Genomic DNA, 47,643 nt, shown 5'->3' on the forward strand with positions numbered 1-47,643 from the left:
GGCCTTTTGTGCCGACGCGGTGCCGAGGGCCAGGCCGGCGTTGTTGACCAGCACGTCGATGGCCCGGAAGGGCACCGGAATGGCGTCCAGAGCGGCCTGCATTGCGTCAGCGTCGCGGATATCAAAGGCCGCGGTATGCAGTCGTTCGGCGCCGTAGCGGTCCACCAGTTCCTGCAGGCGCGCTTCGCGCCTGCCGGTGGCAATCACGCGCCAGCCGGCGTTGATGAAACGGTCCACTGCGGCGGCGCCGAATCCGGCGGTCGCGCCGGTGATGAGGATGGTCTTGTCCATCCCGCAAGTTTAACCGCCCGGTGCGTATGGCTCGCGGGGCGTCGGGGGCGTAGCCCCGACCTACGGGGAGCTCAGGAGGTAGCTGCCTTCCAGCGCGCTGGTGCACAGTTCTCCCGCAGCGCCTGACAGCACGATCACATCCGGCGCGAAGGCCAGGGCGAATGCGCAGCCCGGAGCGGTGAAGTGCCCGCTGCCGACGCGTTCGGTGAACTCCCCTTCCACCGGACGGATGTCGTCGCTGGCCGACAGCACCCGCAGCCGGTAGCGGTTCTGCTCCAGCACCTCGATCCACAGCGCGGGAGTGGAGCCATCTTCCGCGGCCGGGTAGCGGTGGTAGGTGCCCGGGGTGAGCAGCGGCGGACGGCCACCGGCCACCTGCAGGCGCAGCTCATCCGTGCGGCTGGCATAGCTGGTCTGCAGGCAGCGGATCGTGTTGCAGGCATTGCGCCGGTCGCTGGCCCATTCGGCCTGGGCGGCGTCGAAGGCGGCGGGGTCCTGGCTCCGCTCGCGCGCCTCGCGTGCCAGGGTCTGCAGCTGCCCATCGGTGCCGCGCAGGGCCGGGCTGGCGCACACGGTGCGCTCGGCCCAGGAATCAGCGGCTTCGCAGTCCACGCCGGCGGCCGCGGCGGTGCCGGGCACCCCTGCAAAGGCCAGGCAAAGTATCAGGTGGGAAATGGTTCGGGTCATGTCAGCGCTCCTTCGCCGTATTGCTTCAAGCGGTTGCTGTCATCCGGAATGAGTGCAGCCGAAATGACTGCACCCGGAATTACTGCACCCGGATGGCCATTGCGTCCAGGCCGCCGTTCTCAAGCCGGCCCTTGGCTTCGGCCAGATCCGAAGCGGTGCCGTAAGGCCCCATGCGCACGCGGTAAACCGTGCGGCCCTGCACCTGGGCCGATTCCACCCGTGCGCCCAGCCCAAGCAGGGCGATGCGTGCCTTGAGCGCCTCGGCATCGCCGGAAGCGCTGAAGGATCCGGCCTGCAGCAGGAAGCGGGCGGTGGTATCGGCAGCGGGAGCTGCGGCGGCCGTGCTGCTGGCGGTCGGAGTCGCGGGCGTGGCTGGGGTGTCCTGGGCGGCGGCGGGCGGTTGAGCCGCGGCGGTGCTGGTGTCGGCCGCCTGCGCGGCGTCGGCATTGCGCTGCGCCGCCTGGCGCTCGCGCTCCTGCTCTGCCTTGGCGCTGGCGGCCAGCTCGGCGTCGGTCATCCGCACTTCCTGGCCCGGCAGCAGCGTGTAGAAGTCGTACTCGGGATCGCTGGTAGGTGCGGGCAACGGGTCGGCCGGCCGTGCGGGCGCATCGTCCTCGCCCGGGCTGCTGGCCTGGGCCGGCGTAGCGTCGGGATTCGCGCGTGGGCGATAGAAGCCGTCCTCACCTTCGGACTTGAAGAACCGGGGCGCGACCAGGATCGCGATCACCGCGACCAGGATGCCGATCAGCATCCATGCCCAGCCGGGAAGCCCATTGCCGTTGCCACTGTTGCGTCGCGCCTGCGACCTGCCTTTCCTTGCCGCCATGTGAGCTACATCCTCTCCGGGGCTGCCACCCCTGCAAGTTCCATTCCGTTGGCCAGCACCTGGCGGGTTGCCAGGGCCAGCGCCAGGCGCGCGTTGCGCACGCTGGCGTCATCCACCAGGAATTGATTGTCGTTGTAATACGTCTGGAATGACTGTGCCAGTTCCAGCAGGTAAGTGGTGATCAGGTGGGGTTCCAGGTGTTCGCCCGCGGCGGCCACCGTTTCCGGCCAGCGTGAGATCGCGTCCAGCAGCTCGTGCGCGGCCGGGTTGTCCACGTCCGGCAGCTGCGCCAGGCCGTCTTCGAGGTCGAACCCAAGCCCGCGCTCGTCCAGCTGGCGCAGCAGGCCGCAGATGCGCGCGTGCGAGAGCTGCACGTAGTAGACCGGATTGTCGAGCGACTGGCTGCGGGCCAGGTCGATATCGAACACCAGCTGCGAATTCGGATTGCGGGCCACCAGGAACCAGCGCGTCGCGTCGCGCCCGGCCTCGTCGATCAGGTCGCGCAGGGTCAGGTAGCTGCCGGCACGCTTGGACAGCTTCACTTCCTCGCCGCCGCGCATCACCGTCACCATCTGGTGCAGCACGTACTCCGGGTAACCCTGCGGAATGCCTTCATCCAGCGCCTGCAGCCCGGCCTTCACCCGCGCCAGCGAGCCGTGATGGTCCGCCCCCAGCTCGGTGATCGCGCGCTCGTAGCCGCGCTCCCACTTGGACAGGTGGTAGGCCACGTCCGGCACGAAATAGGTATAGCTGCCGTCGGACTTGCGCATCACGCGGTCCTTGTCGTCACCGAAATCGGTGCTGCGCAGCCACAGCGCGCCGTCCTGCTCGTAGGCATGGCCAAGCTCGACAAGCCGCTTGACGGTCTGCTCCACCTTGCCGTCGGCGTACAGCGACGACTCCAGGTAATACACGTCGAAGCCCACGCCGAAGGCGGCCAGGTCGTCGTTCTGTTCGTTGCGCAGCCAGGCCACGGCGAAGCGCCGGATGGCGTCGAAATCCTCGATGTCGCCGCTGGCCGACACCGCCTGGCCTTCCACTTCAACCCGGGCGCCGTCCAGATAGGCGCGGGCCACGTCGGCGATGTAGTCGCCGCGATAACCGTCTTCCGGCCAGCCGGCGTCGTCCGGGGTCAGTCCGCGGGCGCGGGCCCGCACCGAATGGGCCAGGTTTTCGATCTGCACGCCGGCGTCGTTGTAGTAGTACTCGCGCTTGACCTGCCAGCCGTTCACGGCCAGTACGCGCGCAATGCAGTCGCCGATCACCGCCGCGCGGCCGTGGCCTACGTGCAGCGGACCGGTCGGGTTGGCGGAGACGTACTCGATGCCGGCCACGCGGCCGTTGCCGCTGTCATTGCATCCGTAGGCGCTGCCCTGGGCATGCACCAGGCGCAACTGCGCATGCCAGGCCGCGGGGCTGAGGCGGAAGTTGATGAAGCCGGGGCCGGCAATCTCCAGCCCCGCCACCAGGTCGCTTTCCGGCAGCGCGTCGATCAATGCCTGGGCCAGCGCGCGCGGATTGGTGCGCTGGCCGGCCTGATTGGCCAGTTTGACCAGCAGCATGGCGGCGTTGGTGGAAAAGTCGCCGTGGCTGCGGTCCTTGGGGCGTTCGATCACATAAGCGGGCGTGACGGCGTCGGCAGGCAGCCGGCCGTCCGCGCGGAGTGTGTCGATGGCTTGGGAAACTAGCGCTCGGAGCTGGAATTTCACTGGTGTGCGTGGAGATTGCGCAGGGCCCGATAGTGTAGCCGAGGGCGGCCCTGCGGCCGGGAATCGCGGCCGATCACCTCCGTGTTGCTCCGGAAATCAATCGGACCGATCCACTTTGACAATGATTCCTATTATCATTGTCATTCTCTCCCCTCCCCCACAGCAGGCCGGCACCCTCCGCTGGCCCGATGAAGAAAGGCCCTATGAGGAAAATCATTGTTCTGGCGGCGCTGCTCGCCGTCCTGGCCGGCTGCACCGGTCCCGCGCCCACCACCCCGGTCGAAGCCAACGCCGGCGAGGGCATCCAGGTTGTCCACCAGCAGGGTGAGATCACCTTGGTGGCGCAGCCGCAGCGGGTGATCGTGCAGGACATCGCCGTGCTCGACATCCTTGACGCGCTGGGTGTGGACGCGGTGATCGGCGTGCCCGGCGGCAATCTGCCCGACTACCTGCAGCACTACGGCGCCGAGCCGTACCTGAAGACCGGCACCCTGCAGGAGCCTGATTACGAAACCATCAGCGCCGCGAACCCGGACCTGGTGATCGTGGCCAGCCGCTCGCGCACCAAACTGTCCGAGCTGGCCGGCATCGCCCCCACCATCGACCTGTCGGTGGACAACGCCAGCCTCGTGGAAGGGGTGAAGCAGAACATCGAAATCCTGGGCCGGATTTTCGGCCGTGAGGCGCGCGCGGCAGAACTGACCGCCGAACTGGACGCCCGCTTCGCCGAGCTGCGCGAGCGCACCGCCGACGCCGGCACCGCCATGGTGCTGGTCACCAACGCCGGGCGCCTGGGCGTGTACGGAGCCAACTCGCGGCTGAGCTGGGTGTTCACCGAAGCCGGCTTCTCGCCGGTGATGAACGAGGTGGATGACCGCTTCCACGGCGGTGACTCGGTCTCGTTCGAATTCATCCTCGAGGCCAATCCGGACTGGCTGTTCGTGGTGGACCGCGATGCCGGCGTGGCCGGCGGCGATGCCGCTGCGGCGCGCGCGCTGCTCGACAACGCGCTGGTGCGCCAGACCTCGGCCTGGCAGCAGGATCGCGTGGTGTACCTGGATCCGGTGCCCGCCTACGTTGTCATGCACGGCTTCACCTCGGTCATCCATTTGGCTGACCAGGTGCTGGAGGCCGTTGTTCCGGAGGCGTGAAGTGATACGCGGTGCGCCGACGACCCCCCAGGGGGTCGGTATCCGTACGCCCGGGCGCCGGCTGCCTTTGCCGCTGCGCCCGATGGCGCTGGCCCTGGTGGTGCTGGTGCTGCTGGCGGCGGGCAGCCTGATGGTCGGGGTCAGCCCGTTGCGGCTGTCCGCGCTGCTGTCGGGCGAGGCCGCGGACCGCGAGCTGCAGGTGCTGCTGGTCAGCCGCATCCCGCGCACCCTGGCGGCGATGCTGGCCGGCGCGTCGATGGCCATCGCCGGCCTGGTGATGCAGATGATCGTGCGCAACCGGTTCGTGGAGCCCACCACCGTGGGCACCGCGGATTCGGCGGCGCTGGGCTTCCTGGCGGCAACGATCTTCGTGCCGGGCTGGTCGATGATGGCCAAGATGGGCGTGTCGGCCTGTTTCGCCATGGCCGGGACCCTGCTGTTCGTGCGCATCCTGCGCTTCGTGCCGCTGCGCGATGTGTTCCTGCCGCCGCTGGTGGGGGTGATGCTGGGCGGGGTGATCGGTGCGGTCGCCACTTTTTTCGCCTACCGCTACGAGCTGATGGGCACGATGCTGGCCTGGCGGGTGGGTGATTTTTCCGGCGTGCTGGCCGGGCGCTACGAGCTGCTGTGGCTGGGCTTTGCCGGCCTGGTGGCGGCGTGGCTGGCCGCCGACCGCTTCACCGTGGCCGGGCTGGGCCAGGACCTGACCACCAGCCTGGGGCTCAACTACCGGCGGGTGATGACAATCGGGCTGGTGATCGTGGCGGTGATCAGCGCGGTGGTGCTGGTGTCGGTGGGCATCATCCCGTTCCTGGGGCTGGTGGTGCCGAACGTGGTCAGCCTGCTGGTGGGCGACAACATGCGCCGCGCAGTGCCGTGGGTGGCGATCGGTGGCGCTGGCTTCGTGCTGGCCTGCGACATCTTCGGGCGTATGGTGCGCGCGCCCTACGAAATCCCGATCAGCGTGGTGGTCGGCGTGGTGGGCAGCGGGATCTTCCTGTACCTGCTGCTGCGGAGGCGCCATGGCCAGGCCCGCTAGCGTGGCCGCCCAGGCGGCGCCGCGCTTGAGCCGGCAGACGCTGGTGATCGGCGGGCTGGTACTGCTGGCGCTGGGCACGATCGCCTGCTTCATGCTGCTGGGCGCGCGCGGCAACTGGCAGTTCGTGCTGCCCTTCCGCGGCGCCAAGCTGCTGGGCCTGGTGCTGGTGGCGTATTCGATCGCGGTATCGACGGTGCTGTTCCAGACGGTGACCACCAACCGCATCCTGACCCCGTCGATCATGGGGTTCGACACGCTGTTCATCCTGATCCAGACGATCATCATTTTCTTCTTCACCTCGCGGGCGCTGGCCACGGTGGATGCGCGCCTGCAGTTCCTGCTGGAGGTGGGGGTGATGGTGGGCTTCAGCGTGGTGCTGTTCCGCTGGCTGTTCATCGGCGCCGAGCGCAGCCTGCACCTGCTGGTGCTGGTGGGGATCGTGTTCGGGGTGTTCTTCCGCAGCCTGGCCAACCTGATGCAGCGGATGATGGATCCCAACGAGTTCCTGGTGCTGCAGGACAGCTTCTTCGCCAGCTTCAACTCCATCGATCGCACCCTGCTGGGGGTGTCGGTGGTGATCGTGGCGCTGGCCTCGGCAGCGCTGTGGCGGATCCATCGCAGCCTGGACGTGATCTCGCTCGGTCGGGCGGCGGCGATCGGGCTGGGCGTGGACTACCGCGCCACCGTGATGCAGCTGCTGGTGATCATGGCGGTGCTGGTATCGGTCTCCACCGCGCTGGTGGGGCCGGTGACCTTCTTCGGCCTGCTGGTGGTCAGCCTGGCCCATGCCCTGGCCGGCGACGGCCGCCACCGCCACATCATCCCGGTCTCGATCCTGATCGCGATCATCTGCCTGGTGGGCGGCCAGACGCTGATGGAGCGGGTATTCTCGTTCGGCACCGCGCTGTCGATCATCATTGAATTCCTCGGCGGGCTGGTTTTCATCTTCCTGATCCTGAGGGGCGCGGCCCGATGATCGTCACCCGCTCGGTAAAAAAGGCCTACGGCGAGAACATCGTCGTCAACGACGTATCGCTGGCCCTGCAGGCGGGTGGCGTGACCTCGATCATCGGCCCCAATGGCGCCGGCAAGTCCACCCTGCTGTCGATGATCAGCCGGCTGCTGGGAATGGATGCGGGCAGCGTGCAGGTGGACGGCCTGGACGTGGCCGCCACGCCCACCCAGCAGCTGGCCAAGCGGCTGGCGATCCTGCGCCAGGACAACCACATCGCCGTGCGACTGACGGTGCAGGACCTGGTGGCCTTCGGCCGCTATCCGCACAACCGCGGGCGGCCCTGTCCGGGCGACCAGGCGCACGTGGACCGGGCGATTGCCTACCTGGGTCTGGACGACCTGCGCTGCCGCTACCTGGATGAACTGTCCGGCGGCCAGCGCCAGCGTGCGTTCGTGGCCATGGCGCTGGCCCAGGACACCGACTACCTGCTGCTGGACGAGCCGCTCAACAACCTCGACATCAAGCACGCCAGCCGCATGATGGCGCTGCTGCGGCGCGCCGCCGACGAGCTGGGTCGCACCGTGGTGGTGGTGTTGCATGACATCAATTTCGCCTCCTGGTACTCGGACACCATCGTGGCCATGAAGCAGGGCCATATCCACAGCGAGGGGCCGCCGGAGCAGATCATCCGCAGCGAGCTGCTGACCGACCTGTACGAGACGCCGATCCGGGTGGTCGAGGTGGAAGGGCGCCGGGTGTGCCTGTTCTACGAGCCGGACGCGCTGGACATCGCGGAAGGTTGATTTCCGGTACCGCGCCTGGCCGCGCGGCTTACACCCAGCCGCGCATGGCCAGTGAGACCGGCGCGCCGTCCCCGACCACGAAGTGATCCAGCAGGCGCACGTCCACCAGGGCCAGCGCCTGCTTGAGCTGGGCGGTGACAGCACGGTCGGCGGCCGAGGGCTCCGGGCAGCCGCTGGGGTGGTTGTGGCCCACGATCAGCGCCGCCGCGTTGTGCGCCAGTGCCCGGCGCACCACTTCGCGCGGGTGCACCTCGGCGCCGTCGATGGTGCCGCGGAACAGCTCCTCGAAAGCCAGCGCGCGGTGGCGGGTATCCAGAAACAGCGCGGCGAATACTTCATGCGGATGGCTGCGCAGGCGCTGGGCGAAATACATGCCGGCGGCCTTGGGGTCGGTCAAAGCGTCGCCGCGCTCCAGCCCGGCGGCCAGGAAGCGGTTGCACAGCTCCAGTGCCGACGCCAGGCGCGAGGCGCGGGCCGGCCCGATCCCGGGCAGCCTGGACAGTTCCGTGGCGCTGCGCTCGAGCAGGGCGCGCAGCGGCCCGTGTTCGGCCAGCAGCTTGCGGGCGGTGGACACCGCATCCTGCCCGCGCAGCCCCGATCCGAGGAAGATCGCCAGCAGTTCCGCGTCGGACAGGACCGTCGGACCGCGGGCGAAGAGTTTTTCCCGCGGACGTTCGTCGCTGGGCCAGTCTCGGATGCGCACGGCGCACTCCTTGGAAAGATGAAAGGGCGGGACGGCGGCCGGACGCTTTGGGGCATGCCGCCGGTCAGGGGGAGGCCGGCCGGAGCGGCACGTGGCCGCCGTCCCGTGGCTTCAATTAGCGGCTATGTGGGGTGGCGCCGCAGCCGGGCCATACCGTGCGTTCGGGTAAGCTGGGGGCCTGGACCGCGGTAGGAATTTCCCCACGCCATGCAACAGCCCGCAATCAATCTGCACGACCAGCGCATCCTGGTCTGCGTGGGCGGCGGCATCGCTGCCTACAAGGCCTGCGAACTGGTGCGCCGGCTGCGCGACGCGGGCGCCAGCGTGCGCGTGGCCATGACCGACAGCGCGACGCGTTTCGTCAGCCCCACCAGTTTCCAGGCCCTGTCGGCCGAAGCGGTGCGCACCTCGCTCTGGGATGCCCAGGCCGAAGCATCCATGGGCCACCTGGAACTGGCCGGCTGGGCCGACCGCATCGTGGTGGCGCCGGCGACCGCAAATCTCATCGCGCGCCTGGCCCACGGTTTCGCCAATGATCTGGTCACCACGCTGTGCCTGGCCAGCGAGGCGCCGCTGACCGTTTGCCCTGCCATGAATCACCGCATGTGGAAGCACCCGGCCACCCAGGCCAACGTGGACACGCTGCGCAGCCGTGGCGCCCAGGTGGTCGGCCCCGACGACGGTCCGCTGGCCGAAGGCGAATCCGGCCCCGGCCGGCTGGCCGAGCCGATGGCGATCGTGGCGGCGCTGGGCCGATGAGCGCGCTGCTGGCAGGCAAGCGGGTGCTGATCAGTGCCGGCCCCACCTATGAAGACATCGATCCGGTGCGTTTCATCGGCAACCGCAGCAGCGGCAAGATGGGCTTTGCGCTGGCGGCGGCCGCGGTCGGTCGCGGTGCCAGCGTGGTGCTGGTGGCCGGGCCGACGGCGCTGGTCACGCCCGGAAGCGTGCAGCGTATCGACGTGCGCTCCGCCGCACAGATGCGCGAGGCGGTGCTGTCCGCGCTGCCGGCGGATGTCTATCTCGGCGCGGCAGCCGTGGCCGACTACACCCCGCGCACCGCAGCGGGAGAAAAAATCAAGAAGTCCGGCGACACCATGGTGCTGGAGCTGGTGCCAACCGCCGACATCCTGGCCGAGGTCTCCCACCATCCGCAGCGGCCGGGGCTGGTGGTCGGCTTTGCCGCCGAAACCGGCAACCTCGAGCAATATGCGCGTGGCAAGCTGGCGGCCAAGCGCCTGGACATGATCGCCGCCAACCTGGTGGGCATGGCCGGCAGCGGGTTTGAAAGCGATCACAACGCGCTGTCGGTGTTCTGGCCCGGCGGACAGCGCCAGCTTGGCCCCGGCCCCAAGACCCGCCTGGCCGGCGAGCTGCTGGACCTGGTGGCCACGCGCCTTCCCTGACAACTTCGGACACCCGTATGCACCACACCCTGCAGGTCAAGCTGCTCGATGCCCGTTACGGCGATGACTGGCCGCTGCCGTCATACGCCACCGAAGCCAGCGCCGGACTGGACCTGCGCGCAGCCCTGGACGCACCGATGGTGCTGGCTCCCGGCGCGGCGGAGCTGCTGCCCTCCGGCCTGGCAATCCATATTGCAGATCCGGGCCTGTGTGCGGTGGTGCTGCCACGCTCCGGCCTGGGGCACCGGCACGGTATCGTGCTGGGCAACGGCACCGGACTGATCGATGCCGATTACCAGGGGCCCCTCATGATCAGCGCGTGGAACCGCAGTGACCAGGCGTACACCATCGAGCCGGGTGATCGCATTGCCCAGCTGGTAGTGCTGCCGATCGTGCGGGCGACGCTTGAAGTAGTGGATACTTTCATTGACAGCGCACGGGGTGCCGGGGGATTCGGGCACACCGGGCGGCGCTGACCAGGGGGAAACATGAGCGCAGAGCAGTCCGGAAAGACGCGTCAGATGCTGGCGCACGCGCGGCCATTGTGGCCGCTGCTGGCCGTGGCGCTGGCGGTGCTGGCCGTGTGGCTGGCCTGGAGCGGCTGGCAACAGATGCAGGACGAAAGCCGTCGTGGCGCGCTGGGCCAGGCCCGCGATGGCGTGGCCCATGCCACCGCACGCAGCGTCGGCGGGGAGCTGGAACGGCTGGCGTCCAGGCTGGAGTCCGCGCCGGTACAGACGGCCCTGGCCGCCGGAGACCTCGAGGCGGCTTCGGCGGCGATGGCCGCCGACTGGCCGAATCTCGAAGAGCTGGCGGTCTACGGGCCTGACCTTGAGAGTGTCTACACGGGCCTGGCCGACGGCGGCTTTGGCCGTGCCGCGGCGCTGGAGGGCGCGCTGGTGGCTGAGGAGCCGGTTGCTCTGGTGATCAGTGAAGACGGCGCGCCACGCCTGGCTCTGGCGGCGCCAGCGCACGTTGGCGACGCGTTGATGGGTGCAGCGTTTGTTCGCTTGCCATTGTCACGCGCCACCCTGGCCACCGAGCAGGCCGCGATCCAGGAGTCGGACATGTACCTGGCCCTTCGCCAGGGCGGAGTGACCCTGCTTGAGCGCGGCAACTCCGATTACATCGACGCCGCCGAGCGGATGTCCATGCCGGTGTCCGGCACCGGCATGCGCGTGGTCGCGGCGGTGCCCGCAGCGCCGGTCGCGCCGTTCGGGCTGCGCGGCTTTGCGCCTTTCGTCACGGCGCTTGTGTTGCTGTTCATGGCTTATCTGAGCTGGCGCGTCGCGCCGAAGCTGTTGCAAATGGAGGAAAACGTGGAAGAAGAATCCCCCACCCTGAGCCAGTCCCTGCAGGCCGATCCCGGCCAGGAGACGAAGCCGGTCCAGGTCAGTGTCGGGCAGGCGAAAGCCAAGACCAAGGCACCGGTGAAGATCGACCGCGGCATCTTCCGCGCCTACGACATCCGCGGCGTGGTCGGGCAATCGCTGGACGTGGGCGTGGCCGAGCTGATCGGCCATGCCATCGGTTCGCTGATGCGCGAACAGGACCTGACCGACATCGTCGTCGGCCGCGACGGCCGCCTGTCCGGCCCGGACATGGTCGCGGGCCTGACCGCGGGCCTGCGCAAGGCCGGTCGCAACGTGATCGACATCGGCCTGGCGCCGACCCCGGTGGTGTATTTCGGCGCCTTCCACCTGCGCACCGGCTGCTGCGTGTCGGTCACCGGCAGCCACAACCCGCCCGACTACAACGGCTTCAAGATCGTGGTCGGTGGCGAGACCCTGTCGGGCGATGCAGTCGTTGACCTGTATTCGCGCATTGCCGATGACCGGCTGTACACGGCCGATGCGCCGGGTGGCCTGAGCGAGCGCGATATCAGTGACGAGTACGTGGACCGGATTGCGGGCGACGTGCAGACCGAGCGTCAGCTGAAGGTGGTGGTGGACGCGGGCAACGGCGTGGCCGGCGAGATCGGTCCGCGGGTGCTGGAGGCGATCGGTGCCGAGGTCGTGCCGCTGTACTGCGAGATCGACGGCACCTTCCCCAACCACCATCCCGACCCCAGCGAGCCGGCCAACCTGGAGGACCTGATCAACATGGTCCAGCGGCTGGATGCGGACCTGGGCATCGCCTTCGACGGCGACGGCGACCGCCTGGGCGTGGTCACCAGGGACGGCGAGAACATCTTCCCCGATCGCCTGCTGATGCTGTTCGCCGCCGACGTGCTGGAGCGCAACCCGGGCGCGGTGATCGTGTACGACGTGAAGTGCACCGGCCGCCTGCCCGGACACATCCTGCGTCACGGTGGCAGCCCGCTGATGTGGAAGACCGGGCACTCGCTGATCAAGGCCAAGATGCGCGAAGTGGAGGCCGAGCTGGCCGGGGAGATGAGCGGCCACTTTTTCTTCGCCGAGCGCTGGTACGGCTTTGATGACGGCATCTACTCCGCCGCCCGGCTGCTGGAGATCCTGGCCGCGCGCGACGAGACCCCGTCGGAAATCCTGTCCGCCCTGCCCGCCGGCGTGTCCACGCCGGAGATCAAGGTGGCGGCGCCGGGCGACGACCCGCATGCGTTCGTTGAACGCTTCCAGGCCGCGGCCGAGCTGGAGGGGGCGCGCCTGTCGACCATCGACGGCGTGCGCGCGGACTGGAGCGACGGCTGGGGTCTGGTGCGCGCGTCCAACACCACTCCGGTGCTGGTGCTGCGCTTTGACGCCGATGACCAGGCTGCCCTGGAGCGGATCCAGGGCGTGTTCCGCGCACAGCTGCTGAAGATCGACCCGGAGCTTGAACTTCCGTTCTGATCTTTTTGCGCGGGGTTCTCCTACCCCGCGCATGCGCTGGTTCCGATAGTACGGCGCCGTGGCCCGGGTAATGGTGTGTGCAACGTCATTGCCATGGACAGGCCATGCGCACCCTACTTGCTTTGCTGCTGTCGCTGCTGCTGTCGCTGCTGCTGTTGGGAGCCCCGGCGTTCGCCGCGCCGCCGCGGCTCATGCTGGCGACCGACTACCGCGACGGCATCGATGTCGCCGACTACTTCGTCAGCGAAAAGCTCGACGGCGTGCGCGGACACTGGGATGGCCGCGCGCTGTGGACGCGTGGCGGCCACCGTGTCCCGGCGCCCGACTGGTTCATCGCCGGCTGGCCGGCGGTGCCGATGGACGGCGAACTGTGGGTCGGGCGCGGCCGCTTCGAGGAAGTCAGCGGCATCGTGCGGACCCAGGGAACCGAGCACCCGGGTTGGCAGGAAGTTCGATTCATGGTCTTCGACCTGCCGGCACATGAAGGTCCCTTCGATACGCGCGTGGAAGCCATGCGGACCCTGCTGTCCGCAACTGGCGTGGCCTGGCTGCGGCCGGTGCAGCAGCGCCGCATCACAACGCCTGCCCGGCTGCAGGCCCTGATGCAGGAGGTGGTGGATGGCGGCGGAGAAGGCCTGATGCTGCAGCATCGCGACGCTCACTACCGTGCCGGGCGCAGCGACGTCCTGCTCAAGCTCAAACCCTTCCAGGACGCCGAAGCCCGGGTGGTGGGCTACACCTCCGGCCGCGGCAAATACACCGGACAGGTCGGCGCCCTGGTGGTGGAGCGCCCGGATGGCCTGCGCTTTCGCATCGGCAGCGGCCTCAGCGATGCCCTGCGCGCCGATCCCCCTGCCATCGGCCTGCACGTGACCTACCGCTACAACGGCTTCACTGCCAACGGCGTACCGCGCTTCGCCCGCTACCTGCGGATCCGCGACGACATGCCGCCACCTGATCCGGAGTGATCGTTGGCGGACGATGGCAACCGCGCCGAAACCCGGTTTCAGGGCAAATGAGACAATGGAGCCTGTTCATGTCAGTGCGAGCTCCCTCATGAGTGCCCTTCCCGACTGCCCCAAGTGCAGCTCCAGTTATGCCTACGAAGACCGCAACCTGCTGATCTGTCCGGAGTGCGGGCACGAATGGTCCCCGCAGGAACAGGCCGCCGAGGCGGCTGCCGCGGAGCAGGCTGCCGAGGTGCGCGATGCCAATGGCAACCCGCTCGCCGACGGCGATACGGTGATCGTGATCAAGGACCTGAAGTTGAAGGGGTCTTCGCAGGTGATCAAGGGCGGAATCAAGGTTCGCAGCATCCGGCTGGTCGAGGGTGATCACGACATCGACTGCAGGATCGAAGGCATCGGTCCGATGCAGCTCAAGTCCGAGTTCGTGCGTAAAGCCTGAGTTCAAGAGCGGGGGCTGATGGGGCTTGGGGCGCCTGGGGGCGATGCCCTTGTATGCGAATGTCCCCCGGCGATGGCCTGCGGCCATCGCCTCCTCCTTGATTTCGCACACAAGGGCATCGCCCCCCGCGTGCCGAAGTCGCGGTGGTTTAAAAAAGCAAAAGCCCGGCCTTCGTTGCCTGCGCATAACCCACATCTCCCCGGAAGCCGAGCCCCGTCGCGGTCGGGAGGCCTCCCGGCGAAATCAAGGAGGAGGGCTCCGCCATCGGCGGAGGCCGGGGGACATTCGCAGGGAGGCCTGCCGGCCGCGTCGGGGCCCATCAGATCGCGGCACGTTGAACCGAAGGCGCAGCTCTTTCCCGCCACCCCGCCAAAACAGCAGCCATCCCATGGTTACAGCGCATAAAAAGAACGGCCCGCCTGAGCGAGCCGTTCTTCCTGAGGATCACACGGGACGACCCAGATCGATCAGGGGCCAGATCGGTCGTTGTCCTTGCGTCGATCCAGATACTCCTGCGCCCAGCGCTCGGTGATCCGTCCAGCCGCATCGCGGCCACCCAGCCCGAACGCCAGCGCCGTGGCCACCGCTACCGCGCCAAGCACCAGCCCGAACGCCAGATTGACGATGTCATCGGCGATCCCCATCGCCCGCAGACCCATCGCCAGTACCAGCCCGAGGATCGCAACGCGGGCGATCCGTGCCAGCCCGGCGCGGCCGTCCGGATTGGCCCGCTGGATCGCGCGCGCGGCCACATCCGCCAGCCAGTAGCCGATCACCAGGATCGCCGCACCCAGCAGCACGTCGGCGCCAAAGGCGATGAACGTGGCCAGCAGGTCGCGTACTCCGGTGAAGCCCAGCCGATGCGCGGCTTCCACGGTGGCAAACAGCATGATGAAGAACAGCGCCACCTGGCCGGCGAAGACAGACAGGCTGGTGCGTGACGGGGCTGCCGTCTCCGAAGCACCCGGAACGGCAGGGATGGCAGTGCCGGGGGCGGGGTCGCCGCTCTCGAACGCATGGCCCATGCCCAGTCGCGCCGGCAGGCGGTCAAAGCCGAGGTTGGCCAGCAGCCTGGTCACCAGGCCCGACACGAAGCGGCCGAGGAACCACGCCAGCAGCAGGATCAGCGTTGCGGCCAGGATGTTGGGGATCGCCACCAGGAACATGTTCAGCATGTTCCGGGCCGGATCGGAGATCGCCCGGATCGCCAGCGCGTCCAGGGCCGCGATCAGGGTCGGCACGATCACCAGGATGAAAGCCAGGGTGCCGCCCAGTTTCGACAGCTTCACCCCTTCGGTCAGGTGCTCGCGGTTGCTGAAACGGTCGATTCCGGCCGCTTCCAGCAGGTTGGTGACCAGCCCGCGCAGCACCTTGGCCAGCAGCCAGCCCACCAGGCCGATCACCACCGCGCCGAAGATGTTCGGCAGTGACGCGGTGAACTGCGTGGTCATGGTGGTCAACGGACCCATCAGCCCGTCGATGCGCAGTGCGCCCACGATCGCAGGCAGGAACAGCAGGATCACCAGCCAGTACACCACGTTGCCCAGGACCGAGGACAGCGGCTTGATTCCAGCGGATTCGGACAGCTTCTCGTCCCACTGTCCGGCCGCCATCAGGCGGTTGATGCCGGCCCGCAGTACCGTGGCCAGCAGCCACGCCACCAGCGCCAGGATCCCGGCCAGCACGATGCGCGGCAGGTACAGCATGACCTCGGCCACCAGTGCCGAGAAGGGCGCGTACAGCCCGTCGAAGCGCAGCACGCTGAACACCCCGATGAGGGTGATGATGATGATGAACCAGAAGCCGATCGAGGCTGCGATGCCGACCACATCGAGCCGGCCTGCGGCTGGATCCTGGGCCTGGCTGTGGATGCGTTCGTTGACGCCCAGCCGGTTCAGCCCGTTGCGGACCAGGCTGCGGACCAGCAGGGCGACCAGCAGGCCGACAACGAGGATGGCCACTGCGCCCAGCACCGAGGGCAGGTACTGGCCCAGGCTGGCTTCGAACTGACGTGAAAAAGTGCTTGGATCCATGATGTCCCCTCTTCCTTGCGGATAAGTGACAGCCGGATTGCTGTGCCGCCGCCCTGGCTGCCTGGCGGATTCACCCTAACATCTGAAAGCGGACGCTGTTTTTCACGGGTCCACAGTGCGAATGTACCGCCGCTCCGTGAGCAACGAAGCCGGAATCAGTCCTGGCCGCGACGCCCGGCGGTGAGGTTGCGATAGCGCTCGCGGGCTTCCTGCAGGTCGGCATCCAGTTCTTCGCGTTCCTGCAGTTGCTGCTCCAGGATCGCCTGCTGGCGCATCAGGTCGCCGTGCTGACTGACGATGTTGTTGGCCATTGGCCTGGCGACCGACTGGCCCTGCAGTTCGGCCTCGGCCGCCCTGCGCAGCTGGGTCAGCAGGCTCATGCGCAGGTTGGCCACGCCCATCTGCGAGGTCTTGACCGACTCGTCGATGAGGATGATGCGGTTGTCGTAGGCGCGTTCCAGCTCGGCCTCGGTGCTGTAGGACTCGACCATGGCGATGTCGCGACGACGGACGGCGGCGTCTGCTTCCACCTGCTGGGCTGCCAGCCGCGCCTCGGCCTCGACGGCGGCGCGCTCCTCTTCGTTCAGCGCGCGGCCCACCTGGCCCCGGACCCGGCCGGTGCTGGCGCTGATCTCGGTGCGCGCGGCATCGACCGCGGAGGCGGGCAGGGCGTCACCGCAGATCTTGCGTCCGGCCTGTTCCCAGCAGTAAAGGCGGCGCTCGGTGTCGCCGCGCTGCGCCAGCGCAGCAGAGGACACGAGAGCAAGCAGGATAAAAAATCCTGGCAGGATGAAGAATCCGGTGCGGGCCATGGCGTTGGTCATTGTTCCGTCCCCCCGGTCGGTCGAATGCGTCTTCAGGCGGCGCCGTAACGCGTCCGGTAGTCATGCAGGCGCGCCTGCTCAGCCGACAGTGTCGCGCTTTCACCGGTGAACGCAAGCAGATCTTCAAGTCCGGCCACCGCCACCACCGGGATGGCGTGCTCGGCGGCCACCGTCTGTGCGGCGGAGCGGCGCGGGCTGGCAGCGGTGTCGATCACCTCCTGGCGATCCAGCGCGATCACGATGCCGGCCGGAATGCCGCCCGCCCCCATGATCAGCTCCAGCGCGTGGCGGACCGCTGTGCCAGCGGTGATCACGTCGTCCACCACCAGCACCCGGCGCCCGGTCATGGGCGCGCCGATCAGGTTGCCGCCCTCGCCGTGGGCTTTGGCTTCCTTGCGATCGAAAGCCACCGGCAGGTCGCGGCCGCGGCGAGCGAATTCGCACGCCAGCGCAGTGGCCAACGGGATGCCCTTGTAGGCCGGCCCGAACAGCAGGTCGAAATCCGTGCCCGCCGCCTCCAGCGCGTCGGCGTAGCAGGACGCCAGGCCGGCCAGCCGGGCGCCGGAATCAAAGTGCCCGGCGTTGAAAAAATACGGACTGGTGCGTCCCGACTTGAGCACGAACTCGCCAAAGCGCAGCGCCTGGGCCTCGATCGCCAGGCGGAGGAAACGGGTGCGGTGGTCGGTCATCGTGGTGCCGGGTTCGTATGGGGACATCATTCTAGGACACCGCATTTTAGAGCGCCGTCGACGGACACCGCGTACGCACGCCCTTAACCTTGCCGCGGTAAGGTGACGAAGTCGAGCGGGGAGGCGTATTGATCGTGGTCAATGCAGTGCAACGCCCCGCCATCCAACATGAGCTAATGAAGACACGCGGGAGCATAGCGATGGGCAAGCGATGGAAGATCGGTTTGATGGCAGGCGCGGTAGCGCTGGCAGTGGGCGGCGTGGCGTGCACGCAGGGCGATAACGCGAGCGCTGATGTCAGCGCGCCTGCCCAGGTTGACAGCACTCAGGTCGACGGCGGTCAGGTCAACGGTGCCCAGGACAGCATGCGCGCGCCGGCCGACAGCGCTGCCCAGAACGTGGCCGACCAGACCGTGCCAGCGCAGGGCGGTGGTGCGAACGACACCCTGCGGCAGACCGCTGCGTCGCTGTTCGGATCCATTCCTGATGCACCCACCGAAGTCAGCGGCCGGCAGGTGACCCCCGAGCGGGTGGAGCTGGGCCACATGCTGTTTTTCGAACCGCGTCTGTCCAGAAGCCACGTGATCACCTGCAACACCTGCCACAGCATCGGCACCGGCGGCGCGGACAACGTGCCGGCCTCGGTCGGCCACGGCTGGCAGCGCGGTCCGCGCAACTCGCCCACGGTGTTCAACGCGGTGTTCAACGCCGCCCAGTTCTGGGACGGCCGGGCCGCGGATCTGGCCGAGCAGGCCGGCGGACCGGTGCAGGCCAGCGTGGAAATGAACAGCACGCCCGAGCTGGTGGAGGAAACGCTGTCGAGCATTCCGCAGTACGTGGAGCTGTTCAGCGAGGCCTTCCCGGAGTCCGGCGGCATCACCTTCACCGACGTGACGGTGGCGCTGGAGGCGTTCGAAACCACTTTGGTCACGCCCGGCGCACCGTTTGATCGCTGGATCGAAGGCGACGACAGCGCCATGACCGCCACCGAGGTCGAGGGCCTGCAGCTGTTCTTCGAGACCGGCTGCGCCTCGTGCCACAACGGCGTCAACTTCGGCGGCCAGAGCTACTTCCCGTTCGGCGTGCTTGAGCGCCCGGGCGCCGAGATCCTGCCCGAGGGTGACAAGGGCCGTTTCGAGGTCACCGCTACCGCGACCGACGAATACGTGTTCCGTGCCTCGCCGCTGCGCAACGTGGCGCTGACCGCGCCGTACTTCCACTCCGGCCAGGTGTGGAGCCTGGAAGAGGCGGTGGCGATCATGGGCACCTCGCAGCTGGGCCGGGAGATCAACGAGGATGAAGCGGGCAAGATCGCCGCGTTCCTGCGCACGCTCACCGGGCGCCAGCCGGAGGTGGTCTATCCGATCCTGCCGCCGAGCACGACGGACACTCCAGCCCCGGAGCGCTAACCGGTACAACCCAGGGGAATGGGAGCATGACGGCGCGGTAGGGTAACCTTGCCGCGCCGTCTTTTTTCCGGAGCCCCATGCGCATCGTCAGCTTCAACGCCAACGGTATCCGTTCGGCTGCAAACAAGGGTTTTTTCGACTGGTTCGCCACCCAGGACATCGACATCCTGTGCGTGCAGGAGACCAAGGCCCAGGAGCACCAGCTCTCCGCCGACGTGTTCCGGCCGCCGGGCTATCACGTGGCGTTCCGCGACGCGACGACCAAGAAGGGCTACAGCGGCGTGGCGATCTACAGCCGCCGCGAGCCGGATGAGTTGCGCACCGGGCTTGGTTGGGAAGCGTTCGATGAGGAAGGTCGCTATATCGAGGCCCGCTTCGGCAACCTCAGCGTGGTGTCGTTCTATATCCCATCGGGCTCGTCGGGCGAGCTGCGCCAGGGCTACAAGTTCGAAGTGATGGAGTGGCTCAAACCCATCCTCGACGGCTGGCTGGCCAGCGGCCGCGACTACGTGCTGTGCGGGGACTGGAACATCGTGCGCGCCCGCAACGACATCAAGAACTGGACCGGCAACCAGAAGAATTCCGGCTGCCTGCCGCCGGAGCGGGCCTGGCTCAACGGCCAGATCGCCGATGCCTGTGGCGACGGCTCGCCGCAGCCGGACCACGGCTGGGTGGACACCTTCCGCGCGCTCAAGCCCGACGAGGTGGAATACACCTGGTGGTCCAACCGTGGCCAGGCGCGGGCCAACAACGTCGGCTGGCGGCTCGACTACCAGCTGGTGACCCCGTCGCTGCGTGACCGGCTGCTGGCGTGCTCGGTCCTGCGCGAGCCGCGTTACTCCGATCACGCGCCCTATATCGTGGATTACCGCGAGTGAGCCAAGGGCCGGCGCAGGCGGCGGCGCCCGCCGGCTCGCGCTGGTCGCGGGCGTTTGCCACGTACGCCACGCCGCGGATCGGCTCCATGTTTGCGCTCGGCTTCGCCGCCGGGCTGCCGCTGCTGCTGGTGTTCAGCACGCTCACCGCTTGGCTGACCGAGGCTGGCGTGACCCGCAGTGCAATCGGATTCTTCACCTGGATCGGCATCACCTATTCGATCAAGGTGTTCTGGGCGCCGGTGGTGGACCGGGTGCCGCTGCCGGTGTTGGGCCGCCTGCTCGGCCAGCGCCGCAGCTGGATCCTGCTGGCCCAGGTGGTGATCGTGGCCGGACTGGCCGGAATGGCGCTGACCGACCCGATGGTCGATCTGGTGCGCCTGGCCCTGTTCGCCCTGCTGGTGGCGTTCGGCTCGGCCACCCAGGACATTGCCATCGACGCCTGGCGGATCGAGGCGGCGCCGCCGGAGGAACAGGCCGCGATGTCGGCCACCTACGTGTTCGGCTATCGCATGGCCCTGTTGGCTGCCGGCGCGGGCGCCCTGCACATGGCGGCGCGGATGGATTGGAGCCAGGTGTACCTGGCCATGGCCGCGCTGATGGGACTGGGCATCCTGGCCACTCTGCTCAGCCGCGAGCCGCAGATTCAGCGGCGCACCGACGTGGCGCTGCTGGAGCCCGCGGCGCAGGCGTTCTACCACGGTAATGCGCACCTGCCGGCGCCGCTGCGCACTGCGATCGCCTGGGTGATTGGCGCGGTGGTGTATCCGTTCGTGGACTTCTTCAAGCGCTACGGGCTGCATTCGCTGGTGGTGCTGCTGCTGGTGGCGACGTTCCGCATCAGCGATATCTCCATGGGCGCCATGGCCAACCCGTTCTATCTGGACCTTGGATTCACCAAGCAGCAGATCGCCAACATCTCCGGCATCTACGGCATTGTGATGACCATCCTCGGTGGCCTGATCGGCGGCGTACTCACCGTGCGCTACGGGCTGCTGCGGGTGCTGCTGGCCGGCGCCGTGCTGTCGGCGGCCACCAATCTGCTGTTCGCGCTGATGGCCCTGGTGGGGCCCGAACCGTGGATGCTGGTGGTCACCATCAGCGGCGACAACATTTTTGCCGGGCTGGCGATGGCGGTGTTCATCGCCTGGCTGTCCAGCCTCACCTCGGCCAGCTACACGGCGACCCAGTACGCGCTGTTCAGTTCGCTGATGACCTTGCCTGGCAAGTTCATCGGCGGCTTCAGCGGCCAGGTGGTGGATGCGGTGGGCTGGTTCAACTACTTCATCTATGTGGCGGCGATCGGGATACCCGCGGTGCTGCTGTGCCTGTACCTGATCATGCGTGAGCGGCGACAGCTGCAGATACAGGGGCGGAACAGTCCGCCGGACGTTCCATCAGAAGCCCGGCCGGGCTGAGACTACGGGTTATCCCCAGATTGTCGGCACGATGCGGAATGTGGCAATTTCGCAGCCGGTCCATGGGGGAGTCTGCAGGATGACAAAGATCGTATTCAGGGATGCCGATGAGGTGCTGCTGGACCGCGTTGAGCGGATTGCCAAGCGACATGGCTGGGACCTGTCGCGCGCGCTCACGCACGTGCTGGAGCGGGGTCTGCACACCTGCGAGGGCAGCGACAGCGCGTTTGAAGGCGGCGAAGCCGCCGCGCTGCAGGCCGCATTGGATGCGCTGAGCAGCATTCCCGATGATCCCGGCTTTGCCATGATTGGCAGGGTCGCGCGCGGCCACCGTCACTGATCCTGCGGACGGGTGGGAGCGAGCTCTCCGCCCTTCGTATCAAACCGGATAGATGGCGCCGAGGATCCTGGGTCCGGCAGCGCCGGTGACCGACGCCAGGTTTCCCGGCAGGCCCAAGGCGGTCTGGCGGGCGAGCCACGCGAACCCCATGGCTTCCACGTAATCCGGGTCCAGGCCGTGCGCGGCGCTGGATTCCACCTTGCAGTCCGGCAGCCCGGCGGCCAGTGCCGCTATCAGGGCCGGGTTGTGCACCCCGCCGCCACAGACAATGAGACGTTCGGCCTGCGGCAGCGTTGCGCGCAAGGCGTCCGCCACCGTGTGGACCGTCACCGCAAGCAGGCTGGCCTGCACGTCGGCGGGTGGTTCGTTTCCAGTCAGCTGCGCCTGTACCCAGTCCAGGTGGAATTGGTCGCGGCCGGTCGATTTGGGCGCGGGTCGGGAGAACCACGGCTCCGCCAGCAGCCGCGCCAGCAGCGCTTCATCCACCTGGCCGCTGGCGGCAAATGCGCCGTTGCGGTCGAAGGCCTGGCCGGTATGGCGCTGGCACCAGGCATCCATCAGGGCGTTGGCCGGGCCGGTATCAAACCCCCGCACCACGCGGCCGTCGGATCCGGCGTCCCGTGGCAGCAGGGTCAGGTTGGCGATGCCGCCCAGGTTCAGCACGGCACGGTCTTCGCCAGCGCTGTGCAGCAGGGCGGCGTGCAGAGCGGGCAGCAGCGGCGCGCCCTGGCCGCCGGCGGCCACGTCGCGGCTGCGGAAGTCGGCCACCACGGCGATGCCGGTGCGTTCGGCCAGCACGCTGGCATCGCCCAGCTGCAGGGTGAAGGGAAAGCGGCCGTCGCCATGGCGCCCGTGCGGGCGGTGGCGCAGGGTCTGGCCATGGCAGCCGATCGCCGCCACGTCGTCAGCCGCGATCCCGCTGTCCGCCAGAGCGGCCTTCACTGCATCGGCAAAGATCGTGCCGATCCGCACGTGCAGCTCGCCGAAATCGTCCAGGCCCATGGAGGCGCTGGACTGGCCGAGCTCCACCAGCTGCCGGCGCAGGTCCGCTGGCCACGGCCAGGCGTGGCCGGACAGCATCCGCGGGGTGGCAGGCTGGCTGAAGTCCACCAGCGCCACATCGATGCCGTCGGCGCTGGTGCCTGACATCAGGCCCAGGTAAATGCTTCGCTCAGTGGGGATCGGAAAAGACATGGGCAATGCAGCCCCTGGCAGTGCCCGCTGCATGCAGCGGGCTGTCGCGGATCAGCCGCGGTCGCCGGAAGCCTGGTCACTGGTCGAAGCCAGCGCTGGCGCGGTGGCGGCCTGCTGGCGCGCGTAGTGCAGGGTTTCGTACTGCTCCATGCGGGCCAGCGTGGGGGCGGTTTCGGCCTTGAACCTGGCCAGCGTGGCGCCCTTCAGCGGCTCCGGTGGCGGCATGGTGACCTTGAGCGGGTCGCGGTGCGCGCCGTTGACGCGGAATTCGTAGTGCAGATGCGGGCCGGTGGCCAGGCCCGTGGCGCCGACGTAGCCGATCACCTGGCCCTGCGACACGCGCTCGCCCTGACGGGCATTGCCAAAGCGGGACATGTGGGCATACAGGGTGGTGTGGCCACGGCCGTGATCAAGGATCACGGTGTTGCCATAGCCGCGCTGGCGGCCGCGGAACTGCACTCGGGCATCGCCGGCGGCCATGATCGGGGTGCCGGTACGGGCGGCGTAATCGACGCCGTTGTGCATGCGCATGGTGCCCAGGATCGGATGCCGGCGGCTGCCGAAGCGCGAGCTCAGGCGTGCGAATTCGATCGGCGAGCGGATGAAGCTGCGCTTGAGCGGACGGCCGTCGGCGTCGTAGTACTCCACCTTGCCGTCGTTCTCAAAGCGGAAGCCGGTAAACGTCTTGCCACCGGTGGTGAAGGTGGCAGCCACCACCTCGCCGCTGCCCACGCGCTCGCCCTCGCGCCACAGCTCCTCGACCACTGCCGAGTAGCGGTCGCCGGGCTGGACCTGGCGGGCGAAATCAATGTCGTACTGGAAGATGCGATCGGTCAGGGTGGAGATCGCGCCGGGCGACAGGCCGGCCTGGCGCGCCGAGCCGAACAGCGAATTGCGGATCTCGCCGCTGATCACGGCGGTGTGTACTTCCACCGGACGCTCGATCACGTGCTCGGTGATCGCGGTGCCGGCCACGGCCAATTCCACCCGCTCGGTATTGCTCAGTTCGAAGCGGAAGCCGCTCAGGGTGCCGGTGTCCGGATGGAACTCGAAGCCCAGCTCGGTCCCCGGCCGGATCCGGCCCAGGGCCTTGCCGGCCGACGGCGTCTGCAGAATGCTGTTCAGCAGGCTGACCGGCACGCCCTTGTTGGCAAAGATCTCGCCCAGCGTCTGGCCGGACTGCACGGTGACCGTTTCCCAGTAGTTCGACTGCGCGGCGTCCTGTGCCGGGGCGGGAGCCAGCGGCAGCGCCAAGGCCATGGTGGCCATGCGCATGTCGCCGCTGTCAGTCTGCATGGCACTGGAAAAGCCGGCGGGGAGCAGAGCGAAAATCAGGGCGCCGGCAGTGGCAAGCAGGCTGGCCTGGCCCCACTGGCGTCGCGACCATCGGCCGGTGAATCCGCGCGGCTGTGGCTGCTGTGAATCGGCCGACCGGGCTTCGCCGACAGCCACGTGATCCAGGTTGGCACGACGGACGAGACGGTTGCGTTCGGAGTCCGACGCAGGATCTGAAGACGTCATGGGTTTCCGTGGCTGAGTGAAGAGGGCGTCAGCGCGGTACGATAAAGAGGTGAGAAGGTCGCGTCAAACGATTGATGGAATTGAATTTCCTTTTTGCAACAAAGCGTTAGAAATCCATTAACCCATCGGACGGCGGTCACATTCAGCCTGTCCGCAGAGTCGAGAACTGCAGTGCCCCACGCCTCCCCCTCTGCCGCGGCCCTGGAACAGATCGCCCGCGGCGCCGACGAGATCCTCAAGTCCGACGAATTGCAGACTCGCCTGGCTGCCGGCCGGCCACTGCGGATCAAGGCCGGCTTCGACCCGACCGCGCCTGACCTGCACCTGGGCCATACGGTGCTGCTCAACAAGATGCGCCAGTTCCAGGATCTCGGGCATACGGTCGTGTTCCTGATCGGCGACTTCACCGGGATGATTGGCGACCCGTCCGGCAAGAGCACCACCCGGCCGCCGCTCAGTCGCGAGGACGTGCTGGCCAATGCGGAGACCTACAAGGCGCAGGTGTTCAAGGTGCTGGATCCGGAGCGCACCGAAGTGCGCTTCAACTCCGAGTGGTTCGGCAAGATGGGCGCGGCCGACATGATCCGGCTGGCCTCTTCGCACACCGTGGCGCGGATGTTGGAGCGTGACGACTTCGCCAAACGCTATGGCGCCCAGCAGCCGATCGCCATCCATGAATTCCTTTACCCGTTGGTGCAGGGCTACGATTCGGTCGCGCTGGAATCGGACGTGGAGCTGGGCGGTACCGACCAGAAGTTCAACCTGCTGATGGGCCGCGCGCTGCAGGAGCAGCACGGTCAGAAGCCACAGGTGGTGCTGACCATGCCGCTGCTGGTGGGCCTGGACGGGGTCAACAAGATGTCCAAGTCACTGGGCAACTACATTGGCGTGACCGACCCGGCGATCGATTTCGTCAACAAGACGATGAAGATTGGCGACGACCTGATGTGGGACTGGATCGAGCTGCTGAGCTTTGACATCGGCATCGACGAGGCCGCGCGCCTGAAGGCCGAAGTGGAGGCTGGCGCGCTCAATCCGCGTGAGGTGAAGCTGCGCCTGGCGCGTGAGCTGGCGACCCGCTTCCATGACGCCGCTGCGGCGGAGAAGGCCATTGCCGGCTGGCGCGCTGCGGTGACCGGGCAGGGCGATACCTCGCAGCTGCCGCTGAAGGAAGTGGCTGTGCCGGCCGAGGGCCTGCGTATCGCGCCGCTGCTGACCGCGGCCGGGATCACGCCTTCGAATTCCGAGGCGAACCGCAAGCTCAAGGAGCGCGCGGTGCGCGTGGACGGCGCGGTGATCGAGGATGCCGGCAGCGTGTTCACCCCGGGCTTCGAGGGCGTCCTGCAGGTCGGCAAACGCAACTTCGCCCGCGTCCGTCTCGTGGCGCCGTAGGTCGGGGCTACGCCCCCGACGCCCCGCGAATCACGCCTCCTCTGTAGGAGCGCGCCATGCGCGCGAAGCCGCGTGAATCATGTTTTGCGGCAGGGCTCCGGTTACGACGGTCTGGCCGAAGCTCTCCCGCGCGGATCACAGTCACGCGGTTTCGCGCGCATGGCGCGCTCCTACTGGTGAAAGGCGTAAACGAAGACGGCGCCCATGGGGCGCCGTCTTCATGTCACCCGCAGGTCCGGCCTGCGAAGCCGGCCTGCGGAGGCAGAGGCTTGGCGTGATTTACTGACGCATCTCGTCGCGGGCAGCCTTGAAGGGGTTGCCTTCGTACCAGTTCGGCCACTGGTCCACGTCGTCGGCCATCACCCGGCCCACGTCGTACAGCGCTTCCAGGTCCTGGATCAGGCCGTCCAGGTTCCACTCATCGCGGTACACGTCGCTGGGCTGGTGGTAGCGGGTGGCGTAGTCCTCGCCGGCCAGGCGGCCGCCTTCGGTGCCACCGTCAACCAGGTCGTTGCCGCCCTTGGCGTACAGCGCCGGCACGCCGGCCTTGGCGAAGTTGAAGTGGTCGGAGCGGAAGTAGAAGCCGCCCGCCGGGTTGCCTTCTTCCACCAGGGTGCGGCCCTGGGCGGTGGCGATCGGCTCAAGAATGTCCTCAAGCTCCGAGTTGCCCATGCCGGTGACCACGAAGTCGCGCGACGGTCCGGCCACGCTCATGGCGTCCAGGTTGATCGCGGCCACGGTGTTCTCCAGCGGGAACGCCGGGTGGGCCACGTAGTACTGCGAGCCCAGCAGACCGGATTCCTCCAGGGTCACCGCAAGGAAGGCCACCGAACGCTTCGGTGCCGGCTCGTCATGGGCAAAGCGCTCGGCGATCTCGATGATGCCGGCGATGCCGGTGGCGTTGTCGATGGCGCCGCTGTAGATCTCGCCGTCGGCATGCACGCCCAGGTGGTCCCAGTGACCCATGTACACCACCACTTCCTCGGGCTTCTCGGTGCCCGGCAGTACGCCGATCACGTTGCGCGAGGAAGCTTCGACGACTTCGCTTTCCAGCTCGAACGACACCGAAGCCTGCAGCGGCACCGGCTTGAAATCGGCGGAGCTTGCAGCGCGGATCTGCTCGTCCAGGTCCAGACCGGCGTTGGCGAACAGCTCGCGTGCCACGTCGTTGGTCACCCAGCCCTGGGCCGGCAGACGCGGCGCCGGATCGTCCTCGGCACGCAGGTCGAACTGGGCGCCCGACCATGAAGTCCGCACCACGTCCCAGCCATAGGAGGCACCGGCGGTGTCGTGGATGATGATCGCCGCGTCCGCGCCCTTGCGCGCGGCTTCCTCGAACTTGTAGGTCCAGCGGCCGTAGTAGGTCATGCGGTTGCCGTCGAACAGCTCGGCGTCATCCACGTGGAAGCCGGGGTCGTTGACCAGCATGACCACGGTCTTGCCCTTCACGTCGAGGCCTTCGTAATCGTTCCAGTCGCGCTCCGGCGCATCCACGCCGTAGCCCACAAACACCAGCTCGCTGTCGCTGACGCTGATGGTCTGCTGGCCGGTGCGGGTGCCGAGCATCATGTCGCTGCCGAACTGCAGCTCGCGTTCGCCGTCGGCGCCGGTGACGCGCAGCACGGTCGCGTCGCTGGCCGTGGTCTGCACCATCGGCACGGTCTGGTACCAGGAGTCGTTCTCGCCGGCCGGCTGCAGGCCGATGCGCTCGAACTGGGCGCTGATGTATTCGACCGTCTTCTCGCCGCCCGGCGAACCCGGGGCGCGGCCTTCGAATTCGTCCGAGGCCAGGGTGCGGGTCATTTCGCGGAAGTCGGCTTCGTTGATCTCCGGCGAGAACTCATGGGCCGCGGCGCTGTCGTTCGCGGGCGCGTCGGCAGCGGTGTCGGTGGCGGGGCGGTCGCCACCGCAGGCGGCCAGCGCCAGCGCGGTGGCCAGCAGGCTGATCGGCACAAATCGTTGCATGCGGAAGATCTCCAGGGAGGAAACCCCCGATTCTATCCGCTTCCTCTCTATCCGCTTCCTTCAGCCCGTTGCCGCGCTCAGTCGCGGGGCGCGCGCGGGGTGGAGAACGGGGTCGGGGTGGCGCCGGTGATGCGGCCGGTGCGGGCGCTCTCGTGCACGTACAGCGACACCTCGCGCTCGAACACCAGCTCGCCGTTCACCACCGCGTCGGGACCGATCACGATCCGCGGTGCGCGGTCATTGCCGATGCGCAGCCAGCTGGTGCCGGACTTGCGCACGCGCACGTCGCCATGCACCCGCGAGCCGATGCCGACGGTGATATCGCCGGTCACGGTTTCCACGTTTCCGGTCACTTCCGTCTGCACCAGGCCGATACCGGCGTTCACCGTGCTGACATCGCCATCCACGTGGCCGCCGCGGTCGATGAAGATGCTGCCGCTCACCGTTTCCACATCGTCGCTGGCGCGCAGGCCCGGGCCTGCATGGATCCTGCCGTTGACGGTGGTCAGGCTTTCCACCACCGCCTGCTCGCCCAGCTCGATGCCGCCATTGACCGTGGTCAGATCGCTGCCCTGGATCCGGTGGCCGGCCCGGATGCCGCCATTGACGGTATCGGCGTCATTGAATCGGGCGTCGTCACCAATGCGGATGCCGCCGTTGACGGTGCTCAGGTTGCGCGCCTGCTGGCCGGCAGCCAGCTCCACGGCGCCGTTGACCCGGCTGATGTCTTCCGCGGCATGGGCGTTGGACAGGACGAAAGAGAGGGCCATGGCGAGCGTCAGCGCGATGGCGGTACGGATCAGGGTGATCATGGTGGTGTCCTCGGCGTGACTTTCAGCGGGTTCGGGGCGCGGCAACAGCTTGCCTGCACGCGGCTACAATCGCACCTGCCATAACTTACAGGTAGCCACGCCGTGTCCGCAGCCCCCCACAGCACGAAACCGGTGGTTCTTCTGATCCTGGACGGCTGGGGTCACCGCGAAGATCCGCGCGACAACGCCATCGCCCAGGCCGATATCCCCAACTGGCGCCGGCTGTGGGACAGCGCGCCCACCACCCTGATCCATACCGAGGGCGGTTTCGTCGGCCTGCCGGACGGGCAGATGGGCAATTCCGAAGTCGGCCACATGAACATCGGTGCCGGCCGGGTGGTGTACCAGGAGCTGACCCGGATCGGCGCCGCGATCGCCGATGGCAGCTTCTTCGACAACCCCGAACTGCTGGCCGCCTGTGACGAGGCGATCGACAACGGCCGCACCCTGCATGTGATGGGCCTGCTGTCGCCGGGCGGCGTGCACAGTCACGAAGACCATCTGTTCGCCATGCTCGAGCTGGCCAAGCGCCGCGGCGTGCCGCGGGTGGCGGTGCACGCGTTCCTGGACGGACGCGACACGCCGCCGCGTTCGGCCCGTCCGAGCCTGCAGAAGCTGCAGCACAAGTGCGACGAGCTGGGCAACGTGCGCATCGCCAGCGTCAGCGGACGCTATTACGCCATGGACCGCGACCGCCGCTGGGAGCGGGTCACCCTGGCCTGGGACGCCATCGTCAACGCCCAGGGCGAGCGCACCGCCGACCCGCTGGCCGCGCTGGAAGCCGCTTATGCCCGCGATGAGAACGACGAGTTCGTGCTGCCCACGGTGATCGACGGAACGCAGCCGATGAGCGACGGCGACGCGGTGGTGTTCATGAACTTCCGTGCCGACCGCGCCCGCCAGCTCAGCGCCGCTTTCGTGCAGGAGGATTTCGACGGCTTTGCCCGGCGGTCGCTGCGCCTGGGCCGGTTCGTGTGCCTGACCCAATACGACGCCAGCCTCAACGCCCCGGTGGCCTTCGCCCCGGACAATCTGCGCAACACCCTGGGCGAGGTGGTGGCCGATCGCGGCCTGCGCCAGCTGCGCATTGCCGAAACCGAGAAGTACGCCCACGTCACCTTCTTCCTCAACGGCGGGCGCGAGGAGCCCTTCGACGGCGAGGAGCGCATCCTGGTGCCCAGCCCCAAGGTGGCCACCTATGACCTGCAGCCGGAAATGAGTTGCCCGGAGGTCACCGACCGGCTGGTGGAGGCGATCGAATCGGGTCGCTTCGACGTGATCGTGTGCAACTACGCCAACCCCGACATGGTGGGTCACAGCGGCGACCTGCAGGCGGCGATCAAGGCCGTCGAGGTGGTGGACGCGGCGGTTGGCAGGGTGGTCGAAGCGACCCGCGCCCGCGGCGGCGAGCTGCTGGTCACCGCCGACCATGGCAATGTGGAAATGATGCGCGACCCCGACACCGGCCAGCCGCACACCGCCCACACCGTGGGCCCGGTGGGCCTGATCTATGTCGGCGACCGCACCGCGACCCTGCGCGACGGCGGATCCCTGCGTGACCTGGCCCCGACCCTGCTGGACATGGCCGGGGTGCCAGCGCCGGAGGAAATGACCGGCCGCAGCCTGCTGCAGCAGGCCTGATGCCGATGACCGGCCCGCGTCGCGCGCTGCTGGTCCTGGCCGCCGCGCTGGCGCTTGCCGCCGTGCCGGTCCAGGCCCAGCAGGACCAGCGCGAGGCCGAGCGCCGGCTGGCCCGGGTCAAGCAGGAGCTGGACGGCGTGGCCACCGAGCGCCGTCGGCTGGAGGGCCAGCGCGGCGAGGCTGCGCGCGCGCTGCGTGAAGCGGACGAGCAGGTGGCCGCGTCCACGCGGGCCCTGCACCAGACCCGGGACAGGATCAAACAGCAAGAAGATGCCTTGGCCGAGCTCGGCGTGCGCCGCATTGAGCTCAGTGAACACCTCGGCGGCCAGCGCGAAGAACTCGCCACCCTGCTTCGCGCCGCCTACGCCATTGGCGATCATGCCGCGCTCAAGCTGCTGCTGGCCCAGGACCGGGTCGGCGATGCCAACCGCATGCTGGCCTACCACGGCTACCTGCAGGGCCAGCGCGCCGAGCGCATCCACAGCCTCAGCACCGAGCTGCAGGAACTGGACGCGGTGGAGCAGGAAATCAGCGAGCGCACCGCGGCGCTGGAGGCCGAGCGTGTGCGCCAGGATGCCCAGCTGGCCGAGCTGGAGCGCGACCGCGGCGAGCGCGCCGGCAAGCTGGCCGAACTCGAAACCCAATACACGGACCGCCGCGAGCGTGAGCAGCGCCTGGGTCGTGATGCCGGGGCGCTGGAAAAAGTGGTGACCCAGCTGCGCGCCGCCGCCGCCCGTGCCGCCGAACGCGAGGCCGCGGAACGCGCGCGGGCGGCCCGCAGCAGTGCGAGCACCGAGCGTTCGCCCCGCCGTTCTCCGGCCCAGGTGGCGCGCGGCGCACCGGTGCGGGTCGGCGGGTTGAGCTGGCCGCTGGCCGGCAACCTGCTGGCCGGCTTCGGCGCCAACATGCCCGATGGGCGCCGCAGTTCAGGCGTACTGATCGGGGCCGCTACCGGTGCCACCGTGCAGGCGGTGGCCGATGGCACCGTGGTGTTCGCCGAATGGATGACCGGTTACGGCCTGATCGTGATCGTCGATCACGGCAACGACCACATGAGCCTCTACGCCCACAACGACGCCCTGCTGCGTGACGTGGGCGACCGCGTGTCACGCGGTGATCCGGTGGCCAGCGTGGGCAACTCCGGCGGGCAGGGCCAGCCGGCGCTGTACTTCGAACTGCGCCGCGGCGGCCAGCCGATCGATCCCACCAGCTGGCTGCAGAAGCGCTGAGCGGGGCCCGCTGCCGGCCAGCGGAGGTTCCGGCAGGGCGTGCATAATCGGACCGGGTCGTGCCCGTGACGGGCGCGGCCGCCGTCCTTCCGGAGTTGTCTGCATGCGCCGTTGCCTGTTGCCCTTTGCCATCGCCAGCCTGCTGCTGGTGTCCGCCCACGCGGCGGAGCCGCCCAGTGAAGAGCCGGCCAGCGAAGAGCCGGCGACCGCCGACAACGCCGCAGCAGACCCCGCCGACGCCAGCCGCGTGCCGCTGCGCGAGATCCACCGCTACGTGGCGGTCTTCACCGCGGTCAAGGAAGCCTATGTGGATCCGGTGGAAGACGCCGAGCTGATGCAGTCGGCCATCCGCGGCCTGCTGCTTGATCTGGATCCGCACAGTGTCTACATGTCCGCCGAAGACGCCCGCGCCTTCGACGAGAACACCACCGGTGCCTATGCCGGGGTCGGGGTGGAAGTGGAGCGGCTGCCGGACGGCAACATGCGGGTGGTGTCGCCGATCGATGGCACGCCCGCAGCCCGCGCCGGTATCCAGTCCGGTGATGTGATCGTGGCCGTCGATGGTGAACCGCTGACCCCGGCCAGCCACGATGGGATGGGCCCGCTGCGCGGTGAGCCCGGGACCCGGGTGGCGATGACGGTGTTGCGCGAGGGCGAACTGCAGCCGCTTGAAATCGAAATGGAGCGCGAACGGATCCACATCACCAGCGTGCGCTCGCGCCTCCTGGAGCCGGGCTACGCCTACGTGCGGGTCAGCGCCTTCCAGGTCGACACCGCGGCCGACTTCCAGCGCAACATCGCCGAACTCCAGCAGCAGGGGCCGCTGCGCGGACTGGTGCTGGACCTGCGCAGCAATCCCGGCGGGCTGCTGACCTCGGCCGTGCAGATCGCCGATGACCTGCTGGAAGAGGGTCGGATCGTCAGCACCCGCGGCCGTCATCCAATCAGCGAAACCGAATTCAGCGCCACCTCCGGCGACCTGCTGCAAGGTGCGCCGGTGGTGGTGATCGTGGACGCGGGTTCGGCCAGCGCTTCGGAAGTGCTGGCCGCTGCGCTCGGTGATCACGGTCGCGCCCGGATCATCGGCAGCCGCACCTTCGGCAAGGGCTCGGTGCAGACCGTGCTGCCGCTGGACAACGGCGATTCGGTCAAGCTGACCACCGCCCGCTACTACAGCCCGAACGGCCGCTCGATCCAAGCCCGCGGCATTGATCCGGATCTGGTGCTGGAGCCGGAGAGCACTCCGCCCAGCCGCGTCTTCGATCGTTCCGAGGCCGCGCTGCCGGGGCACCTTCACGGCGACGAAGAAGACCCGGGCGCCGCCACCGGCAGCGTCCTGCCCGGCGACGGTCCGATCAACGCCGCGCTGGCCGAGCTGAAATCAATGCAGCCCGGCACCGAACCCCTGTAGGAGTCGAACCCCTATAGGAGCGGGTCGTACCCGCGAAGCCGCGTGACGCCTGACGGCCTACTCGGCAATCAGCTTGCAGTCGATATCCACGCCGCTGCGCACGGCGGCGATGAGGGTGTCCTGGAAGGTGCCGCAATCGAGCAGCCCGCTTTCTTCTGCTTCAGCGTCTGAACTGCTGACGTCCACGCGCAGGTGCGGGCGTCCTTCTTCCACCAGCTGCAGCTGGGCCGGATCCAGCCGGACCTCGGGGAAATCGGCGCTGCCCGCGCCGGCCAATTCCACCTGGTGCCGGGCCAGGCCCAGCCAGGGCTCCTCGGCACCCGCCAGCTGGCGCTGCTGGGCGGCGACGCTGGCGTAGCCGAAGTAGTCGGCAGTCACGATGATCGATGCGCCATTGGCGCCCAGCGCCCCGGCTGCCGCGTCCGACAGGGTGACCCGTACCTGGAAAGCATTGCCGCCGCTGGCGACCGCAGCCACCGGCTGGCGGTGCGGATCGGTGTCGGCGGTGGGTGCCGGCTCGCAGGCCGACAGCGCAAGGGTGAACAGTGCAGCAGACAACAGGGTGCGGATCGGCATGGCGGTGGCCCGTGTGTTGGTGGCTGGTCAGCGCGGCTTGGGCCGCGAAGTATAAGCGCAGCGCCCGCTAATACCCCTGCAGCTTGCGCAGCCGCCGGGCGATGGCCTGGCGCGAGGCGAGCGCGAATACCGCGCCAAACACGAACCCGCCCACGTGCGCCGCCCACGCCACGGCGCCAAACGCCGGGCCGATATAGACAAACACCACCTGCAGCAGCGCCCAGATGCCGATCAGCAACGAAGCTGGCGCGCGCACGAATTCCAGGAACAGTCCCAGCGGCAGCACCACCCCCAGCCGCGCGCGCGGAAACAGCGCCAGGTACGCGCCGATGATCGCCGATACCGCGCCGCTGGCGCCGATGATCAGCCGGTCCGGAGTGCCGATCGCCAGCGCGGCAATCAGGTTGGCGAAGGCGCCGCCGATCAGGAACAGGGTCAGGAACCGCCAGGGCCCCATCACCCGCTCGGCCGGCAGCCCGAAGATCAGCAGGAACACCAGGTTGCCCAGCAGGTGCGCCCAGTCCGCATGCAGGAACAGCGCGCTCAGCAGCCGCAGCCAGTTTTCCAGCTGCGACCAGTGCAGCAGGCTGCCCGGGGCCAGGCCACCGCTGAGCGTGCCCCACTCGGCCAGCAGGTCGTGGCGCACGCTGTCCGGGTACACGCTGGCCCACAGATAGGCCAGCCACAGCGCCGCGAACAGGCCCGGCGTGGCCCAGCGCAAACCGCGCCTGGCGTGGGTGGGGATGGAGACGAACATCGAGCGTGGCTGGGGCGGCGGCGGAATATTCCACGATACCTGTTCAGCCGGGACAGCGGTCACTGTGCCTTTTTTCCTGCTGACCACACGCGGGGGTACGGTATAGTGCCGCGCCGCCGTTGCACCCTTGGGGTGACTGCAGGCAGGACCGGGGGGCGGTCTGCATTGCGGCCTAAAAAACGATTCAATCGGAGAGAGAAGAGTAATGAACACCAATCCCCACAAGCTGGTTGTTTCAGCCCTCGCGCTGGCAGTTGCAGGTATCGCCGCCTCGGGTGCGGCCCACGGTTCGGCATTCGAACTGCGCGAGAACAGCGTCAAGGCCCAGGGCCGCGCGATGGCGGGTTCCGCATCCGCGACCGGCGACGCTTCCGCCGTGGCCAACAACCCGGCGCTGATGTCGACTTTCGACGCCAAGACTTTCCAGATCGACGTGACCGCCATCGATCTGACCTTTGAATTCGAGGGCAGCGGCAGCGCGGCCGCGGGCAGCCCGCTGCAGCAGCCGCTGCAGGGCGGCGACGGCGGCAACGCCGGCGGCGTGACCCCGATCCCGGCAATGTCCTTCATCCTGCCGTTCACCGGCGACCTGGAGTACCTGACCCTGGGCGCGATGGTCAGCGTGCCGTTCGGCCTGTCCACTGAATACGATGCCGACTGGATGGGTCGCTACCACGCGATCGAATCCGACGTGCGCGTGATCGACCTGACCCTGGCGGCTTCGGTGCAGCTGCACGAGCGCATCTCAGCCGGTTTCGGCCTGATCGTCCAGCGTTCCGACGTGACCCTGTCCAACGCGATCGATTTCGGCAGCTCGCTGTGCGCGAACCCGGCCACCCAGCAGCTGTGCTTCATGCCCGATCCGGTGACCGGCCCCTACGGCCCGCAGAAGAATGACGGCTTCGCCGAGGTCAGCGGTTCCGATACCAGCATCGGCTGGACCGTCGGCCTGAACGTGCATCCGATCGACGCCCTGTCGCTCGGCTACGCCTACCGTTCCGAGGTCAAGCACGAGGTGGATGGTGATGCCGTGTTCGACGTGCCGTCCAACGTGGCTCCGATCCTGGCGGGCACCGGCCAGTTCCAGAACGTCGATGGTGGCGCCCGCCTGGTGCTGCCGGCCACCCATACCTTCAGCGCGACCTGGCAGGCCACCGACCGCCTGTCGCTGATGGGTGAGGCCCGCCTGACCCAGTGGACCTCGATGGACGAGGTGCGCATCCAGTTCGACAACCCGGCGCAGCCGGATTCGGTCGAGAACTACAACTGGCACGACAGCTGGTTCTACTCGATCGGCGCCGAATACGCGCTCAACGATCGCTGGACCCTGCGTGGCGGCGTGGGCCGTGACGAGTCGCCGATCGCCTTCCAGCACCGCAGCCCGCGCATGCCCGACGAGGACCGCACCTGGTTCGCCATCGGCGCCACCTGGGCGGTCACCGACAGCTGGGACATCTCCGGCGCCTACACCCGGATCCACATCGGTGACGACCCGGAGCTGGACATTGTCGGCGGCGGTGCACGCCTGACCGGTTCCTACGACGGCGGTGCCAACCTGTTCGGCATCTCGGCGCAGTACAAGTTCTGATCGCAACACCCGCTGTATGAAAAAGGCCCCGCATTGCGGGGCCTTTTTTTGTCAGTCTTCCAGCGTCAGCAGGCTGGCGTTGCCGCCGGCGGCGGTGGTGTCGATGGTGACGGTCTTCTCGGTGGCGAAGCGCGGCAGGTAGTGCGGGCCGCCGGCCTTGGGGCCGGTGCCGGACAGGCCGCGGCCGCCGAACGGCTGCACGCCCACCACCGCGCCAATCTGGTTGCGGTTCACGTACACGTTGCCGACCCGCGCCCGGGCCACGATGTGGTCCACGGTCTCGTCAATGCGCGAGTGGATGCCGAGCGTCAGGCCGTAGCCGGTGGCGGTGATCGCGTCGATCACCTTGTCCAGCTCACCCGACTTCCAGCGGATTACGTGCAGCGCCGGGCCGAATTTTTCATGCTCCAGCTGATCGAGCGATTCCAGCTCCCACACCTGCGGCAGGAAGTAGGTGCCGTGGGCAAGGGTGTCGTTGCCCCTGGCCTTGGCGATCGGCTTGGCTTCGGCATCCATGCGTGCGGCGTGCTCGTTGAGCATCTTGAGCGCGGCGTCGTCGATCACCGGGCCCACGTCGGTCGAGAGCAGGGCCGGGTCGCCAACCTGCAGCTCGGCCGTGGCGCCGGCGATCATCTCGATCACCTTGTCGGCAATGTCGTCCTGCACAAACAGGATCCGAGCCGCCGAGCAGCGCTGGCCGGCCGAGGTGAAGGCCGAGCCCAGCACGTCGCGCACCAGCTGTTCGGGCAGGGTGGACGAGTCGGCGATCAGCGCGTTCTGGCCGCCGGTCTCGGCCACCAGGATGCCGATCGCGGCGTCGCGCGCGGCCAGGGCGCGGTTGATGGCGCGGGCGGTGAAGGTGGAGCCGGTGAAAGCCACCCCGTCCACGCGCGGATCGGAGGTCAGCGCTGCGCCCACCACGGCGCCGGTGCCCGGCACGAACTGCAGCACGTCGGTGGGGATGCCCGCCTCGTGCATCAACTTGATCGCCTCGAAGCCGATCAGGGTGGTCTGCTCGGCCGGCTTGGCAATCACCGCGTTGCCGGCAGCCAGCGCCGCCGACGCCTGGCCCAGGAAGATGGCCAGCGGGAAATTCCACGGGCTGATGCACACGAACACGCCGCGCCCGCCCAGGTGCAGCGAGTTGGATTCACCGGTCGGGCCGGGCAGGGCGGCCGGCGAAAACAGGGTGCGGGCCTGGCCGGCGTAGTAGCGCAGGAAGTCCACCGCCTCGCGGACTTCGGCCACGCCGTCGAGGATGGTCTTGCCGGCCTCGCGGGTGCACATGGCGATGAAGTAGCCCATGCGCGCTTCCAGCAGATCGGCGGCATGCTCCAGGATCGCGGCGCGCGACATGGCCGGGGTGCCATCCCAGCCCGGCTGGGCGGCGACGGCGTTGGCCAGGGCGCGCTCCACCACGGCTTCGTCGGCTTCGATCCAGGTGCCCAGCTCCACCCGCCGGTCGACGGGGCTGGTCACGGTGTGCGACGCGCCAGAGGTGTCGGCGCCCGGCACCAGCGGCCTGGCGGACCAGGTGGCCGGGATGGCGGCGATTTCTTCGGCAAGCTTGCGAAGCTGGTCGTCGTTGGCGAAGTTGACGCCCATGGAATTGCTCCTGTTGACACCCTGGTTGCGGTACAGCTCGACCGGCAGGGGAATGCGGGGGTGGGGGGTGGCCAGCAAACCTTCAACGACCTCGATCGGGTCGCGCACCAGGTCTTCGATGGCCACGTCGTCGTCGCTGATGCGGTTGACGAAGCTCGAGTTGGCGCCGTTTTCAAGCAGGCGGCGCACCAGATACGGCAGCAGTTCCTCGTGGTTGCCCACCGGCGCGTAGACGCGGCAGGGCACATCCAGGCGGTCGGCCGGCATGACTTCCGCGTACAGGTCGTCACCCATGCCGTGCAGCTTCTGGAACTCCCAGGCATGGCCGGTGGCCTTCGGCGCATCGGCCGGCAGCCAGCGCTTGGCCATGCGATGCACGGCGGCAATGGTGTGCGCGTTGTGGGTGGCGAACATCGGATACACCGCGTCGGTGTTTTCCAGCATGCGCCGGGCGCAGGCCAAGTAGCTGACGTCGGTGTTGGGCTTGCGGGTGAATACCGGATAGCCGTCGTGGCCATCCACCTGCGAGCGCTTCACGTCGCTGTCCCAATAGGCGCCCTTGACCAGGCGTACCGGGATGCGGCGGCCGTGGCGGCGGGCCAGGTCAACGGTCCAGTCGATCACGTAGGGCGCGCGCTTCTGGTACGCCTGGATCACCAGGCCAAAGCCCTCCCAGCCCTGCAGCGAGGGGTCGCTCCAAGCGGCTTCAAACACCGCCAGCGAGAGCTCCAGCCGATCGCTTTCCTCCGCGTCCACGGTCAGGCCGATGCGAAGGCGCATCGCGCGCTGGGCCAGGCCCAGCAGGCGCGGCACCAGTTCGGCGATCATCCGCTCGCGCTTGGCGTGTTCGTAGCGCGGGTGCAGGGCCGACAGCTTGACCGAAATGGAGGGCGCGGAAATTTCATCGCTGAACGGACCGGTGGCACCGATCGCGTCGATCGCGTCGTGATACGCCTTCAGATAGCGCTCGGCGTCGGCGGCGGTCATGGCCGCTTCGCCCAGCATGTCGAACGAGTAGCGGAAGTTGGCGTTCGGGCCCTTGCGACCGCGGGCCAGGGCTTCGCTGATCGTGCGGCCCATCACAAACTGGTGGCCCATGATGCGCATCGCCTGGCGCACGGCCAGACGGATCACCGGCTCGCCTACGCGGCCGATCAGCCGCTTGAAGGCGCCGTGCACGTCGCGCTTGGTTTCATCGGCCAGGTCCACCAGCCGGCCGGTCAGCATCAGTCCCCAGGTGGAGGCGTTGACCAGTACCGACTCGGACCGGCCCATGTGCTTTTTCCAGTCGGCATCGCTGAGCTTGTCGCGGATCAGCTTGTCGGCGGTGTCCTCGTCGGGGATGCGCAGCAGGGCCTCGGCCACCGACATCAGCACCACGCCTTCCTCGCTGGCCAGGTCGTACTGCTGCATGAAGGCTTCAACCATGCCCTGGTCCTGGCTGCGCGCGCGGACCCGGCGTACCAGATCGGTCGCGGTGACCTGGACCGTCTGGCGATCCTCCTCGGGCAGGCGTGCCTGTTCGAGCAGTTCGCGCAGATGGGTGGTTTCATCACGCGTCCATGCGGCGGTGATCTTCGCCAGCGCTGGGGACGATGACGGCAAACGGGACGATGGGGGGGCTGCGGACACGGTCAGGCACACATGGGGATGGAACCCAATTCTAAGCGGTCCGGGCCCGTCGTGGCGGGCTTTTGGGACCATGACTGAAGGCCCCCGAAAAGGTCCACGATTTGCAGTGCTTGCCCGCGCTTGGCGGAGGTCGCTACTATCGGGGCCGCTTTTGAGTACAGACTGGCTGTGCGTTTGTCCATACGTATTGGTGATGTTTTGCCGGACAAACGCATGGTTTCGTTTCCGACCGCAGTACCGCAGTACGCAACGCCTTTTCCGGCATCGGGGTTCGAACGTGAAGCAAGTCGCTCGTGTCAAGCAATGGGGCGTTGGCCTCGCACTCTGGGCGTTGTCCGCCTGTGTGTTTGCCCAGTCAGCCGATCCGCACAGGTGGCAGCTGAACATGGGCCGGGGCGTTACCCCGACCTCCCAGAACGCCTATGACGCGCACATGTTCGTGCTGTGGGTCTGCGTGGTGATCGGCGTGCTGGTGTTCGGCGCCATGGGCTATGCGGTCTTCAAGTTCCGCAAATCCAAGGGCGCGGTGGCGTCGCAGTTCAGCCACAACACCACGGCGGAAGTCATCTGGACCGTGATCCCGGTGGTCATCCTGGTGGTGATGGCGTTCCCGGCCACCAGCAAGCTGATCCAGATGTATGACGTGCGCGACTCGGAAATGACGGTCAAGGTGACCGGCTTCCAGTGGATGTGGGAATACGAGTACATCGGCGAGGATCTGAGCTTCCTCAGCCGCATGGACCGCGAGAGCGATCGCCTGCGCCAGAACCGCAATACCACTCGCGCCGAGCTGGACGCGCACGGTGCCTACCTGCTGGAGGTGGACAACGAGCTGGTGCTGCCCACCGATACCAAGGTGCGCTTCGTAATTACCGCCGATGACGTGATCCATTCCTGGTGGGTGCCGGCGCTGGGCTTCAAGCAGGATGCGATCCCCGGAATCATCAACGAGGCCTGGACCGAGATCCGCGAGCCGGGCGTATACCGCGGCCAGTGCGCGGAGCTGTGCGGCAAGGACCACGCGTTCATGCCGATCGTGGTGCGCGCCGTTCCGCGCGCCGAGTTCGACCAGTGGCTGGCTGCGCGCAAGGCGGAAAACGCCCCGGCGGCTGCGGCTCCGGCTCCTTCACCGGTGATCAATGAGCCGGCTGAAGAGATCCCGGCTGAGGAAGCTACCGCCCAGGTCACCGCCACCGCGCCGATCGCGGGCTGAGCGGCAACACCCACGCACGATTTTCCAGGCAGACGCAATGTCCAGCACACCGACCACCGCCGACCTCCACCACGCTGACGACCACGGCCACAAGCAGGGCTTTGTGGACCGCTGGCTGTTTTCCACCAACCATAAGGACATCGGCACGCTGTACCTGCTGTTCGCCTTCACGATGGTGATCATCGGCGCGGCAATGAGCGTGATCATCCGCCTGGAGCTGGCGGTGCCAGGCCTGCAGCACGTCAGCCCCGATTTCTTCAACCAGATGACCACCATGCATGCGCTGGTGATGATCTTCGGCGCAGTGATGCCGGCCTTCGTGGGCCTGGCCAACTGGATGATCCCGCTGCAGATCGGCGCGCCGGACATGGCGCTGCCGCGCATGAACAACTGGTCGTTCTGGATCCTGCCGTTCGCGTTCCTGATGCTGCTGTCCACCCTGTTCATGCCGGGCGGGGCGCCGGGCACGGGCTGGACCCTGTATCCGCCGCTGAGCCTGCAGGGCAGCAACTCGATCGCCTTCACCATCCTGGCCATCCACATGATGGGCATCAGCTCGATCATGGGCGCCATCAACGTGATCGCCACCGTGCTCAACATGCGCGCGCCGGGCATTGATCTGCTGAAAATGCCGATCTTCTGCTGGACCTGGCTGATCACCGCGTTCCTGCTGATCGCGGTGATGCCGGTGCTGGCCGGCGCGGTCACCATGCTGCTGACCGACAAGTTCTTCATGACCTCGTTCTTCAACGCGGCCGGCGGCGGCGACCCGGTGATGTACCAGCACATCTTCTGGTTCTTCGGCCACCCCGAGGTCTACATCATGATCCTGCCCGCCTTCGGCGTGGTCAGCGAGATCATCCCGACCTTCAGCCGCAAGCCGCTGTTCGGCTACCAGGCGATGGTGTACGCCACGGCAGCCATCGCGTTCCTCAGCTTCATCGTCTGGGCCCACCACATGTTCACCGTGGGCATGCCGCTGGGCGGCGAGATCTACTTCATGTTCGCGACCATGCTGATCGCCATCCCCACCGGGGTGAAGATCTTCAACTGGGTCTCGACCATGTGGGAGGGATCGCTCACCTTCGAGGCGCCGATGCTGTGGTCGTGCGCGTTCGTGGTGCTGTTCTCGATCGGCGGGTTCTCGGGCCTGATGCTGGCCATCGTGCCGGCCACGTTCCAGTACCACGACACCTATTTCGTGGTCGCCCACTTCCACTACGTACTGGTGACCGGCGCGATCTTCGGCATCATCGCGGCCATCTATTACTGGTGGCCGAAGTGGACCGGACGCATGTACAGCGAGCGCTGGGCGGCGCTGCATTTCTGGTGGACGATCGTGTTCTCCAACCTGCTGTTCTTCCCGCAGCACTTCCTCGGCCTGGCCGGCATGCCGCGCCGCATCCCGGATTACAACGTGGTGTTTGCCGACTGGAACCTGGTCAGCTCGATTGGCGCGTTCGGCATGTTCGTCACCCCGTTCATGATGTTCGCCATCCTGTTCCACTCCAAGAAGTACGGAGCCAGGGCCGAGGCGCGCGCGTGGGAAGGGGCCAAGGGCCTGGAGTGGACCGTGCCTTCGCCGGCTCCGCACCACACCTTCTCCGTACCGCCGGTGATCCGTCCGGGCGACCTGGCGCACGGCGACTTCGAACACCTGGACTACGATCAGTCCAGCTCCGAGATTGAAGGATCGGCCGACACCAATGCCCGCAAGTCATGACCAGCATCCACGCCGCGATGAGGCGCAGTTGGCTGCCGCGCGCAGGCGTGCGCGGCGGACCGCACTGGTGGTCGCCATCGTCGCCGTCGCCGTCTATGCGGGCTTCATCCTCTCGGGAGTGTTGAACCAGTGAGCGCATCCAGCCACGCGGGAATCCTGAAACTGCTGGGCATTGCCCTGGCGGCCTTCGTGGTGACCTTTTCGCTGGTGCCGATCTACCGCATCGCCTGCCAGAAGGTGTTCGGCATCCGCCTGGACAACACCGCCGTGGCCGAGCCTGTGCAGGCCGCGCAGCTGGATATGGAGCGGATGGTGACGGTGGAGTTCGACGGCGTAGCCAACTCCAAGCTGCCGTGGTCGTTCCGTCCCAACGAGGTGCGCATGCAGGTGCAGGTGGGCAAGGTGTACGAGACCACCTACTTCGCCCAGAACAACAGCAATGCGGCGATCGTGGGCACCGCCACGCCTTCGGTGGCACCGGCGCGCGCGTCGAAATTCTTCCAGAAGACGGAATGCTTCTGCTTCACCGCGCAGACGCTGCAGCCGGGGGAAGTGCGCGATATGCCGGTGCGCTTCATCATCGATCCGTCACTGCCGGACATGGTTGATACGGTGACCCTGTCCTACACCTTCTTCAAAAACGATCACGCAACCGAACGACTGGCGCAAGATGCGCCCGGGCCCGTCGAGCACGTGCGGCCCCTGGCAGCGCGCTGACCGATCCACACCACACCACGCAGTTCGAACCGGAAGCTCAGAGCCATGGCCCAAGTCCAAGCACAGCACACGCACGAAGAGCAGCCCTATTTCGTGCCGACCCACAGCAAGTGGCCGCTGTTCGCATCGGTGGCGTTCTTCATCGCCATGTTCGGGTTGGCCAGCTGGTTCAACGATGTCAGCTGGGGGCCGACGATGTTCTTCGTCGGCGTGGCCGGGCTGGCGCTGATCCTGTTCAAGTGGTTCGCCGATGTGATCGTGGAATCGGTCTCCGGCTACTACAACAAGCAGGTGGACAGCTCATTCCGGATGGGAATGATCTGGTTCATCTTTTCCGAGGTGATGCTGTTCGGCGCGTTCTTCGGCGCGCTGTTCTACACCCGCATTCTCTCGGTGCCGTGGCTGGGCGGCGAAGGCGTCAAGGGCGTGGCCACCAACACCTTCCTGTGGGACGAGTTCAGTGCGGCCTGGCCGACCGCCGGTCCGGCAGCCGTGGGTGGCGGCTTCGAGCTGATCCCGGCCTGGGGCCTGCCGCTGCTCAACACCCTGATCCTGCTGACCTCGGGCATCACCCTCACCATTGCCCACCACGCGCTGAAGGCCAATAACCGCCGCCAGCTGCTGATCTGGCTGGGCGCCACGGTGCTGCTGGGCGCGATCTTCCTGGTCTCCCAGGCCATGGAGTACGTGCACGCCTACCGTGACCTGAACCTGACCATGGGCTCGGGCATCTACGGCTCCACCTTCTTCATGCTCACCGGCATCCACGGCGTCCACGTGACCCTGGGCGCGCTGATCCTGCTGGTGGTGTGGCTGCGCAGCCTGAAGGGCCACTTCGACGCGGAGAACCACTTCGTGTTTGAAGCCGCCGCCTGGTACTGGCACTTCGTCGACGTGGTGTGGTTGGCGCTGTTCCTGTTTGTTTACGTGGTGTAGCGGATTGAATCGAATAGCCGGATGAGCGCCCGGTCCGGCCATCCATAGCCGGTCGTTCGCAAATGCAGCCAATGCCGCCAGGGCATTGGCTGCATTCGCTCACCCACCAATCCCGTGCGGCTGGATCCAGCCCATCCAGATGGACAGCATCACCAGCAGAATCAGGGCGACCGATACCGCCACCCGACGGGTCAGCGCATTGACGGTGCGCTTGGTCTGGCCCTTGTCGGACATCATGTAATACAGACCCGCGCCGAGGTTCCACAGAATGACGATGAAAAATGCGGCGATCAGCAGGATTTTGAGCGTGTCGTTCATCGAAGGCTCCGTAGCCGCGGGGCGCGGCGGTTCATTATTGCAGCCCGACAGCCGGCCATGTTGAGACGCGGTACAACGCTGGTCTTCGGCTGGACGCTGGCGGTGATCGGGATTGCGCTGTTCACCTGGCTTGGCACCTGGCAGTACGGACGCCAGCACGAGAAGCAGGCCATGCTGGATGCCTCCGCCGAGGTGCTGGAACGTCGCCAGGCGCAGCCGCTTGCCGCCGCGGCGGATCCAGCAAGCGCCGGCGGGTACGCCTGGGCCGCGGGCGATGGTCGCTGGGCGCAGGCACCCGCAATCCTGCTGGACAACCAGCAGCGCGGCGGGCGCCCCGGCGTGCGGGTGTATCGCCTGTTCGAGCCCGTCGCCGGCGAGCCGCTGCTGGTTGAGCTGGGCTGGCTGCCAGTGCCGCCCGACCGCACCATTCCCACCATCACCGATCCGCCGCCGCCCCCGCCGCTGGAAGGCCTGCTGCTGGCGCCGCCGTCGGCGGGCCTGGCTGCCGCCGCGATTCAGCCGCAGGCCGATGGCAGCCTGCTGCTAATGGCGCTGGACATGCAGGCCGTGGCCGAAGCGCTCGGGCAGCCACGCATCGCCCCGCGCGTGTTGCGCCTGGATCCCGAGATCGCCGGAGGCTACGCCCGCGACCTGGAGATCCTGCCCAACACCCTGCCGCCGGAGAAACACCTGGGCTACGCGGTGCAGTGGTACGGCCTGGCGCTGACCGTGCTCGTCACCGCATTGATCCTCACTTTCCGCCGCCGGCGTGCTCATTCCGGCAATGACAGGCATCCTCACACTCCATGACTGCTCCCGCTCCCGCTCCAACGTCCGCCTCCACCGCCCGGCGCAACCGCAATCGCGGCATGCTGATCCTGATCGTCGTGATCTTCCTGGGCAGCGCGCTGATTGCCGGTGTGCTGCGCTTCTCCGGCTGGCGTCCGGAAGGCACCCGCAACCATGGCGAACTGCTGCAGCCGCCGGGCGACCTGCGTGAAATGCAGCTGCGGATGCAGGATGGCGGCGACTACCCGTGGGATCCGGATGCGCGCATCTGGCGCATCACCCTGGCCCCGCCGGTGGGATGCGACGCACCCTGTGTGGAGCTTGCCGCCGAATTGGACCTGGTGTGGCAGCTGTTCGGCCGGCATGCCGATCGCGTGCATACGCTGTGGGCGGGCGAGGTGCCCGAAGGCATTGTCAGCAACCGTTCCCTGCGCGTGATCCAGGCCGATCCGGCCCTGCGCGCCGCGCTGCCGGGCGTGGATGACCCGGCCGGAGTCCCGGTTTACGTCATCGATCCGAACGGCTTTGTCATTCTGCGCTACGCTCCGGGGTTCGATCCGGGAGACCTGCGCAGCGACATGGTACGGCTGCTGAGACTTGACTGATGGCAGGACCGTTGCCGCACCAGGGCCGCACCCCTTCCAGGGTGACCCTTCACCGACACTTCCACCGGATCGCCTGGTTCGCCGTGGTGCTGACTCTGTGCGTGGTGGTGTTTGGCGCCTTCGTGCGCCTGTCCGATGCCGGCCTGAGCTGCCCGGACTGGCCCACCTGCTATGGCCGCGCCGCCTGGCCGCAGGCGCCGGCCGAAGTGGCCGACCACGCCGCAAGCCAGATCCGCCCGCTCGAAACCCACAAGGCCTGGCGCGAGCAGGTGCACCGCCACATTGCCGCCATCCTCGGCGTGCTGGTGCTGTCACTGGCGCTGCTGGCCGCGCGCAAGCGCAGGTTCGGGCCCGCGCAGATCCTTGGCGCATCGGCGCTGGTGGCCGCGGCCATCCCCGCCTATATGTATGGCCACATCGGCGCAGCGTTCGCGCTGGCCGGGGCAGGGCAGGCGGTGCTGCTGCTGGCGGCGCTGCGCTGGTCGAACGTTGATCTGGCCAGAGCGGCCGCGCTGACCCTGGCGGTGATCATCTTCCAGGCCCTGCTGGGCAAGTGGACGGTGACCCTGCTGCTCAAACCGGTCATCGTGATGGCCCACCTGATGGGTGGGCTGCTGACGTTCTCGCTGATCACCTGGATGGCCTGGCGCGCCACCAACGTGCCCATCCGCCTGGCCAGCGCGCCCGCGGTGCGCCGCTGGCTGTATGCCGCGCTGGCGGTGCTGGGCCTGCAGATTGCGCTGGGCGGCTGGGTCAGTGCCAACTACGCCGCGCTCTCCTGCGGTGGCGGTGGCTGGGCCGGCGACGCCCACCACTACCTGGATTTCCCCCGCTGCGTGGGCCAATGGTGGCCGCAGGCGGACTTCCGCGAAGGCTTCGTGCTGTGGCGCGGGATCAACGTGGACTACGAAGGCGGGATCCTCGATGGCCAATCGCGCATCGCCATCCAGATGGCCCACCGGCTGGGCGCCGTGGCCGCGTTCGCCGTGCTGATTGCGCTGGCGGTGCGGATGTTGCGCATGCCCGGCATGCGCGGCTGGGGCAGCGCGCTGGCCGCGCTCACCGTCACCCAGGTGGCGCTGGGCATCCTCAACGTGAAGCTGGCGCTGCCGCTGTGGCTGGCCGTCATGCACAACGCGGGCGCCGCGATGCTGCTGTTTGTGCTGGTCTCGCTGCTGGCGCGGGTGAGGGAGCCGGACTGATGGGCAGCATCGTCGGCCAGTACTGGCAGTTGACCAAGCCGCGGGTGGTCTCGCTGATTGTGTTCACCGCGCTGGTGGGCATGTTCCTGGCGGTGCCCGGGCTGCCGCCGTTGGATCTGTTGGTGTTTGGCATGCTCGGCATCTGGCTGGCGGCCGCCTCCGCCGCCGCCATCAACCACCTCATCGACCAGCGCATCGACAAGGTGATGGTGCGCACTGCGCAGCGCCCGCTGGCCACCGGCACTCTGCGTCCGGTGCAGGTGCTGACCTTTGCCGTGGCGCTGGGCGTGGCCTCCATGGCCATCCTGATGCTGCTGGTCAACACGCTGACCGCGCTGCTCACCTTCGCCTCGCTGATCGGCTACGCCATCATCTATACCGGGTATCTGAAGCGGGCCACGCCGCAGAACATCGTCATCGGCGGCGTCGCCGGCGCCGCGCCGCCGGCACTGGGCTGGGCCGCCATCACCGGCACCCTGGATCCGCATGCCCTGCTGCTGGTGCTGATCATCTTCGTCTGGACCCCGCCGCACTTCTGGGCCCTGGCCATCTTCCGCCGCGACGACTACGCCCGCGCCCTGGTGCCCATGCTGCCCGTCACCCACGGCGTCACCTACACCCGCTGGCAGATCCTGTTCTACACCGTGCTGCTACTGGTGGTAACCGTGCTGCCCTGGGCCACCGGCATGAGCGGCCTGTTCTACCTCGGCGGCGCGCTGATACTGGGCGGCGTGTTCCTCTGGTACGCATGGAAAATGCTGGACCCGCCGGATGAATTCTTCGCCATGCGGATGTTCAACTACTCGGTCGTCTACCTGATGGCGCTGTTTGCCTTCCTGCTGCTGGACCACTGGCTGCAGCCGTGGCTGTCGCCCGCGCCACTGATGGTGTTTGAAAGCATCGGCTGAGTGGCCGGGATAACAGGGGTGACCCAGGGATCTGCGTGTGGCGCCACGATGGGGAGAAAACAATGAATTACATTGATCTGGTCGCCCTGCTGGCGGTCGCTCAGCTGGTGTTTTTCGCGGTTCTGGTTGGTCGGGCGCGGGGCCGCTACGGTGTCAAAGCGCCGGCCGTGTCGGGGCACGAAGGATTCGAGCGCGTCTACCGCGTGCAGATGAATACCCTGGAACTGCTGGTCGCCTTCCTGCCGGCATTGTTCATTGCCGCGAAGTACTGGCCGCAGGGCTGGGTGGCGGTGGCCGGAGCGGTATATCTGGTCGGCCGGATCATCTACTGGCGCAGCTACACCGCTGCTCCGGCCAGCCGCGGATTGGGCTTCGCGCTCTCGATGTTCCCGATCCTGGCGCTGGTCATCGCCGGACTGGTGGGTGCGATGCGCGGCGGGGGGGGGGGGGGGGGGGGGGGGGGGGGGGGGGGGGGGGGGGGGGGGGGGGGGGGGGGGGGGGGGGGGGGGGGGGGGGGGGGGGGGGGGGGGGGGG

Annotated in this window: 41 protein-coding genes and 3 pseudogenes (1 of these 44 cut by a window edge); 28 read left to right on the forward strand and 16 right to left on the reverse strand. The window is 67.7% G+C overall.

What is annotated here, in order from left to right; genetic code table 11:
* From WCE59_RS03580 to argS, 4 genes are all read right to left on the reverse strand, one after another.
* On the reverse strand, positions 1 to 291 hold the beginning of the coding sequence (locus WCE59_RS03580; RefSeq protein ID WP_343257336.1) for an SDR family NAD(P)-dependent oxidoreductase. Its footprint begins 462 nt before the window's first position; 291 of the gene's 753 nt are visible here — the first part of the coding sequence; it begins with the start codon at positions 289 to 291; its stop codon lies beyond the left edge, outside the window.
* Between the two features lie 60 nt (positions 292 to 351).
* Positions 352 to 978: a lysozyme inhibitor LprI family protein gene (locus WCE59_RS03585; protein ID WP_343257337.1), complete on the reverse strand. Its 627-nt coding sequence runs from the start codon at positions 976 to 978 to the stop codon at positions 352 to 354.
* A gap of 79 nt (positions 979 to 1,057) precedes the next feature.
* A complete protein-coding gene (locus WCE59_RS03590; protein ID WP_343257338.1) occupies positions 1,058 to 1,804 on the reverse strand; it encodes an SPOR domain-containing protein in 747 nt (248 codons plus the stop codon).
* 5 nt (positions 1,805 to 1,809) lie between these two features.
* Positions 1,810 to 3,513: an arginine--tRNA ligase gene (gene argS, locus WCE59_RS03595; RefSeq protein WP_343257339.1), complete on the reverse strand. Its 1,704-nt coding sequence runs from the start codon at positions 3,511 to 3,513 to the stop codon at positions 1,810 to 1,812.
* A gap of 203 nt (positions 3,514 to 3,716) precedes the next feature.
* Between argS and WCE59_RS03600 the strand changes: the two genes are divergently transcribed.
* The 4 genes from WCE59_RS03600 (at position 3,717) to WCE59_RS03615 (ending at position 7,461) form a co-directional block, all read left to right on the forward strand.
* On the forward strand, positions 3,717 to 4,664 hold the full coding sequence (locus WCE59_RS03600; RefSeq protein ID WP_343257340.1) for a siderophore ABC transporter substrate-binding protein: 948 nt from the start codon (positions 3,717 to 3,719) through the stop codon (positions 4,662 to 4,664).
* Positions 4,665 to 4,746: 82 nt separating this feature from the next.
* Positions 4,747 to 5,703 carry an ABC transporter permease gene (locus WCE59_RS03605; RefSeq protein WP_343257341.1) on the forward strand — a complete coding sequence of 319 codons (957 nt, stop codon included), beginning with the start codon at positions 4,747 to 4,749 and terminating at the stop codon, positions 5,701 to 5,703.
* The gene (locus tag WCE59_RS03610; protein WP_343257342.1) at positions 5,687 to 6,679 is read left to right on the forward strand and encodes an iron chelate uptake ABC transporter family permease subunit; all 993 of its coding nucleotides are present in this window, start codon (positions 5,687 to 5,689) and stop codon (positions 6,677 to 6,679) included. Before WCE59_RS03605 ends, WCE59_RS03610 begins: the two co-directional genes overlap by 17 nt.
* Positions 6,676 to 7,461: an iron ABC transporter ATP-binding protein gene (locus tag WCE59_RS03615; protein ID WP_343257343.1), complete on the forward strand. Its 786-nt coding sequence runs from the start codon at positions 6,676 to 6,678 to the stop codon at positions 7,459 to 7,461. The genes WCE59_RS03610 and WCE59_RS03615 overlap by 4 nt, the downstream gene beginning before the upstream one ends.
* A 28-nt stretch (positions 7,462 to 7,489) precedes the next feature.
* Here WCE59_RS03615 and radC read toward each other — a convergent pair whose 3' ends face one another.
* Positions 7,490 to 8,164: a RadC family protein gene (gene radC / locus WCE59_RS03620; protein ID WP_343257344.1), complete on the reverse strand. Its 675-nt coding sequence runs from the start codon at positions 8,162 to 8,164 to the stop codon at positions 7,490 to 7,492.
* Between the two features lie 207 nt (positions 8,165 to 8,371).
* Here radC and coaBC point away from each other — a divergent pair.
* From coaBC to WCE59_RS03645, 5 genes and pseudogenes are all read left to right on the forward strand, one after another.
* Positions 8,372 to 9,570: pseudogene (gene coaBC, locus WCE59_RS03625) on the forward strand (bifunctional phosphopantothenoylcysteine decarboxylase/phosphopantothenate--cysteine ligase CoaBC).
* Positions 9,571 to 9,587: 17 nt separating this feature from the next.
* Entirely contained in the window at positions 9,588 to 10,046 is a 459-nt protein-coding gene (gene dut / locus WCE59_RS03630; protein ID WP_343257345.1) for a dUTP diphosphatase, read from the forward strand.
* Between the two features lie 12 nt (positions 10,047 to 10,058).
* A complete protein-coding gene (locus WCE59_RS03635) occupies positions 10,059 to 12,380 on the forward strand; it encodes a phosphomannomutase/phosphoglucomutase (protein WP_343257346.1) in 2,322 nt (773 codons plus the stop codon).
* Positions 12,381 to 12,484: 104 nt separating this feature from the next.
* Entirely contained in the window at positions 12,485 to 13,348 is an 864-nt protein-coding gene (locus tag WCE59_RS03640; RefSeq protein ID WP_343257347.1) for a DNA ligase, read from the forward strand.
* A gap of 88 nt (positions 13,349 to 13,436) precedes the next feature.
* Positions 13,437 to 13,787, forward strand: a complete 351-nt coding sequence (locus WCE59_RS03645) for a zinc ribbon domain-containing protein YjdM (protein WP_343257348.1) — start codon at positions 13,437 to 13,439, stop codon at positions 13,785 to 13,787.
* A 467-nt stretch (positions 13,788 to 14,254) separates the two neighbouring features.
* Here the strand turns inward: WCE59_RS03645 and WCE59_RS03650 are convergent, their stop codons facing one another.
* The 3 genes from WCE59_RS03650 to pyrE all read right to left on the reverse strand — a co-directional run bounded on the left by WCE59_RS03650 (position 14,255) and on the right by pyrE (position 17,333).
* Positions 14,255 to 15,820: a mechanosensitive ion channel gene (locus tag WCE59_RS03650; protein ID WP_343257349.1), complete on the reverse strand. Its 1,566-nt coding sequence runs from the start codon at positions 15,818 to 15,820 to the stop codon at positions 14,255 to 14,257.
* A 155-nt stretch (positions 15,821 to 15,975) separates the two neighbouring features.
* On the reverse strand, positions 15,976 to 16,644 hold the full coding sequence (locus tag WCE59_RS03655; protein WP_343257350.1) for a hypothetical protein: 669 nt from the start codon (positions 16,642 to 16,644) through the stop codon (positions 15,976 to 15,978).
* Positions 16,645 to 16,676: 32 nt separating this feature from the next.
* On the reverse strand, positions 16,677 to 17,333 hold the full coding sequence (gene pyrE / locus WCE59_RS03660; RefSeq protein ID WP_343257389.1) for an orotate phosphoribosyltransferase: 657 nt from the start codon (positions 17,331 to 17,333) through the stop codon (positions 16,677 to 16,679).
* A 200-nt stretch (positions 17,334 to 17,533) separates the two neighbouring features.
* Between pyrE and WCE59_RS03665 the strand changes: the two genes are divergently transcribed.
* The 4 genes from WCE59_RS03665 (at position 17,534) to WCE59_RS03680 (ending at position 21,375) form a co-directional block, all read left to right on the forward strand.
* Positions 17,534 to 18,742 carry a cytochrome-c peroxidase gene (locus tag WCE59_RS03665; RefSeq protein WP_343257351.1) on the forward strand — a complete coding sequence of 403 codons (1,209 nt, stop codon included), beginning with the start codon at positions 17,534 to 17,536 and terminating at the stop codon, positions 18,740 to 18,742.
* 77 nt (positions 18,743 to 18,819) lie between these two features.
* Entirely contained in the window at positions 18,820 to 19,620 is an 801-nt protein-coding gene (locus tag WCE59_RS03670) for an exodeoxyribonuclease III (protein ID WP_343257352.1), read from the forward strand.
* Complete coding sequence (locus WCE59_RS03675) at positions 19,617 to 21,035, forward strand: AmpG family muropeptide MFS transporter (protein WP_343257353.1); 1,419 nt, start codon at positions 19,617 to 19,619, stop codon at positions 21,033 to 21,035. The genes WCE59_RS03670 and WCE59_RS03675 overlap by 4 nt, the downstream gene beginning before the upstream one ends.
* Before the next feature lie 79 nt (positions 21,036 to 21,114).
* On the forward strand, positions 21,115 to 21,375 hold the full coding sequence (locus tag WCE59_RS03680) for a hypothetical protein (protein ID WP_343257354.1): 261 nt from the start codon (positions 21,115 to 21,117) through the stop codon (positions 21,373 to 21,375).
* 39 nt (positions 21,376 to 21,414) lie between these two features.
* On the opposite strand, the gene WCE59_RS03685 is transcribed toward WCE59_RS03680, so the two are convergent.
* Together WCE59_RS03685 and WCE59_RS03690 are read right to left on the reverse strand one after the other, a co-directional pair.
* Positions 21,415 to 22,569, reverse strand: coding sequence for an anhydro-N-acetylmuramic acid kinase (locus WCE59_RS03685; RefSeq protein WP_343257355.1), 1,155 nt, complete (start codon positions 22,567 to 22,569; stop codon positions 21,415 to 21,417).
* A gap of 51 nt (positions 22,570 to 22,620) precedes the next feature.
* Positions 22,621 to 24,090: a M23 family metallopeptidase gene (locus WCE59_RS03690; protein ID WP_343257356.1), complete on the reverse strand. Its 1,470-nt coding sequence runs from the start codon at positions 24,088 to 24,090 to the stop codon at positions 22,621 to 22,623.
* 171 nt (positions 24,091 to 24,261) lie between these two features.
* Between WCE59_RS03690 and tyrS the strand changes: the two genes are divergently transcribed.
* Positions 24,262 to 25,482 (forward strand): tyrosine--tRNA ligase, encoded by a 1,221-nt coding sequence (tyrS, locus tag WCE59_RS03695; RefSeq protein ID WP_343257357.1) that lies wholly within the window; start codon positions 24,262 to 24,264, stop codon positions 25,480 to 25,482.
* A gap of 279 nt (positions 25,483 to 25,761) precedes the next feature.
* On the opposite strand, the gene WCE59_RS03700 is transcribed toward tyrS, so the two are convergent.
* Positions 25,762 to 27,447: a M28 family metallopeptidase gene (locus tag WCE59_RS03700; RefSeq protein WP_343257358.1), complete on the reverse strand. Its 1,686-nt coding sequence runs from the start codon at positions 27,445 to 27,447 to the stop codon at positions 25,762 to 25,764.
* A gap of 77 nt (positions 27,448 to 27,524) precedes the next feature.
* Positions 27,525 to 28,259, reverse strand: a complete 735-nt coding sequence (locus tag WCE59_RS03705) for a hypothetical protein (protein ID WP_449284090.1) — start codon at positions 28,257 to 28,259, stop codon at positions 27,525 to 27,527.
* 132 nt (positions 28,260 to 28,391) lie between these two features.
* On the opposite strand from WCE59_RS03705, the gene gpmI reads away from it, so the two are divergent.
* From gpmI to WCE59_RS03720, 3 genes and pseudogenes are all read left to right on the forward strand, one after another.
* Positions 28,392 to 29,900 (forward strand): 2,3-bisphosphoglycerate-independent phosphoglycerate mutase, encoded by a 1,509-nt coding sequence (gpmI, locus tag WCE59_RS03710; protein WP_343257359.1) that lies wholly within the window; start codon positions 28,392 to 28,394, stop codon positions 29,898 to 29,900.
* Between the two features lie 5 nt (positions 29,901 to 29,905).
* Positions 29,906 to 31,129, forward strand: a complete 1,224-nt coding sequence (locus WCE59_RS03715) for a murein hydrolase activator EnvC family protein (protein WP_343257360.1) — start codon at positions 29,906 to 29,908, stop codon at positions 31,127 to 31,129.
* Between the two features lie 103 nt (positions 31,130 to 31,232).
* Positions 31,233 to 32,528 (forward strand): annotated as a pseudogene (locus WCE59_RS03720) (S41 family peptidase); the annotation flags it as partial.
* Positions 32,529 to 32,597: 69 nt separating this feature from the next.
* Here WCE59_RS03720 and WCE59_RS03725 read toward each other — a convergent pair.
* Positions 32,598 to 33,116 (reverse strand): hypothetical protein, encoded by a 519-nt coding sequence (locus WCE59_RS03725; protein ID WP_343257361.1) that lies wholly within the window; start codon positions 33,114 to 33,116, stop codon positions 32,598 to 32,600.
* Between the two features lie 67 nt (positions 33,117 to 33,183).
* A complete protein-coding gene (locus WCE59_RS03730) occupies positions 33,184 to 33,873 on the reverse strand; it encodes a rhomboid family intramembrane serine protease (RefSeq protein WP_343257362.1) in 690 nt (229 codons plus the stop codon).
* Positions 33,874 to 34,078: 205 nt separating this feature from the next.
* On the opposite strand from WCE59_RS03730, the gene WCE59_RS03735 reads away from it, so the two are divergent.
* A complete protein-coding gene (locus tag WCE59_RS03735) occupies positions 34,079 to 35,461 on the forward strand; it encodes an OmpP1/FadL family transporter (RefSeq protein WP_343257363.1) in 1,383 nt (460 codons plus the stop codon).
* A 51-nt stretch (positions 35,462 to 35,512) separates the two neighbouring features.
* On the opposite strand, the gene putA is transcribed toward WCE59_RS03735, so the two are convergent.
* Positions 35,513 to 38,728 carry a bifunctional proline dehydrogenase/L-glutamate gamma-semialdehyde dehydrogenase PutA gene (gene putA, locus WCE59_RS03740; protein WP_449284095.1) on the reverse strand — a complete coding sequence of 1,072 codons (3,216 nt, stop codon included), beginning with the start codon at positions 38,726 to 38,728 and terminating at the stop codon, positions 35,513 to 35,515.
* Between the two features lie 247 nt (positions 38,729 to 38,975).
* Here putA and coxB point away from each other — a divergent pair, with 247 nt between their 5' ends.
* The 5 genes and pseudogenes from coxB to WCE59_RS03765 all read left to right on the forward strand — a co-directional run bounded on the left by coxB (position 38,976) and on the right by WCE59_RS03765 (position 43,287).
* Positions 38,976 to 39,911 carry a cytochrome c oxidase subunit II gene (gene coxB / locus WCE59_RS03745; protein WP_449284091.1) on the forward strand — a complete coding sequence of 312 codons (936 nt, stop codon included), beginning with the start codon at positions 38,976 to 38,978 and terminating at the stop codon, positions 39,909 to 39,911.
* A 37-nt stretch (positions 39,912 to 39,948) separates the two neighbouring features.
* Positions 39,949 to 41,568, forward strand: a pseudogene (ctaD, locus tag WCE59_RS03750) (cytochrome c oxidase subunit I); the annotation flags it as partial.
* A 49-nt stretch (positions 41,569 to 41,617) separates the two neighbouring features.
* Complete coding sequence (locus tag WCE59_RS03755) at positions 41,618 to 41,767, forward strand: hypothetical protein (protein ID WP_343257365.1); 150 nt, start codon at positions 41,618 to 41,620, stop codon at positions 41,765 to 41,767.
* Positions 41,764 to 42,351 carry a cytochrome c oxidase assembly protein gene (locus WCE59_RS03760; RefSeq protein WP_343257366.1) on the forward strand — a complete coding sequence of 196 codons (588 nt, stop codon included), beginning with the start codon at positions 41,764 to 41,766 and terminating at the stop codon, positions 42,349 to 42,351. The genes WCE59_RS03755 and WCE59_RS03760 overlap by 4 nt, the downstream gene beginning before the upstream one ends.
* 45 nt (positions 42,352 to 42,396) lie before the next feature.
* Positions 42,397 to 43,287, forward strand: coding sequence for a cytochrome c oxidase subunit 3 (locus tag WCE59_RS03765; RefSeq protein WP_343257367.1), 891 nt, complete (start codon positions 42,397 to 42,399; stop codon positions 43,285 to 43,287).
* A 99-nt stretch (positions 43,288 to 43,386) separates the two neighbouring features.
* Here the strand turns inward: WCE59_RS03765 and WCE59_RS03770 are convergent, their stop codons facing one another.
* Positions 43,387 to 43,605 (reverse strand): twin transmembrane helix small protein, encoded by a 219-nt coding sequence (locus tag WCE59_RS03770; RefSeq protein ID WP_343257368.1) that lies wholly within the window; start codon positions 43,603 to 43,605, stop codon positions 43,387 to 43,389.
* 57 nt (positions 43,606 to 43,662) lie between these two features.
* On the opposite strand from WCE59_RS03770, the gene WCE59_RS03775 reads away from it, so the two are divergent.
* The 5 genes from WCE59_RS03775 to WCE59_RS03795 all read left to right on the forward strand — a co-directional run.
* The gene (locus tag WCE59_RS03775; protein ID WP_343257369.1) at positions 43,663 to 44,415 is read left to right on the forward strand and encodes an SURF1 family protein; all 753 of its coding nucleotides are present in this window, start codon (positions 43,663 to 43,665) and stop codon (positions 44,413 to 44,415) included.
* Positions 44,412 to 44,999 carry a hypothetical protein gene (locus WCE59_RS03780; RefSeq protein ID WP_343257370.1) on the forward strand — a complete coding sequence of 196 codons (588 nt, stop codon included), beginning with the start codon at positions 44,412 to 44,414 and terminating at the stop codon, positions 44,997 to 44,999. Before WCE59_RS03775 ends, WCE59_RS03780 begins: the two co-directional genes overlap by 4 nt.
* Complete coding sequence (locus WCE59_RS03785; RefSeq protein ID WP_343257371.1) at positions 44,999 to 46,201, forward strand: COX15/CtaA family protein; 1,203 nt, start codon at positions 44,999 to 45,001, stop codon at positions 46,199 to 46,201. The genes WCE59_RS03780 and WCE59_RS03785 overlap by 1 nt, the downstream gene beginning before the upstream one ends.
* On the forward strand, positions 46,201 to 47,109 hold the full coding sequence (gene cyoE, locus WCE59_RS03790; protein WP_343257372.1) for a heme o synthase: 909 nt from the start codon (positions 46,201 to 46,203) through the stop codon (positions 47,107 to 47,109). Before WCE59_RS03785 ends, cyoE begins: the two co-directional genes overlap by 1 nt.
* Before the next feature lie 62 nt (positions 47,110 to 47,171).
* On the forward strand, positions 47,172 to 47,643 hold a 472-nt coding region (locus WCE59_RS03795), incomplete at its 3' end, for an MAPEG family protein (protein ID WP_343257373.1).

This window comes from Luteimonas qiangzhengi (genome assembly GCF_039548515.1).
Classification (GTDB): domain Bacteria; phylum Pseudomonadota; class Gammaproteobacteria; order Xanthomonadales; family Xanthomonadaceae; genus Luteimonas.

Bases quoted from the DNA above. Each gene is read 5' to 3' on its own strand.
- WCE59_RS03590 (WP_343257338.1), bottom strand. From the start codon at position 1,804: ATGGCGGCAAGGAAAGGCAGGTCGCAGGCGCGACGCAACAGTGGCAAC.
- WCE59_RS03645 (WP_343257348.1), top strand. From the start codon at position 13,437: ATGAGTGCCCTTCCCGACTGCCCCAAGTGCAGCTCCAGTTATGCCTAC.
- cyoE (WP_343257372.1), top strand. From the start codon at position 46,201: ATGGGCAGCATCGTCGGCCAGTACTGGCAGTTGACCAAGCCGCGGGTG.
- WCE59_RS03655 (WP_343257350.1), bottom strand. From the start codon at position 16,644: ATGACCAACGCCATGGCCCGCACCGGATTCTTCATCCTGCCAGGATTT.
- WCE59_RS03665 (WP_343257351.1), top strand. From the start codon at position 17,534: ATGGGCAAGCGATGGAAGATCGGTTTGATGGCAGGCGCGGTAGCGCTG.
- WCE59_RS03670 (WP_343257352.1), top strand. From the start codon at position 18,820: ATGCGCATCGTCAGCTTCAACGCCAACGGTATCCGTTCGGCTGCAAAC.
- WCE59_RS03780 (WP_343257370.1), top strand. From the start codon at position 44,412: ATGACTGCTCCCGCTCCCGCTCCAACGTCCGCCTCCACCGCCCGGCGC.
- WCE59_RS03610 (WP_343257342.1), top strand. From the start codon at position 5,687: ATGGCCAGGCCCGCTAGCGTGGCCGCCCAGGCGGCGCCGCGCTTGAGC.
- WCE59_RS03640 (WP_343257347.1), top strand. From the start codon at position 12,485: ATGCGCACCCTACTTGCTTTGCTGCTGTCGCTGCTGCTGTCGCTGCTG.
- WCE59_RS03650 (WP_343257349.1), bottom strand. From the start codon at position 15,820: ATGGATCCAAGCACTTTTTCACGTCAGTTCGAAGCCAGCCTGGGCCAG.
- WCE59_RS03635 (WP_343257346.1), top strand. From the start codon at position 10,059: ATGAGCGCAGAGCAGTCCGGAAAGACGCGTCAGATGCTGGCGCACGCG.
- WCE59_RS03685 (WP_343257355.1), bottom strand. From the start codon at position 22,569: ATGTCTTTTCCGATCCCCACTGAGCGAAGCATTTACCTGGGCCTGATG.
- WCE59_RS03680 (WP_343257354.1), top strand. From the start codon at position 21,115: ATGACAAAGATCGTATTCAGGGATGCCGATGAGGTGCTGCTGGACCGC.
- WCE59_RS03725 (WP_343257361.1), bottom strand. From the start codon at position 33,116: ATGCCGATCCGCACCCTGTTGTCTGCTGCACTGTTCACCCTTGCGCTG.
- WCE59_RS03755 (WP_343257365.1), top strand. From the start codon at position 41,618: ATGCCCGCAAGTCATGACCAGCATCCACGCCGCGATGAGGCGCAGTTG.
- WCE59_RS03615 (WP_343257343.1), top strand. From the start codon at position 6,676: ATGATCGTCACCCGCTCGGTAAAAAAGGCCTACGGCGAGAACATCGTC.
- WCE59_RS03785 (WP_343257371.1), top strand. From the start codon at position 44,999: ATGGCAGGACCGTTGCCGCACCAGGGCCGCACCCCTTCCAGGGTGACC.
- WCE59_RS03735 (WP_343257363.1), top strand. From the start codon at position 34,079: ATGAACACCAATCCCCACAAGCTGGTTGTTTCAGCCCTCGCGCTGGCA.
- WCE59_RS03600 (WP_343257340.1), top strand. From the start codon at position 3,717: ATGAGGAAAATCATTGTTCTGGCGGCGCTGCTCGCCGTCCTGGCCGGC.
- WCE59_RS03775 (WP_343257369.1), top strand. From the start codon at position 43,663: ATGTTGAGACGCGGTACAACGCTGGTCTTCGGCTGGACGCTGGCGGTG.
- WCE59_RS03770 (WP_343257368.1), bottom strand. From the start codon at position 43,605: ATGAACGACACGCTCAAAATCCTGCTGATCGCCGCATTTTTCATCGTC.
- WCE59_RS03715 (WP_343257360.1), top strand. From the start codon at position 29,906: ATGACCGGCCCGCGTCGCGCGCTGCTGGTCCTGGCCGCCGCGCTGGCG.
- WCE59_RS03730 (WP_343257362.1), bottom strand. From the start codon at position 33,873: ATGTTCGTCTCCATCCCCACCCACGCCAGGCGCGGTTTGCGCTGGGCC.
- dut (WP_343257345.1), top strand. From the start codon at position 9,588: ATGCACCACACCCTGCAGGTCAAGCTGCTCGATGCCCGTTACGGCGAT.
- WCE59_RS03705 (WP_449284090.1), bottom strand. From the start codon at position 28,259: ATGATCACCCTGATCCGTACCGCCATCGCGCTGACGCTCGCCATGGCC.
- pyrE (WP_343257389.1), bottom strand. From the start codon at position 17,333: ATGACCGACCACCGCACCCGTTTCCTCCGCCTGGCGATCGAGGCCCAG.
- WCE59_RS03690 (WP_343257356.1), bottom strand. From the start codon at position 24,090: ATGACGTCTTCAGATCCTGCGTCGGACTCCGAACGCAACCGTCTCGTC.
- WCE59_RS03765 (WP_343257367.1), top strand. From the start codon at position 42,397: ATGGCCCAAGTCCAAGCACAGCACACGCACGAAGAGCAGCCCTATTTC.
- WCE59_RS03605 (WP_343257341.1), top strand. From the start codon at position 4,747: ATGGCGCTGGCCCTGGTGGTGCTGGTGCTGCTGGCGGCGGGCAGCCTG.
- WCE59_RS03585 (WP_343257337.1), bottom strand. From the start codon at position 978: ATGACCCGAACCATTTCCCACCTGATACTTTGCCTGGCCTTTGCAGGG.
- WCE59_RS03700 (WP_343257358.1), bottom strand. From the start codon at position 27,447: ATGCAACGATTTGTGCCGATCAGCCTGCTGGCCACCGCGCTGGCGCTG.